The organism is Asticcacaulis sp., from assembly GCF_035497195.1.
Taxonomy (GTDB): domain Bacteria; phylum Pseudomonadota; class Alphaproteobacteria; order Caulobacterales; family Caulobacteraceae; genus Asticcacaulis.
This window is the reverse complement of sequence record NZ_DATJDZ010000014.1, coordinates 856,544-914,214: the sequence shown is the minus strand read 5'-3', so window position 1 is coordinate 914,214 and position 57,671 is coordinate 856,544. Positions and strand designations below refer to the sequence as shown.

The 57,671-nt window shown below is 61.2% G+C and carries 50 protein-coding genes and 1 riboswitch (2 of these 51 running past the window's edge); of the genes, 24 read left to right on the top strand and 26 right to left on the bottom strand.

Annotation, left to right across the window (positions count from 1 at the left end):
- The 4 genes from VL130_RS08290 to VL130_RS08275 all read left to right on the top strand — a co-directional run.
- Positions 1–1,197: the 3' portion of a sodium:solute symporter family transporter gene (locus VL130_RS08290; protein ID WP_325362304.1), read on the top strand. It extends 390 nt beyond the left edge of the window; only the last 1,197 of its 1,587 coding nucleotides appear in the window; the start codon falls outside the window, past its left edge; the stop codon is at positions 1,195–1,197.
- Positions 1,198–1,285: 88 nt separating this feature from the next.
- Positions 1,286–2,146 (top strand): glycoside hydrolase family 16 protein, encoded by an 861-nt coding sequence (locus VL130_RS08285; protein ID WP_325362303.1) that lies wholly within the window; start codon positions 1,286–1,288, stop codon positions 2,144–2,146.
- A 444-nt stretch (positions 2,147–2,590) separates the two neighbouring features.
- Positions 2,591–3,649 carry a LacI family DNA-binding transcriptional regulator gene (locus tag VL130_RS08280; RefSeq protein WP_325362302.1) on the top strand — a complete coding sequence of 353 codons (1,059 nt, stop codon included), beginning with the start codon at positions 2,591–2,593 and terminating at the stop codon, positions 3,647–3,649.
- 56 nt (positions 3,650–3,705) lie between these two features.
- Positions 3,706–4,470, top strand: a complete 765-nt coding sequence (locus tag VL130_RS08275; protein ID WP_325362301.1) for a hypothetical protein — start codon at positions 3,706–3,708, stop codon at positions 4,468–4,470.
- A 68-nt stretch (positions 4,471–4,538) separates the two neighbouring features.
- Here VL130_RS08275 and VL130_RS08270 read toward each other — a convergent pair whose 3' ends face one another.
- The 8 genes from VL130_RS08270 to VL130_RS08235 all read right to left on the bottom strand — a co-directional run bounded on the left by VL130_RS08270 (position 4,539) and on the right by VL130_RS08235 (position 13,016).
- The gene (locus VL130_RS08270) at positions 4,539–5,861 is read right to left on the bottom strand and encodes a UDP-glucose/GDP-mannose dehydrogenase family protein (RefSeq protein ID WP_325362300.1); all 1,323 of its coding nucleotides are present in this window, start codon (positions 5,859–5,861) and stop codon (positions 4,539–4,541) included.
- Positions 5,862–5,992: 131 nt separating this feature from the next.
- Positions 5,993–6,922, bottom strand: a complete 930-nt coding sequence (locus VL130_RS08265) for an RDD family protein (protein WP_325362299.1) — start codon at positions 6,920–6,922, stop codon at positions 5,993–5,995.
- On the bottom strand, positions 6,922–7,959 hold the full coding sequence (locus tag VL130_RS08260; protein ID WP_325362298.1) for a stage II sporulation protein M: 1,038 nt from the start codon (positions 7,957–7,959) through the stop codon (positions 6,922–6,924). The genes VL130_RS08265 and VL130_RS08260 overlap by 1 nt, the downstream gene beginning before the upstream one ends.
- Before the next feature lie 12 nt (positions 7,960–7,971).
- On the bottom strand, positions 7,972–9,288 hold the full coding sequence (locus tag VL130_RS08255; protein ID WP_325362297.1) for a DUF58 domain-containing protein: 1,317 nt from the start codon (positions 9,286–9,288) through the stop codon (positions 7,972–7,974).
- 61 nt (positions 9,289–9,349) lie between these two features.
- Entirely contained in the window at positions 9,350–10,303 is a 954-nt protein-coding gene (locus VL130_RS08250; RefSeq protein ID WP_325362296.1) for a MoxR family ATPase, read from the bottom strand.
- A complete protein-coding gene (locus VL130_RS08245) occupies positions 10,290–11,885 on the bottom strand; it encodes a hypothetical protein (protein WP_325362295.1) in 1,596 nt (531 codons plus the stop codon). Before VL130_RS08245 ends, VL130_RS08250 begins: the two co-directional genes overlap by 14 nt.
- Positions 11,885–12,616 carry a hypothetical protein gene (locus VL130_RS08240; RefSeq protein ID WP_325362294.1) on the bottom strand — a complete coding sequence of 244 codons (732 nt, stop codon included), beginning with the start codon at positions 12,614–12,616 and terminating at the stop codon, positions 11,885–11,887. The genes VL130_RS08245 and VL130_RS08240 overlap by 1 nt, the downstream gene beginning before the upstream one ends.
- Positions 12,617–12,713: 97 nt before the next feature.
- On the bottom strand, positions 12,714–13,016 hold the full coding sequence (locus VL130_RS08235) for a hypothetical protein (RefSeq protein ID WP_325362293.1): 303 nt from the start codon (positions 13,014–13,016) through the stop codon (positions 12,714–12,716).
- Positions 13,017–13,341: 325 nt separating this feature from the next.
- Here VL130_RS08235 and VL130_RS08230 point away from each other — a divergent pair, with 325 nt between their 5' ends.
- Positions 13,342–13,629, top strand: coding sequence for a hypothetical protein (locus VL130_RS08230; RefSeq protein ID WP_325362292.1), 288 nt, complete (start codon positions 13,342–13,344; stop codon positions 13,627–13,629).
- An 80-nt stretch (positions 13,630–13,709) separates the two neighbouring features.
- Here VL130_RS08230 and ettA read toward each other — a convergent pair whose 3' ends face one another.
- Positions 13,710–15,377 (bottom strand): energy-dependent translational throttle protein EttA, encoded by a 1,668-nt coding sequence (ettA, locus tag VL130_RS08225; protein WP_325362291.1) that lies wholly within the window; start codon positions 15,375–15,377, stop codon positions 13,710–13,712.
- A gap of 102 nt (positions 15,378–15,479) precedes the next feature.
- On the bottom strand, positions 15,480–15,980 hold the full coding sequence (locus VL130_RS08220) for a GAF domain-containing protein (protein ID WP_325362395.1): 501 nt from the start codon (positions 15,978–15,980) through the stop codon (positions 15,480–15,482).
- A 348-nt stretch (positions 15,981–16,328) separates the two neighbouring features.
- Between VL130_RS08220 and VL130_RS08215 the strand changes: the two genes are divergently transcribed.
- The 3 genes from VL130_RS08215 to VL130_RS08205 all read left to right on the top strand — a co-directional run bounded on the left by VL130_RS08215 (position 16,329) and on the right by VL130_RS08205 (position 20,455).
- A complete protein-coding gene (locus VL130_RS08215; protein WP_325362290.1) occupies positions 16,329–17,798 on the top strand; it encodes a tetratricopeptide repeat protein in 1,470 nt (489 codons plus the stop codon).
- 50 nt (positions 17,799–17,848) lie between these two features.
- Positions 17,849–19,900 (top strand): hypothetical protein, encoded by a 2,052-nt coding sequence (locus VL130_RS08210; RefSeq protein ID WP_325362289.1) that lies wholly within the window; start codon positions 17,849–17,851, stop codon positions 19,898–19,900.
- Positions 19,901–20,002: 102 nt separating this feature from the next.
- Entirely contained in the window at positions 20,003–20,455 is a 453-nt protein-coding gene (locus tag VL130_RS08205; protein ID WP_325362287.1) for a GNAT family N-acetyltransferase, read from the top strand.
- 13 nt (positions 20,456–20,468) lie between these two features.
- Here the strand turns inward: VL130_RS08205 and VL130_RS08200 are convergent, their stop codons facing one another.
- The 4 genes from VL130_RS08200 to VL130_RS08185 all read right to left on the bottom strand — a co-directional run bounded on the left by VL130_RS08200 (position 20,469) and on the right by VL130_RS08185 (position 23,637).
- Positions 20,469–21,125, bottom strand: a complete 657-nt coding sequence (locus tag VL130_RS08200; protein ID WP_325362286.1) for a glycine zipper 2TM domain-containing protein — start codon at positions 21,123–21,125, stop codon at positions 20,469–20,471.
- Between the two features lie 160 nt (positions 21,126–21,285).
- On the bottom strand, positions 21,286–22,041 hold the full coding sequence (locus VL130_RS08195; protein WP_325362285.1) for a YebC/PmpR family DNA-binding transcriptional regulator: 756 nt from the start codon (positions 22,039–22,041) through the stop codon (positions 21,286–21,288).
- A 123-nt stretch (positions 22,042–22,164) separates the two neighbouring features.
- Entirely contained in the window at positions 22,165–22,998 is an 834-nt protein-coding gene (locus VL130_RS08190; RefSeq protein ID WP_325362284.1) for a TIGR00282 family metallophosphoesterase, read from the bottom strand.
- 36 nt (positions 22,999–23,034) lie between these two features.
- Positions 23,035–23,637 (bottom strand): 5-formyltetrahydrofolate cyclo-ligase, encoded by a 603-nt coding sequence (locus tag VL130_RS08185; protein WP_325362283.1) that lies wholly within the window; start codon positions 23,635–23,637, stop codon positions 23,035–23,037.
- Positions 23,638–23,997: 360 nt separating this feature from the next.
- Positions 23,998–24,098, top strand: a riboswitch (yybP-ykoY riboswitch).
- 93 nt (positions 24,099–24,191) lie between these two features.
- Between VL130_RS08185 and VL130_RS08180 the strand changes: the two genes are divergently transcribed.
- A complete protein-coding gene (locus tag VL130_RS08180; RefSeq protein ID WP_325362282.1) occupies positions 24,192–25,214 on the top strand; it encodes a sodium:calcium antiporter in 1,023 nt (340 codons plus the stop codon).
- 13 nt (positions 25,215–25,227) lie between these two features.
- On the opposite strand, the gene VL130_RS08175 is transcribed toward VL130_RS08180, so the two are convergent.
- Positions 25,228–26,352, bottom strand: coding sequence for a hypothetical protein (locus VL130_RS08175; protein ID WP_325362280.1), 1,125 nt, complete (start codon positions 26,350–26,352; stop codon positions 25,228–25,230).
- 57 nt (positions 26,353–26,409) lie between these two features.
- Here VL130_RS08175 and VL130_RS08170 point away from each other — a divergent pair, with 57 nt between their 5' ends.
- The 8 genes from VL130_RS08170 (at position 26,410) to dprA (ending at position 33,535) form a co-directional block, all read left to right on the top strand.
- Entirely contained in the window at positions 26,410–26,835 is a 426-nt protein-coding gene (locus tag VL130_RS08170) for a 4Fe-4S dicluster domain-containing protein (RefSeq protein WP_325362278.1), read from the top strand.
- A 49-nt stretch (positions 26,836–26,884) separates the two neighbouring features.
- On the top strand, positions 26,885–27,235 hold the full coding sequence (locus VL130_RS08165; RefSeq protein WP_325362276.1) for a metalloregulator ArsR/SmtB family transcription factor: 351 nt from the start codon (positions 26,885–26,887) through the stop codon (positions 27,233–27,235).
- Positions 27,225–27,695: an SRPBCC family protein gene (locus VL130_RS08160; RefSeq protein WP_325362275.1), complete on the top strand. Its 471-nt coding sequence runs from the start codon at positions 27,225–27,227 to the stop codon at positions 27,693–27,695. The genes VL130_RS08165 and VL130_RS08160 overlap by 11 nt, the downstream gene beginning before the upstream one ends.
- Positions 27,696–27,934: 239 nt before the next feature.
- Positions 27,935–28,498, top strand: coding sequence for a hypothetical protein (locus VL130_RS08155; RefSeq protein ID WP_325362274.1), 564 nt, complete (start codon positions 27,935–27,937; stop codon positions 28,496–28,498).
- A 336-nt stretch (positions 28,499–28,834) separates the two neighbouring features.
- Positions 28,835–31,153 (top strand): glycoside hydrolase family 3 C-terminal domain-containing protein, encoded by a 2,319-nt coding sequence (locus tag VL130_RS08150; RefSeq protein WP_325362272.1) that lies wholly within the window; start codon positions 28,835–28,837, stop codon positions 31,151–31,153.
- The gene (locus VL130_RS08145; protein WP_325362271.1) at positions 31,153–31,566 is read left to right on the top strand and encodes a GNAT family N-acetyltransferase; all 414 of its coding nucleotides are present in this window, start codon (positions 31,153–31,155) and stop codon (positions 31,564–31,566) included. Before VL130_RS08150 ends, VL130_RS08145 begins: the two co-directional genes overlap by 1 nt.
- Before the next feature lies 1 nt (position 31,567).
- Positions 31,568–32,350 carry a GDSL-type esterase/lipase family protein gene (locus VL130_RS08140; protein WP_325362270.1) on the top strand — a complete coding sequence of 261 codons (783 nt, stop codon included), beginning with the start codon at positions 31,568–31,570 and terminating at the stop codon, positions 32,348–32,350.
- 63 nt (positions 32,351–32,413) lie between these two features.
- On the top strand, positions 32,414–33,535 hold the full coding sequence (dprA, locus tag VL130_RS08135; protein WP_325362269.1) for a DNA-processing protein DprA: 1,122 nt from the start codon (positions 32,414–32,416) through the stop codon (positions 33,533–33,535).
- On the opposite strand, the gene VL130_RS08130 is transcribed toward dprA, so the two are convergent.
- Positions 33,520–33,762: a hypothetical protein gene (locus tag VL130_RS08130; RefSeq protein WP_325362268.1), complete on the bottom strand. Its 243-nt coding sequence runs from the start codon at positions 33,760–33,762 to the stop codon at positions 33,520–33,522. The two genes, dprA and VL130_RS08130, sit on opposite strands and share 16 nt — an antisense overlap.
- A gap of 272 nt (positions 33,763–34,034) precedes the next feature.
- Here VL130_RS08130 and topA point away from each other — a divergent pair, with 272 nt between their 5' ends.
- Positions 34,035–36,677: a type I DNA topoisomerase gene (gene topA / locus VL130_RS08125; protein ID WP_325362267.1), complete on the top strand. Its 2,643-nt coding sequence runs from the start codon at positions 34,035–34,037 to the stop codon at positions 36,675–36,677.
- 36 nt (positions 36,678–36,713) lie between these two features.
- Here the strand turns inward: topA and alkB are convergent, their stop codons facing one another.
- The 3 genes from alkB to ada are packed head-to-tail and all read right to left on the bottom strand — an operon-like array spanning position 36,714 to position 39,079.
- Entirely contained in the window at positions 36,714–37,337 is a 624-nt protein-coding gene (gene alkB, locus VL130_RS08120) for a DNA oxidative demethylase AlkB (RefSeq protein ID WP_325362266.1), read from the bottom strand.
- Entirely contained in the window at positions 37,324–38,037 is a 714-nt protein-coding gene (locus VL130_RS08115) for a 2OG-Fe(II) oxygenase (protein ID WP_325362265.1), read from the bottom strand. Before VL130_RS08115 ends, alkB begins: the two co-directional genes overlap by 14 nt.
- Entirely contained in the window at positions 38,030–39,079 is a 1,050-nt protein-coding gene (ada, locus tag VL130_RS08110; RefSeq protein ID WP_325362264.1) for a bifunctional DNA-binding transcriptional regulator/O6-methylguanine-DNA methyltransferase Ada, read from the bottom strand. The genes VL130_RS08115 and ada overlap by 8 nt, the downstream gene beginning before the upstream one ends.
- 283 nt (positions 39,080–39,362) lie before the next feature.
- Between ada and VL130_RS08105 the strand changes: the two genes are divergently transcribed.
- Together VL130_RS08105 and VL130_RS08100 are read left to right on the top strand one after the other, a co-directional pair.
- Positions 39,363–41,432, top strand: coding sequence for an autotransporter assembly complex protein TamA (locus VL130_RS08105; protein ID WP_325362263.1), 2,070 nt, complete (start codon positions 39,363–39,365; stop codon positions 41,430–41,432).
- Complete coding sequence (locus VL130_RS08100) at positions 41,432–45,742, top strand: translocation/assembly module TamB domain-containing protein (protein WP_325362262.1); 4,311 nt, start codon at positions 41,432–41,434, stop codon at positions 45,740–45,742. The genes VL130_RS08105 and VL130_RS08100 overlap by 1 nt, the downstream gene beginning before the upstream one ends.
- Positions 45,743–45,876: 134 nt before the next feature.
- Here VL130_RS08100 and VL130_RS08095 read toward each other — a convergent pair whose 3' ends face one another.
- From VL130_RS08095 to VL130_RS08075, 5 genes are all read right to left on the bottom strand, one after another.
- Complete coding sequence (locus VL130_RS08095) at positions 45,877–46,743, bottom strand: alpha/beta hydrolase (protein ID WP_325362261.1); 867 nt, start codon at positions 46,741–46,743, stop codon at positions 45,877–45,879.
- Positions 46,744–46,753: 10 nt separating this feature from the next.
- Positions 46,754–48,028 carry a DUF3443 domain-containing protein gene (locus VL130_RS08090; RefSeq protein ID WP_325362260.1) on the bottom strand — a complete coding sequence of 425 codons (1,275 nt, stop codon included), beginning with the start codon at positions 48,026–48,028 and terminating at the stop codon, positions 46,754–46,756.
- Positions 48,025–48,498, bottom strand: a complete 474-nt coding sequence (locus VL130_RS08085; RefSeq protein WP_325362259.1) for a DUF2844 domain-containing protein — start codon at positions 48,496–48,498, stop codon at positions 48,025–48,027. Before VL130_RS08085 ends, VL130_RS08090 begins: the two co-directional genes overlap by 4 nt.
- Positions 48,499–48,592: 94 nt before the next feature.
- Positions 48,593–49,291, bottom strand: coding sequence for a histidine utilization repressor (hutC, locus tag VL130_RS08080; protein WP_325362257.1), 699 nt, complete (start codon positions 49,289–49,291; stop codon positions 48,593–48,595).
- Positions 49,288–50,568, bottom strand: coding sequence for a formimidoylglutamate deiminase (locus VL130_RS08075; RefSeq protein ID WP_325362256.1), 1,281 nt, complete (start codon positions 50,566–50,568; stop codon positions 49,288–49,290). The genes hutC and VL130_RS08075 overlap by 4 nt, the downstream gene beginning before the upstream one ends.
- Before the next feature lie 81 nt (positions 50,569–50,649).
- Between VL130_RS08075 and hutI the strand changes: the two genes are divergently transcribed.
- From hutI to VL130_RS08055, 4 genes are all read left to right on the top strand, one after another.
- Positions 50,650–51,828 (top strand): imidazolonepropionase, encoded by a 1,179-nt coding sequence (gene hutI / locus VL130_RS08070; RefSeq protein WP_325362255.1) that lies wholly within the window; start codon positions 50,650–50,652, stop codon positions 51,826–51,828.
- Positions 51,825–53,345: a histidine ammonia-lyase gene (gene hutH / locus VL130_RS08065; RefSeq protein ID WP_325362254.1), complete on the top strand. Its 1,521-nt coding sequence runs from the start codon at positions 51,825–51,827 to the stop codon at positions 53,343–53,345. Before hutI ends, hutH begins: the two co-directional genes overlap by 4 nt.
- Before the next feature lie 154 nt (positions 53,346–53,499).
- Positions 53,500–55,152, top strand: coding sequence for a urocanate hydratase (gene hutU / locus VL130_RS08060; RefSeq protein ID WP_325362253.1), 1,653 nt, complete (start codon positions 53,500–53,502; stop codon positions 55,150–55,152).
- Between the two features lie 13 nt (positions 55,153–55,165).
- On the top strand, positions 55,166–55,699 hold the full coding sequence (locus VL130_RS08055) for a HutD family protein (RefSeq protein WP_325362252.1): 534 nt from the start codon (positions 55,166–55,168) through the stop codon (positions 55,697–55,699).
- On the opposite strand, the gene VL130_RS08050 is transcribed toward VL130_RS08055, so the two are convergent.
- Positions 55,696–56,838 carry an acetyl-CoA C-acyltransferase gene (locus VL130_RS08050; protein ID WP_325362250.1) on the bottom strand — a complete coding sequence of 381 codons (1,143 nt, stop codon included), beginning with the start codon at positions 56,836–56,838 and terminating at the stop codon, positions 55,696–55,698. The two genes, VL130_RS08055 and VL130_RS08050, sit on opposite strands and share 4 nt — an antisense overlap.
- Before the next feature lie 58 nt (positions 56,839–56,896).
- Positions 56,897–57,671 carry the final stretch of a PQQ-binding-like beta-propeller repeat protein gene (locus VL130_RS08045; RefSeq protein WP_325362249.1) on the bottom strand. 1,337 nt of this gene lie beyond the right edge of the window, so the window shows 775 of its 2,112 coding nt (coding positions 1,338–2,112); its start codon lies beyond the right edge, outside the window; it ends in the stop codon at positions 56,897–56,899.

The window sequence follows — 57,671 nt, the reverse complement described above, 5'->3', positions numbered from 1 at the left end:
GCGCTGGGCATTTTCCTCGATGCCGCCGGCGGACTTTTCGCCGGGGCCGTGCTGTTCCAGATCATGTTCCCGGACTGGCCGTTGTGGCAGGTATGCGCCCTGCTTGCCGCGCTGGCCGGCGGCTTCCTCATCGCCGGGGGCCTGCGCGCCGTCATCATGGTCGAATCCATCCAGGGGCTGATCCTCGTCATTTCCTGCGCCTGCATCAGCTTCTTCACCTTCAAGGCGGCTGGCGGCTGGACGCACGTCATGCAGTCGGTCGATCCCGCGCACCTCAAGCTGATCCTGCCGGCCGACGACACCGCCATGCCATGGATCGGGCTGGTGACCGGTGTGCCGCTGATCGGCTTCTATTTCTGGTGCGCCAACCAGACAATGGTGCAGCGCGTGCTGGCCGCCAAGTCGCTTGATCACGGCCGCTGGGGGTCGCTGATGGGCGGCGCGATGAAGCTGACCAACCTGTTCCTGGTGATCATTCCAGGCGCTGCTGCCGTGCTTTTGTTTCCGGCACTCGATAATCCCGATCAGGTGTTTTCGCATATTGTTTTCCAGATCCTGCCGCATGGCCTGGTCGGGCTGATCCTGGCCGCCTGTCTGATCTCCATTCTCGCCAACCTGTCCGGCATCTACAATTCGACCTCGACCCTGCTGACCATGGATTTCGTTCGCAAGCTTCGCCCCGGCATGAGCGAGGTGGCGCTGGTTCGCACCGGTCAGATCACCACCGTTATCCTGATGCTGATTTCGATCCTGTGGGCGCCGCAGATCATCCATTTCGGCGATCTGTGGTCCTATTTGCAGGCCATCCTGTGCTATTTCGTGCCACCGATCGCCGCCGTCTTTATCGCCGGCCTGTTCATCAAACGCGCCAACAAGGCGGGCGCCGGCGCGGCATTGGTGGTCGGCACGATAGCGAGCTTCGCCCTCTTCTTCGGCATCGAGGTTTTCCACGCCATCCCACTGCATTTCCTTGTCGCCGCCGTGGTGATCTTTTCTATCTCGCTGGTGGCCCTGTTCGCCGGCAGCCGGACCGCACCGGCGCCCGATCCTGGCACGGTCAGCCATCTGATGTTCGCCAGGGACGTCTGGCGCGCGGAAACCCGGCACCTGAAAACGGTGAAATGGTATCAGAACTACCGCTATCTGTCTGTGGCGCTTCTGCTGATGACCGGTGCGATCGTGATCTGGTTTGCGTAGGCCCGGTTGATCTGTTAGCGTCGCGCCAACAAGCCGCAAAAGCATCCGCGAAACACAGAAATGGAAACGCTTTTACAGGAGTTGCCTTGTGCTGTCTTTTGCCCGCCTCATCCCCCTCGCCGCCCTGCTCCTGCCGTTGGTCGCGCAGGCCGATCCCTCCACCAGGCCCGCCGCCGATTCGCTGACCATCGATGAACCGGGCGGCGTGCCGGCCGGCTATGCGTTGAAATGGTCGGATGAATTCGACAAGGCGGGCCTGCCTGACGCGCATCTATGGACCTATGACACAAAGGCCAACAAACACGGCTGGGCCAATCACGAGTTGCAGTATTATTCCGATGCCCGGCCGGAAAATTCACGCGTGGAAGACGGCAATCTCATTATCGAGGCGCGCAAGGAAGATTTGAGCGACAAGGCCGATTGGGGCGGCCAGCATTACACCTCGGCCCGCCTGCTATCGAAGAACACCTACGCATACGGCTATGTCGAGGTCCGCGCCCAACTGCCGTGCGGCCTTGGCGTCTGGCCGGCCATCTGGCAATTGCCCGCCATGGAAAACATGTCCTGGCCCGATGACGGCGAAATCGACATCATGGAATATGTCGGCTGGAATCCGGATATGATCTATCATACCGTCCACACCGGCCTCTATAATCACGTCAAGGGCACGCAGAAAGGCATCCTCAAGACCATGCCCGCCGTCTGCGGCCAGTGGCATACCTACAGCCTGTTGTGGACGCCCGACGAGATCAAGGAAGGCATAGACGGCCGCTACTACTATCGCTTCCGCAATGAAGGCAGCGGTACAGGCGCCTGGCCTTTCGACCGCGCGCACACCCTGATCCTCAACCTGGCGGTTGGCGGTGATTTCGGCGGCAAGACCGGCGTCGATGACAGCACCATGCCGTGGCAATTCAAAATCGATTATGTGCGGGTTTATCAGAAATAAGACCGCTTCCTGAGTCTCGGGAACTCAGGAAGCGCTTCTTTTTCCGGATATGCCGGTAGCCCGCCGGTCGTTTCGCTGGCCTTCGGACCGGTTTTATCCGGCGCTTGTGACGCGCGAAGAGGCTTAATCCCCATAAGACCCGGTGTAAACAAATTCTGACAATGTTGTCAGACAATGGTCCGCGGGGCGCGTAATACCAATTTATTGAAATTACAGATATTTTGCACAAATATCACAGCTAAATTTTCTATTTTTCATGCCCCCTTTGTCGCCCCCGTCAAGCCAGACCTGTCCGTCAGACAAGGCAATTGGCAGGCACAACAACGGCTGGAAGATTTTTCCATGCCGGATCAAATGGTTAGCCGAACCCGCCCATTGTCCGGTTCGCATCTCCATGCTACGCTTGCGTAACCGTCACAGACCTCCCCCGGCGAAACCTGACCAATGCCCGATCCGATCACCCGCAAACCGACCATTATCGATGTCGCCAGCCTGGCCGGCGTTTCGATCAAGACCGTATCCCGCGTCATCAACAACGAGCGCCATGTCTCGACGGACATGCGCACTCGCGTCCGCCAGGCAGTCGCCAAACTGGGGTTCGAGGCCAATGAATCGGCGCGCGGCATGCGCAGCCTGGCGCCGGAAAAGTCCTATGTGGTGGCGCATCTCTATGGCGACGCCGGTGGTCTTTACACTCACGATGTCCAGCTTGGCCTGATGGAGCGCTGCCGCTATTTCGGCTATCATCTGGTGGTCGAGGAACTGGATTACCAAAGCCCGGATATCGAACGCCGCGCCAAGGATCTGGTCAAGCGGCTGAAACTCGACGGTGCGGTGCTGACGGCGCCGCTGACCGATAACGAGATTGTCCTGAGCGTGCTCGATGAGGCCGGCGTGCCCTATGTCCGCGTCTCACCGGTCACCGAAGCCCGCCACCTGCCGAGTGTCTCTATCGATGAAAAGCGCGCCGCCTACCAGATGACCCAGCACCTGCTGACCTATGGCCACCGGCGGATCGGCTATATACGCGGCCTGCCCAATCATGCGGCCACAGAATTGCGTTTTGAAGGCTTCCGCCAGGCGATGGAAGAGGCCGGGCTGGAGATCGATCCCGCGCTCATCGAAGACGGCGAATTTCGTTATTTCGCCACCATTCCCTGCGCCCGGCGATTGCTCGAACAGGCGGACCGCCCCACCGCCATCTTCGCCAGCAATGATGAAATGGCCACCGCGGTCATCAAGGTGGCGCACGAACTCGGCCTCACCGTGCCGGACGATTGCTCGATCGTCGGCTTTGATGATATCCCGACCTCCGAGATGTTGTGGCCTTCGCTGACCACGGTGCGCCAGCCGGTTTCCAGACTGGGCGCGGCGGCGGGCGACCTGTTGTTCACCCGACTGTCGCCGCTCGGCACATCGGAATGGCCCACGCCGGTTCCCCATCAGGTCCTGCCGCACGATATCGTCCTGCGCGGCTCTACGGCGCCGTTGAGGGACAAATAGCCCTTGGCAAACGACGGTCTTCGTCATAACCTCGTGCGGTAATCCAAGGGGGGCACATGCCATTTACATTCGGCGGCGTTTTCAGCCGCTTCTTCAAGCTTATCGGCGAAAATTTCGTTCTGTTGCTGATTATCGGCCTATTGTTTACTGTCGCGCCGGCGGTGGCCATGTATTACGGCCTGTTCAGTTCGATAGGCGTCACCGGCGCAAACTGGCCGACGCAGATCGGGGCTATGGGCGCGAACGGATACGCCATTCTGGGCGGCGGCGTGTTGATAATCGCCGTCCTCAACCTGATCAGCCTGTGCGCTATCACTGAAATCGCCATACTGGGGGCGGTCGGGAAAAAAGCCGGTATCGGCAGTGTTCTGGCGCACGCTCTGGGCAACTGCATTCCGGTCCTGATCATCGGCATTATCGTCACGGTATTGAGCAGCCTGCTGGCCATCCTGCTGATCATCCCCGGCATCATGTTCATGATCGCCGCCTATGTCGCCATTCCGGCCTATGTCGGTCAGCCCGATGTCGGGTTGTGGGGCGCCGTCAAACGTTCGTTCGACCTGACGCGCAACCATCGCTGGGGCATATTGGGGCTGATCATCGTGCTCGGCCTGATATCGAGCACGATCGGCGGCGCACTTGGCGGTACCGCCGGCATGATCATCCGCACGACAGACTCCCTGCCCTTCAGCATTGTGCAAGGCCTGATCAATGGCCTGTCCAGCGTGGTCAGCCAGATCTTTGTCGCGGCCATCTATGTCTGCCTGCGCCAGAGCAAAGATAAAACCATGCCCGAAACTGCGGCCGCCATTTTCGAATAATCGTTCTTTCAAGCACAAAAAAACGCGCGATCCTTACCAGGTCGCGCGTTTTTTTGATAGCAAATGTCTTATGCCGTAATGTCTTCGTTCGGGCGGCCGATGGAGGTGTAGGTGAAGCCGTGACGGGCCACCTCTTCCTTGCGGTAGATATTGCGCAGATCGACCAGCACGGCGCCTTTGGCCGCGGCCTTGATGCGCTTCAGGTCCATGCCGCGGAATTCATTCCATTCGGTGACGACCACCACGGCATCGGCGCCGGTGGCTGCATCATAGGGGCCGTCGCAATAGGTAATCGGCGGCAAGACCTCTCTGGCGTTCGCCATGCCTTCCGGATCGAAGGCGCGCACCGTGGCCCCCGCCGCGACCAGTTCCTGCACGATGGTGATGGCAGGGGAATCGCGCATGTCGTCGGTTTCGGGCTTGAAGGTCAGGCCCAGCACCGCCACCGTTTTGCCGCTGACACTACCGCCCAGCGCCTTGATGACCTTTTGCGTCATCTTCGACTTGCGGGCGTCGTTCACCGCGACCGTGGCCTCAACCAGTTTGAGCGGCGCATTGAAATCCTGCGCTGTCTTGACCAGGGCCAGCGTGTCCTTGGGGAAGCAAGACCCGCCGTAGCCGGGACCGGCATGGAGGAACTTGGTGCCGATACGGTTATCCAGCCCGATGCCACGCGCCACTTCCTGCACGTTGGCGCCCACGGCTTCGCACAGGTCGGCCATTTCATTGATATAGGTGATCTTGAGCGCCAAAAAGGCATTGGCGGCGTATTTGATCAGTTCGGAGGTGCGGCGCGTGGTGAACATCAGCGGCGACTGGTTGATGAACAGCGGGCGGTAAACCTCGGTCATCACCGGGCGGGCGCGTTCGTCTTCTATACCGACGACGATGCGGTTCGGGATCATGAAATCCTTGATCGCCGCGCCTTCGCGCAGGAATTCCGGATTGGAAACGACCGCGACATCGGCATTCGGATTTGTTTCGCGGATGATGCGTTCCACCTCGTCGCCTGTGCCGACGGGCACGGTCGATTTCGTGACCACGACGGTGAAACCGTCAACGGCGGTCGCGATATCGCGCGCGGCGGCATAGACATATTTCAGGTCGGCGTGGCCGGTTTCCTTGTTGGTGGGCGTACCGACGCCGATAAAGACGACATCCGATTCCGCTACGGCGGCCTTGATGTCTGTCGTGAAGGTCAGCCGGCCCGCCTTGACGTTATCGAGAGTCATTTCTTCAAGGCCCGGTTCGAAAATCGGGATGATCCCCTTCTTCAGGCCTTCGATCTTGTCGGCATTCAGATCCATACAGATGACATCATGACCGAATTCGGCGAAGCACACACCCGAAACCAGGCCGACATAGCCCGAACCAATCATCGTTATCTTCATTTGTTCGACCTTTTCGACGCAGCGATTCTACAAAATTTTGCCCAAAACTTTGCGCGGCACCCAAACCCAAATACACGCGCCAAGGCAAGCGAAATATGGTGACGGATTATGTCATCCGCCACCTGATCGCTTCACACAGGCGCGTCATGCTTGTCCTTGCGGCGTTTGCCGAGCAACATTTTCGCCTCCAGATGCGCCCGCAAGGCGCCATAATAGGCCCGCAGGAAATTCTCGTCATTGGGCGGGTCGTTCCCGGGGTCCACCCAGTTGATCCGCGCCTTGATCTTGGCGGCGACCGCCCGCATCACCGGGGCTTTACGTTCGCGCAGCACCTGTTCCAGCACGGTCAGTTCCATTTCGCCATAGGCCAGTTGCTCCGGCGTGAAGCTAAGGCCCAGGCCACGATCGCCTTCGAGATCCGCCAGATCGTAACTCAGGGCGGCTTTCGGCATGTGCACCACGCGGGTGCCGGCGAGGAAGTCCCCCAACCGGGCGTGCTGCTTGTTGAACAAGGGCAGCAGCAGCAGGGCCAGCGCCCAGAAAAAGGCCAGCCATGACCCGGCCGAGTGATTGGCCGACCAGGCGAAGATCAGCGTCACTGGCAGGTAAAGCTCGACCTCGCGCAGCGCATTGCGGGTAAAGATCGCCGCCGGGGTCAGCCGGCCGCCGTCATGCGAAATCACCCGCAATTTCATGACGCGCTTGCCGGGCGTGGCGGCGCGCGGCCCCATCTCGAAGAAGATGAAATAGCCGGAGCGGATGAAAAAGAGAAAAAACATCCCCACAATCATCACAAACGAACTCAAAGCCTTGTGCTTGCCGCCGGCGAAAACCCCTTCGAGCGGCAGGATGAGCCAGATGATCACCACAACGACCGGCGCCAGGATCATGATCAGCCAGTCGAGCAGCAAAGCCCCCACCCGTTCGCCGAAAGAGGCATTGATAAAGGGCAGGATAACGCCTTCCGGCGTCAGGATTTCAGACGCGGTGCGGCCCTGTTCGCCATAGGGGGCGTCGCTGATCAGGTCGCGTTTGCTGCGTTTGGCGGATTTGGCGGCCATCAGGCACCCTCCCCCGGTTTCCTGCGACCGACGGACGTATAATACAGACCCCAGATCGTCAGCATGACCGCACCGATGCCGATGCGGGCGAACGGGTCGGTGATGAGCTGGCGGCCAATACCTTCGAGACAGCCGGCGACCGTTAGCATGAGCGCGACCCCGATCATGGCTGTGCCGGTCAGGGTGCCGGCCTCTCGTAACGCGGCCTTGCGCGTGGCGTCGCCGGGGAACATCAGCCGGCGGGCGATATGGAAGCCACAGCCTGCGGCAATGACCAGGGCGAACAGTTCGGTCGTGCCATGGATGGTCAGCCAGGCGGCGAATTCAAAGCCCATGCCTTGCTGGGCGAACAGCCAGACCATAGCCCCCAGCGTGATGCCGGTATAGAAGGTCAGGGCGAAGGTCGGCAGGCCGAAGACCGCGCCGAAGGCGAAGGTCGAGATGGCCACGCCGACATTATGCGTCATCAGGAAAACCGCGAAGGGCGACAGGGCATCGTCCGCCCTGGCGCCGCCGATGGTCTTGCGCAATTCTTCCGCCGATGAGTCCAGCCCCCGGCTGCCCTGTTCGCCCGGCAGGAAGACATTGTACCAACTGGAATCATGGGCGCACAGCAGCCAGCCGGCGACGGCGCCCATCACGAGCGTCACGAAGGCCAGGGCGATCTCAGCCCCCAGTTTGCGGACGGCGCGCGGCCAGCTTTGCCCGAAGAAGCTGTAAAGCACATCTTTGAAACGGGTCTGCGGCCCATAGACATAGACATAGGCCCGCACGCACAGGGCTTGCAGATAGGTGATCATGTTGCGATCAAGCGAAATCGACTGCGCCATCGACAAAGACGACATGGCCGAGCGGTAAAGCAGGGGCAGGTTCAGCAGTTCATCGATGGAAAAGCTGCCGAGGCCACGCTTTTCCACTTTGTCGAGTTGCGTGCTCAGGGTGCGCCAGTCCGATTGCCGCGCCTCGCGGAATTTCTGGCTTTTCAGGCGCAGGACAGGTTTTGGGGCATCGGCCGGCGTGCGAATGTCGTCGTTCATCTCTTCCCTCCCCTACAGCCGGTCGGCGCGTTTCAGCGCCAGGTATTTACTGACAATCGCCGTCGCCATGTGTTTGGTCGGCGTTTCCAGCACCTCGACGCCCTGACGGCGCAACTGTGTCAGAACGCGTTCGCGCTGGCTGGCCAGACGCCGCGCAAAAATCGCCCGCGTGACGTCTTCGGCCTGAACAGGCGGACGCGCCATCAGGTCCTCGACCACCTCATCGCGGCAGGCGACAAACAAAACCAGATGCTTTTTAGACAGGCGGTTCAGGCTTTCGATCATCAAATCAGCGCTGATTTCATCGATGAAGTCGGAGAACAGGATGATGAGCGACCGCCGCGCCACGGTGGCGTTCAGGTCTGCCAGGGCCAGGGTGTGGTTGGATTCCTCCGCAGAATCCTCCAGCGCCGATAGCTGGTATTTCAGCGTGTTGAAGCCGTGGGCGCCGGAGATCGCCGGCGCATTGTGATAGGGCTTGGAGGCAAAGGCGAAGGTGCGGACATTGTCGCCGATCTTGAGCGCCGTATAACCGAGCAACAGGCCGGCATAGATGGCGCGGTCGAGCCGCTTCAGCCCGCCGAGCGGTTCGCCCATCAGGCGGCCGGTATCATAGGCCAGAACGATATGGTGATTGCGTTCGGCCTGGTACTCGCGCGAAAACAGCTTCATGTGCCGCGCCGAGGAGCGCCAGTCGATGCGGCGGTGGTCCTGCGAGGCGTCATATTCACGCAGGGCATGGTATTCGGAACCGTTATAGAGCTGGTTCTGCACCCGCACGCCGTAAATATTATCGAGCGAGAACAGGTCAGCGGCGTCCTGTTCGACGCCTTGCAGGTCCGGCGTCACGACGATCTCGATATCGAGCGGGACGCGCGTCTGGACATAGACCAGCCCCAGAAATCCCTGCCAGCGAACATAAGCGGCATCGATATCGCCACGCCCGCGCGCCATCGCTTTCAGGTTCAGCGTCCCGTGAAAGGCGCCTTCCTGTCGCGCCAGCCGGCGTTCGTAGATCGAGGTCAGCAGCAGGCGGTGCAGGCCCAGCCGCAGTTCGATGATGCCCGGCTGCCGCCACTTCGTGAAACGCGCCTCTAACGGCACATCGACCGTCCGGCCAACGCCCAGCACCGCCGGCGGCTTGAGGGTGAAGGTCAGTCCGGCGCCCACGGGGGCGAACATGCCGTCGAGCAGGGCAGCGACGAACAGCAGGGCCACCGCCAGGGGCACCCAGGCCCACGCACCGGGCGCATAGATCCCGACGCCGAGCGCGACAAGTACGCTCAAGGCCAGCAGGATCAGCAGACGCGGTGTGGGATAGATGGGCATTCGTTTCCTTGTTTATTCGCAATTTTCAACGAAAAAGTGCGAGCCGCTTTTTCTAAATTGCTCAGCGCGGAATCTCGATCCGTTCCAGAAGCCCCTGCAACACGCGATCGACATTCTCGCCTTCGATCTCGGCCGAGGGCGACAACAAAACGCGGTGACGCATACAGGCCGGATAGAGCGCCTTGATATCATCCGGCAACACATAGTCGCGGCCATCAAGCACAGCCCTGGCGCGGGCGGCGCGGGCCAGCAAAGCGCCGGCGCGTGGGCTTGCCCCGACCGACAACTGCGGTGCCTCGCGGGTGGCACGGATCAGGGCGACAATATAGTTGAGATTGGCGTCATTGAGCTTGACCGTGGAAACGACCTGTATCGCCTCGGCCAGGGATGCCGCGCTCAGGACCGCCGAAACGCCGGCCAGAACCGGATCGGTTGCCGCGGCATTGCCGGCGGTATCGACGATGCGCTTTTCTTCCTCAAGGCTTGGATAACCCAGCACATGCTTGAACAGGAAGCGGTCAAGCTGGGCTTCCGGCAAGGGGTAGGTGCCCTGCTGCTCGATCGGGTTCTGCGTGGCGATGACGGTGAAGTGCGGCCCCAGATCGTGCTTCACGCCATCAAGCGTTACCGAGCGCTCCTGCATGGCTTCCAGCAGGGCCGCCTGAGTCTTCGGCGGGGTACGGTTGATTTCATCGGCCAGCAGCAGGTCGCAGAAGATCGGCCCCTTGGTCAGCGAAAAGGCCGAGGTCTGGAAGTTGAACAGGTTCGAGCCGAGCACATCGCCCGGCAACATGTCCGGCGTGAACTGGATGCGGCCGAATTTCAGGCTCAAGGATTGGCAGAAGACGCGCGCCAGCAGGGTCTTGGCCGTGCCCGGCGGGCCTTCGAGCAGCACATGGCCGCCGGAAAACAGCGCGGTCAGCAACAGATCGACCGTATCTTTCTGGCCGATAATGACCTTGCCGATCTCGGCGCGCAGCCGGTCCGCGAGGGCTTGGATGTCAGGTATGAGCACGTTGTATCTCCGTCTTCCAGGCGTGGAGCTTCAGGGTGATATCGATAAGCTGATGTACGGTCATGACCCTGGCCGAGCGGGCCTTGAGGTCGATAAAGGAGTCGGTCGTCTTTTGCGCTACGCCCAGGCGTTCGGCGAGGTCGTCAGGACTTTCCGCGCTGACGCCCAGCCGATAGCCCTTGTCCTTCAAAACCTGGTCGCGGACCAGATCGGCATAGGCCGGCCCCAGTTTGATCTCTTTCAGGGTGATGGCCATCAGACGGGCGGCGTTGTCGGCGAGGATTTTCACGCCGCGTCCCAAAGGCGCTTCGATCGGCGCTTCGCGGGCCGGACCAAAGCGCGAAAAAGCCGCCCACATCAGTCCAAGTCCCGCGATCAGCAGACACAGCGGCACGGCGATAAAGGGCGGCCGGCTGAGCGCGTGCAGCAGGTCATGATCGGTCGAAATGCCATTGAAGGTCAGGTTGAAGATGACCCGGCCTGGGGGCGCCACTTTCGGGCTGATCGTGTCGGTCAGGGTCAGGGCGGCGATGACCTTCTGCGGATCAGCCAGTATCTGGTTGTTGAGCAGGTCCGGATCGCTGAGCAGATAGACCGGCGCCTTCGGTTGCGCGCGACCGCCGGTGACGATGACGCGTGACAGCACAGCCTCGCCATTGGGACCGACGAGCAGCGGCTTAAGGTTCGGCCCGGAGATCGTTTGCAGGCCGGTAATCGCGCCGACAGCCAGCGGCGCACCAAACGTCCCCTCGCCCGTCGCCGGTTTGAAGGTCCAGCGGTGCGCGGCGGGTTCATAGGCCAGTCCGGCCTTCTTTTCGCTTTCGGTCACCGTACGCATATCGCGTTTCAGAACGTAAGACACCGTATCGAAAGTCACCAGCGTGTCACCGCTGCGCACGGTTTGGGTGCCAGCGGGTGAGGCCGCGATCCTGGCGGCGGCCGCCTTAATGTCCTTCGGCGCCGGCGTTTCGGTGATCGGCGACAGGAAGCCCAGGCTTTCCAACACGTTGGCAGCCGCGACCAGCGTCTGGCCGCGATCCCAGTTGCGATTGCGCGGATCGGGGCCGGCATTCCACTTTGGCGCCACGATCAGCACGGCCTTGCCCAGCGGCTGACGCAGGATATGCCTGGACCGCTTCGGATCTGGTATCTGGGCAGCGCCGTAGTCCGTATCCTCGTCCTCGCTGGCCCCACTGCTGGCCGAAGAGAAACTGGCCGAGGCCTTGTCGTCGCTATCGAAATGATAGGCATAGGTCAGTGTGCCGCCGTCGTCATCCAGCGTAATGATTTCCAGATCGCCGTGCTCGATCAGCGGGCCGTCTTCCATGCGGTTGATGAGAACCTCATGCCCTCTTGCCTCCAGCAGACGGCGCAAGCCCGCCGTGCCCTGGGCGGAAAGGCCAGTGGTATTGGCCTTCTGGCCGGTTTCCGGCACGGAATTGACATCCAGCAAGGTTATGGCCGCAGCGGCGAACAAACACAGACATAAAAACGCCGCCACGGCGGGCAGCCAGCCAGAGGCTTTGCCAATGCGATCTTTGAATGTTTTCTTCGCTGTCAGGGAAACCGGCTTCAGGACCATCAGGCGATCCCCTCTGCGGCGATAAAGGCGGTATAGGCGGCGCGGCAGGCTTCAAAATCCGCACGTGTAGCCGCTATGCCGGCGAAATAGCTCTTTTCCACACAGCGCACAATTTCGGTAAAGGCGGGCCGCGCCGCTTCGGGCAGCAAGGGGTGCGAGCGGATATCGCGCGCCGAATAATGCTTGCGGACCAGATCAGGCCGGAAAGCGTTGATATCGGCCACCGAACGGACCAGCAGCAGATGGACGGCTTCGTCATAATCGCCGGCGGCCGCCAGTTTGTCGATGTCACCGAGCAGGGCCACGACCGCTTCACGCGTTGGCCGCCAGGGCGCATCGGCGCGCAGATGATCGCGCGGGAAAAGCCTCTGGAAACGCGAGGTAATCATCATGCGGACGAATGGCGACAATAGCAGCGCGATCAGGGCGATGGCCAGGGCGCCCAAAATATAGGGCATGAAGGGCCCAAGCGGCTTGAAGACGTGGGCGACCTTCTCAAAAAACTCGCTGATGTTCTTGAAAACCTTGCTCCAGAATTCCAGCGCCTTCAAATCCGGTTTCGGCATGGCGGTGAAGGTGGTTTGCAGGTCGTGATGGCCATTGACCTGGGCGATCAGCCGCTTGGCCTCGGCGGCATCGACAGGCGCATTCGAGACAGACGCATGAGAATCGGCGCGCGCGGCGGACACCGCGACGTGTGAGGCGCTGTCTGTTGCCCCGTTCTGCGTCAAGCCTGTAAATCCCCCATTCAAGTCACGCGACAGCGCCCCCACGCTGCCATGCGCTGAACTTAGAGCGCAAGCATACGCCGGGTCAAGCGATTAAGCGTCAGGCATGAACGTCATCTTCGGCGGCTTCCAGCACCTGATCGATTGTCCAGACGGAGAAGGTCCCCGACAACCGCCTGACCTCCGCATCGCCCATTCGCCACGGGCGGCATTTGAAGATGGCGCCATCCTGACGGATCGTGAGACCGGTGACGTCAAAGCGTTCGACGGTCGCTTCGACTTTCCCACCCTCCGCCAGGAGCAGATCGAGAATATCCTGACAACGCAACGCGCCGCTCTGGATCGTAAAGGCCGCGCCGCGGCCAAGATCGGGACTGTTGGTAATCGCATGATGATGTGGCATCGCTACTTCCTTATTTTAAGGTTTGGCCTGTTTTAGGATTTGCCGCCACGCTGCGCGGTTTTCAGTTAGAAACCAATACGGATTAACCTTTATCACCTCTTTGTGGTCTTAAGTGATGCACTGTGAAGGCAGGCCTGCGCCTGAAACCCAACGGGTCGGTCATAAGGATGCAATGGGCATTCTGGCTTTGAGCCGGAGATAGGTCATAATTCCCGCCGGCAATCCCATTCTTACATGTCAGCCATAGGCCCGCACCGCCCTTTTGCATCGCTTCCGCTATCTTTCCCACGTCTACCCCGACACGCAAACAAAGAGAGAGTGCGACATGGTAACGATCAACAATCCTCAGCCGCCCCAGGTCAATAACAGCAGCAATGCCGGGCTGATCATCCTGGCGCTGGTTATCCTCGCCGCCATTCTGGCCGGCGGATATTATTTCATGAACTACGGGTCTGCCACCAACACCCATACCAATACCACCGACCGGACGATCACCCGCGTTGAACAGGTCCCGGCCCAGGTTGATAAGGCCGTCGATAACGCCACCACCCCGCCGCCGGCCAACGCCACGCCGCCGTCAAACACCGAACCGGCCCCCGCCCCTGCTCAGTAAGAGCGATATATCGATGAAAAAGCGCCAGTCGTTTGACTGGCGCTTTTCTTTAGACCTATGGGTGCAGGGACGCGTCCCTGCTAGCGACCGAACTTCTGGAACTTGATGCGCTTCGGGATCAGCGAATCGACGCCCAAGCGGCGCTTCTTGTCTTCCTCGTACATTTCGAAGTTGCCCTCGAACCATTCCACATGGCTGTCGCCCTCGAAGGCCAGGATGTGCGTGGCCAAGCGGTCGAGGAACCAGCGGTCGTGGGAGATGACCACGGCGCAGCCTGCGAAGTTTTCCAGCGCCTCTTCCAGCGCCTGCAAGGTTTCGATATCGAGATCGTTGGTCGGTTCATCGAGCAGGATGACATTGCCGCCGGCCGCCAAAGTCTTGGCCAGGTGGACGCGGTTGCGCTCACCACCAGACAAAAGCCCAACCTTCTTCTGCTGGTCGCCGCCCTTGAAATTGAAACCGCCGACATAGGCGCGCGAATTGATTTCCTTCTTGCCGACCACCATGATGTCGGTGCCGCCGGAAATCGCCTGCCAGACGGTGTGGTTCGGATCGAGATCGTCACGCGACTGATCGACATAGGCCAGCTTGACCGTTTCGCCGAGCTTCAGCGTGCCGGCGTCGGGTTGCTCGACCCCGGTGATCAGCTTGAACAGGGTCGACTTGCCGGCGCCATTGGGGCCGATCACGCCGACAATGCCGTTGGGCGGCAGGCGGAAACTGAGATCCTTGAACAGCAGCTTGTCGCCGTATTCCTTTTCGAGACCGGTGACTTCCAGCACCAGATTGCCGAGGCGCGGTCCGGGCGGGATCTGGATGGTGGCGAAGTTTTGCGCCTGGCGCGAATTTTCCTGTTCGCGCACCATGTCCTCATAGGCGGCCAGACGAGCTTTCGACTTCGACTGACGGGCCTTGGCGCCGGAACGCACCCATTCCAGTTCCTTGGTCAACGCGCGTTGGCGGGCTTCGGATTCCGACTGCTCCTGCACCACGCGCTTGGTCTTCTGCTCCAGCCAGCCGGAATAGTTGCCTTCGTAAGGCACGCCCTTGCCACGGTCGAGTTCGAGCGTCCACTTGGTGACCTGATCGAGGAAATAACGATCGTGGGTGACGAGGATAACGCAGCCGGGGAAGTTTTCGAGATGGTGCTGGAGCCACGCCACGGACTCGGCATCCAGGTGGTTGGTCGGCTCGTCGAGCAGCAGCATGTCAGGCTTGGAAAGCAGCAGGCGGGCCAGGGCGACGCGGCGCTTTTCACCACCGGACAGCTTGGTCACGCCGCTATCGTTCGGCGGGCAGCGCAGGGCGTCCATGGCCATTTCGATGCGCGAGTCGATGTCCCACAGGTCACCGGCGTCGATCTTTTCCTGGAGGGCGTTCATTTCCTCCATCAACTCATCGGTGTATTCCTCACCCATGAGTTCGGCCACCTTGTTGAAGCGGTCGAAGGTCTTCTTTTCCTCGCACCAGGCGATGACGTTTTCCCAGACGGTCAGGTTGTCATCGAGATGCGGCTCCTGTTCCAGATAGCCCATCTTGGTGCCTTCGGCGGCCTTGGCCTCACCGGAGAATTCCTTGTCGATGCCGGCCATGACCTTCAGCAGGGTCGACTTACCCGAGCCGTTGACGCCGATAACGCCGATCTTGGCGTCGGAGTAGAAGCTGAGCCAGACGTTCTCGAAGACCTTCTTACCGCCGGGGTAATGCTTGGTCAGGCCCTGCATCTGGAAAATATATTGTTGCGCCATGGGGAGCTTGCGCCCTTCTCAAAAGAATGCGTTTTTAAGGATGGGTTCGTTTAGCGGAAGGCCAGTGAAAGCGCAATATTTAGATGAGGTAAGCCGCAGGACTTAAACCGCGAAGATGACCTTCATCAGCTTTTCGAGATTCACGGCGTCTTCTTCATCATAGGCGCCGAAGCTCTCCGAATCGGAATCGAACACGGCGATCAGTTCGCCCGCCGCATCGAACACCGGCACGACAATCTCCGAATTGGAACGCGAATCGCAGGCGATGTGGTCGGAGAAGGCATGGACATCCGGCACCACCTGCGTTGTTCCCGTAGCCGCCGCCGCGCCGCAGACTCCGCGGCCGAAAGCGATGCGCAAACAGCCCAATGTGCCGTTATACGGCCCCACCACCAGCTCATCGATTCCGGCGGATTTCTTAACCTTATCCACGACATAGAAGCCGGTCCAGAACCAGTTATCGAAGGCCTGATCAAGCAGCGACACCACTGTGGCCATGCGCGCCGTCACGTCCGGCTCTCCGTCGAGCACCGCCACCGCGTCCCTTATAACTTCTTGATATTTTTCGCCTTTGGACATCATTGCCAAGGACGCGTTAACCATATAACTCAATACTGTCTCCTGATTTTTCCCCTGACACGGGCATTTCGGGGCGGGGTTTGCGTGCTCAGGCGCGCAAAACGCGAAATCGGCGTGGGCTTGGGCTTATTAACACTTTTTTCTGGCCAAGACACCGCTTTTGACGCATGATGACTATGCGCGCGTTCAGGTGCATTGGGGTACGGGTTACGAGGGGGTTTCGCGTGGGGTCTGCGCGACAATCCGGCAACGCTCAACAAGATTAAGTCAGTCACTAGCTGCATTGGGGGGCCAAAGCTTGACACTCTTCGTAATCCTTAACAGAAGTTGTATTAACCATATATACACCGACCGCTGTCGGAGCGATGACTGATGTCAGAATGTGATCAGGCGAGGTCGGCCGGACAGTCCTTAAATAGGGATGCCGGCGGGATCTTTAAAGGCCGGAAGGTGTTCGCCCGCATGGGGGTGACGCTGATGGCCGGCCTGTGCGTGAGTATGTCCCTGTCCGGCTGCGATATGCGCGACTGGCGCTGGTTCAACACCAAGGTCGGCATCAACGGCAGCTACGCCTGCCCGCGCCCGCCCGATCCTTTCCAGACCCAGGGCTTCAACGGTCAGGAACGCGAAACCCGCTATTATCGCCACCTCGGCTTCGCCAACGATTTCTTTGCCCAGCTCGAACTGGCCAATCGCTATGCGGCCGTAGACGCCTCAAACAAAAACCTCGAAGATCATATCGAATCGTCCGTCTGGCTGGTGATGGCCCTGGCCAATCAGCAGGGCTATGCGCCGATGAGCCGCGCCATGGACCCGCGCGGCGGCGTTCTGGCGTCACGCTACGATAAATGCCGCGCCTATGAGCGCGAACGCGCTTACCGGATGCTCGATAACGAACTGTCGATGATGGATTCTGGCGAGCGCGACAAGGTGCGCGATCGCGTCATCTATATCCAGGCGTCACTGGGGGCTGACGGTTTCCGTACGCTCGGCCGCCTGTATGACGATCAGTACGGCCCGATGGGCGAGCCGGCCGATAATCCGCAAGCCATCCGCGCCATGATGCGCGGCCGCAATTACGGCATGTCGAATGTCCGCACCCTGTTCGAGCGCTCGGATGTCGATGCTTATCTGTATAACTATAAAGCGTCGGAAACCGGCGATGTCGGGGCCTATGTCCTGCTCAAGGATTTCGAGAAATCAGCGCCCACCCGCGCCAAATATTCGTCCTTCGTCGAATCCAAGGCCCGCCGCTGGGTGGCCCCCTATGAATTCTATCCGCCCGAAGCCCCGCAAGGCGGCGTGCCGCATTCGGACGAAAGCCGTCCGGATGACGCGGCTTCCTATGCCCTGTCGCGCATGGAAGAACTGCCGTTCATCCATGTCGTCCGCGCGCTCGATTATCTGAACCTGCTCAATGTCGCCTGTTTCGAGCCAAAGGACGTGCCGAAACAGACCATCGATGGCCTGCGTTCGATGATCGGAATGCCGGGCGGTGAACGCCTGACCTATCTCGACCGTGTCCGCGCCATCCAGTTGGCGGCCGTGAATGGCGATTCCCGCTCGCAGCTCGTTCTGGCCGTCATGTATTCCGAAGGCGTCGGCGTCGAGGTCGATTATGCCCGCGCCTTCTATTGGTATCAAAAAGCCGAAAGCCAGGGTTCGCCCGAAGCCCGCTATGCCATGTCGACCTATTTCGACCTCGGCATGAAGGGTGTGGCCGACCAGAACAAAGCCGAGTCCGTCGTCATGCAGCTGGATGCCGCCCTCGCCGGCTTCAAGCCTTCGGCCGGCCGCCTGCAAGCCGTGCTGGCGCAAGTATCGCGTACCCCGGATAATTAAGTACTGCGATGCCTCCGCTTCACGGAGGCAGGGATTTAAGGAAAACGAGCATGTGGATGCGTAAGGACCGTCAGTTAAGTTCGCAAAGGCCCGGCCGGCTGCCTGGCCAGGGTCTTGTGCTGAGCGTAGCGATCCTGCTGGTCACCGCCCTCTTTTCCCTGTCGGCGCCGCAAAGCGCTATGGCCGGCTCCAATGCCGCCGCCCGCGTCAACGCCACCATCCGCCCCTGCTTCGGCGTGCTGCTCGATCCCGAACTGCGCACCTGCCGCTCGCAGCGGCGCTATGGCTATGGTTACGGGTACGGCTCCGACGACTGGAATCGCCGCTTCCGCAATGGCACAGTCGCCCATTTCGATTGCAGCGAAGGCCCCTATGCGCTTGATCGCCTGCTGGCGCGCCTGCCTTCCGGCAGCACACTTTACCTGCGGGGTTCCCGCGGCTGGCGCACGTCAAACGGCCTCGGCGCCGCCGACCTGCCGGAAGCCTATGCCGGTTACAGCGTCTGCGAGGTCAGCCTGCGCTTACGCAAATCCATCATCATCCAGCCGGAAACCGGACAGGGCTATGACAATCACCCGCTGGTGCTGAAAGCGCCGCAGGGTGAAAGCTGCATCCGGGTCGAACCGACCGCCGATATGGTTATCGTCCGTAACCTGACCCTGATGTCGACACGCGGCGCCAGCCAGTCCTGCATTTCAGCTTCGGGCGGCGAATTCACCCTGGAAAACGCCAACCTGCGTTATGATGGCGAGCGCTCGGCCGTGGCGATCGAAGCCGGCCGTTTCAATATGACCGACACCAACCTGATCGCCCGCACGCAAGACGCGGCGCTGGAGATCAACCACGCGTCGCTCTATATCTATAACAGCCGCATAGCCAGCACCTATAACGGCATCCGCGGCGACATCACCAATGACAGCCGCCTGACCGGTGTTACCGTCCTGCAACTGGGCGACTGGCAGGGTTTCGAGCGCGGCGAAAACGCCAAGGCGATCGATCTCAGCCTGGAAACCAACCGCAGCATCGTCACCATCGATCAGACCAAGACGCTGTTCTATGGCAATGGCTTGTATCTCGATGGCGTTGGCGAAGCCCTGGTTTCCAATTCGCTGTTCTATTCCGACCATGCCATTACCAGTAATCTGGAGCGGGTCCGCATCCTCAACAACTACATCTTTGCCGATGAGGTCGGGATCAATCTCGAACGCGGTACCGCCTATGTCGGCAACAATCACATTCGCCTGGTGCGCACGGCGGCGATCCTGAAAAAGCCCGGCGCCATGCTGCGCGCGGTCAATAACCACATCGAAACCGAGCGCTGCGAAGACCTGAGCTGGGGCGATGTGCCGCCGGAATTCCGCAACTGTACGCCGTGGCACCAGCAGGCCGCGTTCGGCATCCCCGGCGGTGGCGTTGACTGGAGCATCTACGACCTGCTCAGCGAAGCCTGCGCCGACTCGCCGTCCGATGGCCATGCCGGCGCCGTGTGCCACAAGTTCCGCGCCACCACGTTCAAGACCATGAACAAGGCCCGCACCTATGATGACCGTTCCAACAGCGAACTGGTCCGCGCCGGATGCAGCCGCAACATGACCCAGGTGACGGCCGCGTCATGGCAGCAATGCCAGGATTACCAGAAGCTGAGATTGCCGGCGGATAATGGTAAGGTCGATCAGGACGTGGAAGAAGCCTCCTATCGCGCGCTCAAGGCGATCTGTATCCAGTCCCCCGCCGACCCGGCCTGGGGTCAGCGCTGCGACACCTTCCGCAAAAACGCCAATGCCGATATCGCCGACGGGCAATATCCCTTCGAGGATGACGACACCAATCTGGCTCTGGCCGATGGCAAGGAATGGCTGTCGCAGGAACTCTACAGCAACGAGAACAACCTCTATTCGGTGAATGCCGGCACCTTCATGCCGCTGTTCGACACCTACCTGCCGCGTCCGCCCTACCGCATGGCGACCGGCAACGTGGCCGGGCCGAACTCACCCGACAATCCGGAATCGAGCCAGGGCGCGCCACCGCCGCGCAACCCGTCGCCACGACGGGATGCACCCGCCGTGCCGGACCCGGTGCCGCCTATTCCCAGGATCAACTAAACAAAAGCCGGACCGTAAATCTACGGTCCGGCTTTTTAACGGATGACTTTCCCGATCGACCGGAAGGCTTGCGAACCAAGACAGGCCTCTCAAGGATACGACATGAAGATTCGATCTGCCGGCGGCGAAGATATACCGCAACTGCTGAAACTGTATCGCCATCTCGCCCCTGACGATAAGGAAACGACGGTTGAGGACGCCCTGAGACATCTGGAGTTGCTGAAGCGTTATCCAGGCAGCCATATTCTCGTTGGATGCCTGGACGGGGCGATCGTCACGACCTGTACGCTTGTCGTGATCCCGAATCTCACGCGTGGCGGTGCGTCCTATGCCTTGATCGAAAATGTCGTGACCGATTCCACCTTTCGCAACAGGGGATATGGCAAGGCCGTCCTCAAGCACGCGACGGAGGCGGCATGGCGTGCCGGTTGCTATAAAGTCATGCTGCTTACAGGGTCAAAGCGCCCGGCTATTCTGAAATTTTATCAGGACGCAGGTTTTGAACAGAACAAGACCGGTTTCCAGATTCGCAGACTACCCACACGCGTTTCGTAGAGCGGAAACCTGATCAGTAACTATCGTCGCCGCCGTCATTATCACGCGAACGATGACGGCCCCAGTGCCAGCCGCCCTCCTGCTTGTCCTTGGCCTGAAGGCCTAAAACCGCGCCGGCAACCGCGCCGGCCGCCGCGCCATCGGTATCGCCATTGGCGCCGCCAATCAGCGCTCCCGTGGCCGCGCCAACTGAAATAGCGTTGGAATCACCGGCGTTCAGGCTCGATCCCATAGTGGCGCCGATAACCGCCCCTTGCTGCGCGCCTTTGGAATTCTGCGTCACGACGCTGCCGACAATCGCGCCGGCCACCGCCCCGACAATCACCGGATTGGGACCGCCACGAACAAATTCGACACCATAGGCGCCGCGTCGCGTACAGACAAAGCTGCCGTCGCGCGGGTTGCTGGCATAAGGGTCAAGCCCGACCGAATTCTTTGTGGCATTGGAAGACATGACCGGCAGGTCGCTCGTCCGCGTCACGCGGGTTTCAACACGCGTATAGGGATCGTAGGTCATGATCTCCGGCGCCTCGCCGGTATAGTCGGCGCGGCAGGCCTCGTCGGCGCCCGCCGTGTTGATCGCCCTCGGCTCCGGTGTGGTCACGCAGCCAGACATCGCCAGCCCCGTACCGATCACCAGACCTGTAAGAATTAAACGTGAGGCCTTCATCGCATCCCCCGACCACGGCTTTAAAAATGGTTAACGGGGCATAGTCGCACACTTTCCGGCTCAAGCAAAGGCTTGAATCGGCGCGAAAACACAATTGAAATAACAGCAGTCACCCATCCGCAACGCTTTTATAAACAAGCGATAAAGGATCGTTTCGGGCTTAGCCCAGCGCTTCGTAATCTTCATCGGAGATTTCGAAATTGCCATAGACGTTCTGCACATCGTCGTCGTCGTTAAGTGCGTCGATCAGCTTCATCAGCGTCCGGACCGGCTCACCGGTCACCGGATTGAGCGATTGCGGCTTCCAGACGATGCCGGTCGATTTCGGATCACCCAGGAGCTTGCTCAGCGCTTCAGCCACTTCGTTGAGGTCTTCATAGGCGGTGTAGATGGTGTGGCCGCCGTCTTCCTCATCCGTGTCGGTCTCAACGTCCGCCGCGCCGGCTTCGATCGCCGCTTCAAAGATCTTGTCGGCGTCGCCGGCCTTGAGCGGATAGGTGATCTCGCCCACGCGGTCGAACATGAAGGCCACGCTGTTGGTGTCGCCCATCTGGCCGCCGTATTTCGAGAAGGCGGTGCGGACATTGCTGGCCGAGCGGTTGCGGTTGTCGGTCAAAACCTCGACGATCAGGCCGATACCGCCAGGGCCGCGGCCTTCGTAGCGGACCTCCTCCATATTATCGGCTTCACCGGAGGCGCCTTTTTTGATGGCGCGTTCGATATTGTCCTTCGGCATCGATTCGGCCTTGGCCATAGCCACCGCCAGGCGCAGGCGCGAATTCATCGCCGGATCAGGCATCCCCATCTTGGCGGCGACGGTGATATCGCGCGACAACTTGGAGAAGAGCTTGGAGCGCACGGCGTCGGCGCGGCCCTTCTTGTGCATGATGTTCTTGAATTTGGAATGGCCGGCCATTTTTTTCCTCGTAGAGCGCTCAAGCGCCGCGAGGCTCGCGCACCAGAAACGTTCTCTGGGCGCAGCGCGCGGTCGCACTCGCCAAACGCCTTGGCGTTTGAAGATTGGTATAATGCCGACGCTTTAAACCGAAACCAGCACCTTAGGCAAGCTCTGCGACAACCGCCCGCCGATACGAATGGGTTCGATCCGCGTCGCCAGGCCGGTGCGGTCATCGCTCTCGACATAGACGCCGCAGATCGTCGCCGGGCCGGACGCCGGGCGATAGCGTTCCTTGCCGATCCGGGTGGTAAAGCGGCGCAAGGGTTCTTCCTTGTCCATGCCGATCACGCTGTCATAATCGGCGCAGGCGCCGGCGTCGGTCTGGTAGGCCGTGCCCGCTGGCAGGATCTGCGCGTCGGCCGTCGGCACATGGGTGTGGGTGCCGACCACGAGCGTGGCGCGGCCATCGCAGAAATGCCCCATGGCCATTTTTTCAGAGGTCGCCTCACAGTGCATATCGACGACGATCGCATCCGCCGCCATGCCAAGCGGACAGGCTTCAAGCTGCTTGTCTACCGCGCCGAAGGGGTCGTCCATCGAGGCCATATGCACCAGCCCCAGCACGTTCATCACCAGTATACGCTTGCCCGATTGCGTCTCGAACAGGTTGGCCCCGCGGCCCGGCGCATCGGCCAGCGGCGGATAATTGATCGGGCGGATCAGGCGCGGTTCGCGGACGATATAGGTCAGCGCCTCTTTCTGGTCCCACGAATGATTGCCGAGCGTCAGGCAATCGGCGCCGGCATCGAACAACTGGCGCGCCGAATTTTCCGACAGGCCGAAGCCCGCCGAGGCATTTTCCGCATTGATGATGACGAATTCCAGATCAAGCTCACGCTTGAGACGAGGCAGGTGTTCGCTGAGGGCTTCGCGTCCGGCGCGGCCCACAACATCACCAAAAAAAGCAAAACGCATTAAAAGTCCAGTTTCTAAGCTCCATTGCGGCGGGAGCTACACCTTGGAGCGCACATGAATGACGCTCTGATCGGTAAAAATACCGTCCAAGGGCTGATCATGCACCTCAAACGGAACTTCGGCAAGTTGCTGACCCGAAAAAGCGACTCCGTAGGCCTTCATGTCCTTTTGCGCCCGCAAACGCACCAGTACACGGTCGTAATAACCGCCGCCATAGCCCAGCCGCCAGCCTTGCTCATCAAAGGCCAGCAGCGGCAGAAGCACCAGGTCCGGCGCAATTTCATCGGCGTCATCGGCCGGCTGGTGAATATCGAACGGCCCGCTGACCAGATCATCCCCGAGGCTGAACCGGCGGAAAATCATGTGGAACTCCTCCCCCTCCGCCACCAGGCAGGGCAGCGCCAAGGCGTATCCGCGTTCCTTGAAAACCTGCATCAGGGGAAAGGGATTGATCTCGCTCTGAATCGGCCAGTAGCCGCCGATAACCACATCCTTAGCGGGCCATTGCCGGCGCGCGTCCAGATGGTCCAGGGCGATCTCGGCCAGCATATCGCCTGCCAGTGGCGAACCTTGCGCGAAAGCCGCGCGGCGGCGCTTCATTTCATTGCGCAGCAGCGGCTTTTGGTCGGCAGTCAGCATGGCCAGTTCTCCGGTTTGCTATTAACCGTTAGCAAATCCGGCGGGAAAAAGCACTGTCTGAAATCGAGGCGAAAAGAGGTTGGCGGCGCCATAAGAGTCGTGTCGATGCGGTTAAATCCTCTCAGACCTGACTAGTCAGGTGGGAACCAGGTAACTAGGACCACGGTCCAGATCAGAGCCAGTCCCCGTTCTAAGTGATTAAGGTCAGAAGGAATAGTGATCGCCACGGGAGCCACAGCAAGACCCGCCACCGATTATAATAGGGCCTGATCAAGGCGAACTCAAGACGCATGACGATGACACATGACGATTTTGGGCACAAACAAGCTTTTCAAACGCCGGCAAATCCGTCATAAGGCGCGCATTGTCATTGGGGAGTAGCCGCCTTCCGCTTCCGGAAGGGATCACGTCAACATAATTGGAGCGCCGCTCCATGGTGTGATCAACAGATCAAATCTGTCAGGCGAGACCTTTGGCCATGCTGCGATTGCCTTTGCCGGGCAAGCCGCTGCATGCGCCATTGGATCTTCGCTTGCCCGGCCCTGTGTGACTCTATGCTTCTCACCCTCCTGCTCTTCTTTGGCTCCGCCATCGCCATCTATCTGGCGTGCGAATTCTTCGTCAACAGCGTCGAATGGTGCGGCAAGCACATGAACCTCGGCGCCACCGCGGTCGGCTCCGTGCTGGCGGCCTTCGGCACCGCCCTGCCCGAAAGCGCCGTTACCTTCATGGCGGTCGTTTTCGGCAAGACCGCCCTGCAAAAGGATATCGGCGTTGGCGCGGCCATGGGCGGCCCGCTGGTGCTGGCCACCATTGCCTACGGCGTCGTCGGCCTCGCCTTCTGGCTCAATCAGCGAAAACGCAGCAAGGCCCTGCAAGAGCAGATCAGTCATGCCGTGGCCATCGACGCCAGGCGTCTGGGCCGCGACCAGATGAGCTTCCTCGCTATCTTCGCCGTCAAGGTCACGCTCGGCCTGGTCGTCTTCGCCTACAAGCCCTGGCTCGGCGTGCTGTTTCTAGTGGCCTACGGCATCTATGTGTGGCGTGAAATCAATACCGCCGAAACCAGTGAGGAAGAGGAAGACCTGGAGCCGCTGAAGATCCGCCCCGGCAATCCAAATCTCGCCTGGGCCGGCGTGCAGGCCTTGCTGGCGCTCGGCGTTATCGCCTTCGCCTCGCATATCTTTGTTTCGCAACTGGAAGCCATCGGCGAAAGCCTCGGCATGGCGCCGCACCTGGTCGCCCTGCTGCTGTCGCCCGTCGCCACCGAACTGCCGGAAACCATGAACGCCATCATCTGGGTCCGTCAGGGCAAGGAACGGCTGGCCCTGGCCAATATTTCCGGCGCCATGATGATTCAGGCCACCATCCCCAGCGCGCTCGGCATTGTCTTCACGCCGTGGCGCTTCGATGCCGCCCTGCTGGTCTCAGGCATCGTTACCGCCCTGGCCATTGTCGTGCTGTGGCTGATGTTCCGCAAGGGCAAGGTCGACAGCCGCGCCTTGGCCGCCATCGCGCTGCTCTACGGTCTTTTCGCAGCCTATATGCTGTTCGGGAAAACGCTCGGCCTGCCTTAGAGCCAAGCCAGCCCTAGAGCAGGGTCGCGGCCGCCGGCACGGCCTGGGGCGCGGTCATTTCGATAGCGAGCAGGCTGTCCTCGAAATCGACAAGGATATCGGCGAATTCTGCCGGGGTCAGACGCGCCTGCCCTGAGCGCGTCTCCATACGATAGCTCCAGAACGCGCCGATATGACTGAGGATGCCGATACTTTCCCCCAGCTCAAAGAACATTTTCGGACCGTCCATCAGGAATTTGCGGAAGGGACCGGGTTCCGCGCCTTGCGTCAGCGCCTGATAGGCCTCGTCATAGACTCGCAGCGCCTTCCGCGTCGCCACAACCGATGCGATGAGCTTTTTCGCCAGCCTTGGCCGCGCCCCGGTCAGGTATTCGCCGGTCGCCGCGTCGGCCGGGCCGATGGTGCGGTAGCTGTGGAGACCATCGACCACCTGTTTTATATCGGCCTGAAGCCGGGCCTGCCGCCATTTGAAATAGAGGAAACCGCGCCACGAGAACATGCCTTCAGTGAAATCCCGGTCACTCATGCGGAAGGTCCGCTTGAGCGGATCGAGATCGCTGTCGAGGTCGTTGGCGAGGATTTTTGATGTCAGCCGCAGCGCCGATGCCTCCATGCCGGCGCCAAAGGCCGTCATGACCAGGCGCTCGATTTCGGCGTTGGCGAAACCGACCATTTCCCCCAGATCGTGCGGCGAGATGATCAGGTAACAGGGATCGGGGTGAAAGCCGAAACGCGCCAGTTGCTCACGCGCCAGGAAGGGGTCGAGCGAAGGAATATCGTCGAGATGTTGCAGGATTTGCAGGTCGGCATTGCCCGCCAGCTCCTCGCTGTTGAGCCAGGACCGGGTGAAGTTGACATAGCCCGTCTGGTTGATGAAAATCGATCGTCCGCCCAGCCGCAGATCGGCGGCGTCGAATGGCAGGATGATCTTGGTGGCGGTGCGGCGTCCCCCGCCGAACAGCTCGTGCTCACCGGGGCGCAGGGTGTGCTTGACCAGCAGCGCCTTATTGAGTTGCGAATTGCGGAAAAATGGATTGGCGGCATAGCCTGGCGTGCCGCCGCTGGCGGTGAAAATCTGCGACAGGTTGAGCACCCGGCTGGTCGAGGCCGTCTCGCCCAGATTAACCAGATTGCGCACATCACGCGCCGCCTGAGCGCCGGTTCTATTATTGGATGCCGCCCGCGCGTGCATTAAGTGAACTTTCTGTTCAGAAATAGCTGGGGCTTTTTGCCGCCAGACTATAGGGTACGCAACAGCCCTTACCGTGACGTAAAACGATTAAAGGCGTATAAATTTTCCATAAAAATATCGCGTAAAATGGCTAATTTTCCATCAAAACCAGACGACTCCTGCAAGCAGCACCCCGGTGTATTTACACCGGTAATCGACCGCGCACGCTGCGAGGGCAAGGCGGATTGCGTCGTCATTTGCCCCTATGAGGTTTTCGAACTGGACATTCTGCCGCCGGAAGACCGCATCGGTCTGGGAACGCTGGCAAAGATAAAAGGCTTCGTCCACGGCTGGAAACAGTCGTTCGCCGTTAATGCCGACGCCTGCCGCGCATGTGGCCTGTGTGTGTCAGCCTGCCCGGAAAAAGCGATCACCTTAAAACGGCGTTGACCGAACATTTAGTTTGCCAAATGGAAAAGAAACGCCTATAGTTTTCCATATGGAAAACTATCAAACATCCCTCGACGCCGCTTTTCACGCCCTCGCCGACCCTACCCGGCGCGCGGTTCTCAGTCGGCTGGCTCAAGGCCCGGCGCCGGTCACGGAACTGGCGGCCCCCTTCGATATGGGGCTGCCGTCCTTCATGAAGCATCTGAATATCCTTCAAACAGATGGCCTGATCAGTTCCGAAAAAGTCGGCCGCGTTCGGACCTGCCGGGTGAACGCCGAAAAACTGGCGGCGGCAGAGACATGGCTTTCCGAGCAACGCGCGCTTTGGCAAGCCCGAACGGACCGGTTGGCGGACTATGTTGAAACCCAGATGCCCAGGAGTATTGAAGATGCCGGCTGACCTGTCCGAACTCACTATCTCACGATTTATAAAGGCGCCGCCGGCCAGGGTCTGGAAGGCGTGGAGCACACCGGAGCATCTGGCCAAATGGTGGATACCTGCCCCCATCGAGTGCCATGTGGTCAAGCTGGATCTTCGTCCGGGCGGCGGCTTCGAGACACGTATGCGCGAAGGCGGCGGCCCCTTTCAACCGCATGTCGAAGCCTGCTTTCTGGAGGTGGCGCCTGAAGCACGCCTGGTCTTCACCACGGTTCTGACCGAGGGCTGGCACCCCGCCGAACCCTGGCTGGCATTGACAGCCATTATAGGTTTCGACGCGGAAGGAGACGGCACCCGGTATTCATCTCGCGTTCTGCACAAAAACACCGCAGACGCTCGAAAGCATGAAGACATGGGCTTCCACGACGGCTGGGGCACCACCATCGCCCAGCTCGCCGCCTTCGCCGAAGCACCAGGATAAACTTATCCCTTCAGACGTTCCGGAAAATCGGCGTCTTCCACCCCTTCGGGAATCGCCGCCTCGACCATCTGTGGCGATATCCGGATTACGCCCTTTGATCGGCTTTTCCTCCACGTCCCACAGAGCAATGAAGGCGAGCATCGCCAGCAACATGACCATCATCAGACTTGACGCAGGGGCGGCTTTTCATCAGACATAGCACAGAAAAAAAACAATATATAACCGTTGGGAGCTGCCTGATGAAACGCCTTGGAATCGCCCTCGCCGCCGGCCTGCTGGTCAGCGCAACCTCCGTGTATGCTGCACCGGATATCGCCGGCCGCATGATCAATCACCCCGCCGCCGATCAATGGAGCCTGTTCGGAACCGGCGAAAAGCACGAACTGATCAAGGACGTGAACGTCAATGGCGGGGCCGCTTTGCAAGTCACCACCGCCGGCGCCGGCGCCAATCCGTGGGATATCCAGGCCGGCGTCTCCAATTCAAAAGCCGTGAAAAAAGGCGATGTCATTCTGCTCGCCTTCTGGGGCCGCGCCGTTACCCCGGCCAGCGCCACCATTCCCGCCGTGGTGCAGCACAGCGCCGCGCCCTATACCCGCATTGGCGAGCAAAGCCTCACCCTGACCCCGGACTGGCGGCTGCATTACGTCACCGCCACCGCCGATCAGGATTACCCCACAGGCACGCTCGGCGTCAGCGTGCAACTGGCGACCGCCGCCCAGACCGTGGCGCTCGGCCCGGTCTTCCTGCTTGACTTCGGCCCCGGCTATAACCCGAAATTCTTGCCGCACAACATTCCGTAACAGCCGCCCGTTACTGCAAACGTTATCAGCGCACTTCCTTTTACAGAGCACGCTTTTTCGCTTTTGACAGCGCTGTTTTCGTCTATAACACCGGAAGCCAGTACGATCACCTAGTATCGTGATTTCGAAGTTCGCATGACTTCGATATCAGACCACCGGCGAACTTCGAAATCAAAACGATACTAGCATCGTAAAGTTGCTGGCGTCCGTTTGATCCTGAAATTCGTTAGTGCCTGATATCGGATTTTGCGAATTTCAGGATCAGGACACCAGGGATCGCAATAATATGCGGCGCCGGTAAAGGCGTCCTTGACGCAACATCTTGGGAGATACCTTATGACTTCACTCCGCCCGGCCGCTTTCGGCCCGCGACTTCTGGCGACCACGGCGCTTTTTGGCGCCCTCATCGGCGCTTTCGCCTTAGCGCCTGCCGTTCAGGCCCAGACCACCAATGCCCCGCCCCCCGCGGCCACCGTCCGCACCGATGTGCCGGCGGACAGGCCGTGGATGGACACCAGCCTTGACGCCTCCACCCGCGCCGACCTGATCCTCAAGGAAATGACGCTGGCGGAAAAGCTGCAACTGACCTTCGGCTATTTCTCGACCGACCAGAAGTGGCAGGTCACCCCCATCAAGAACTACGTCTTCCCGAAGGAAGGCCTGCCGGATTCCGCCGGTTTCGTGCCCGGCATCCCGCGCCTTGGCATCCCCAACCAGTGGCAGACCGACGCCGGCGTCGGCGTCGCCACCCAGCGTTCGCCCAATCCACGCCAGCGCACCGCCCTGCCGTCCGGTATCGCCACCGCCGCCACCTGGAACCCGGAGGTCGCCGAAGCCGGCGGCGCCATGATCGGCAACGAGGCCTTCCTGTCAGGCTTCAATGTTCAACTGGCCGGCGGCATGAACCTGCTGCGCGAAGCCCGCAACGGCCGCAATTTTGAATATGGCGGCGAAGATCCCCTGCTGGCCGGCGTCATCACCGGCCATGAGATGAAGGGCATCCAGTCCAACCACGTCATCTCGACCATGAAGCACTACGCCTTCAACGGTCAGGAAACCAACCGCAACCAGATGGACCACCAGATCAGCGACCAGGCGGCGCGCGAGTCCGACCTGCTGGCCTTCGAGATCGCCAATGAGATCGGCCAGCCCGGTTCGGTCATGTGCGCCTATAACCGCGTCAACGGCTTCTATGCCTGCGAAAACGACTGGCTGCTCAATCAGGTTCTGAAGACCGACTGGGGCTTCAAGGGCTATGTCATGTCCGACTGGGGCGCGACGCACTCGACCACCCAGGCCGCCAACGCCGGTCTTGACCAGCAATCCGGCTGGGCCTTCGACCGCTCGCCCTATTTCGACGGCGCCCTGCGCGAGGCCGTCAATAACGGCTACGTGTCGCAGGACCGCGCCAACGATATGGCGAGGCGCATCCTGTGGGCTATGTTCGATGTCGGCCTGTTCGATCACCCGGTCAATGGCGACCAGGCGACCACCATCGACTATGCGAAAAACGGCAAGATCAGCCAGACCGACGCCGAAGAAGGCATGGTCCTGTTGAAAAATACGCCAGGTCTGCTGCCGCTCAGCAAGACCGCTAAGTCGATCCTGATCGTCGGCGCCCATGCCGATGTCGGCGTGCTCTCCGGCGGCGGTTCGTCGCAGGTCTATCCGATCGGCGGTTCGCCGGTGCCGGACGAATTCGCCCCGAACGGCTTCCCCGGTCCCAAGACCTGGTATCCGTCATCGCCGATGAAGGGCATCCAGGCGCGTACGCAGGCCACCGTCACCTTCCTCGACGGCAAGAACGTGAAGGCCGCCGCGGCCGCCGCGAAAAAGGCCGATATCGTGCTGGTCTTCGGCGAACAATGGACCGGTGAAGGCATCGATGCGCCCGATCTCCACCTGCCCAATAATCAGGACGCCCTGATTGAGGCCGTGGCAAAAGCCAATAAAAAGACCGTCGTGGTGCTGCAAACCGGCGGTCCGGTCGTCATGCCGTGGCTTTCCAAGGTCGGCGCCGTGGTCGAGGCCTGGTATCCCGGCACCAATGGCGGCGAGGCCATAGCCCGCGTGCTGACCGGTGAGGTCAATCCCTCCGGTCACCTGCCGGCCACCTTCCCGGCCTCGCTCGACCAGACCCCGCGTCCGGTGCTCGAAGGCGATCCGAAGCTCGACGCCGACTCGCATCCGATGAGCAATTACAACATCGAAGGTGCGGCGGTCGGCTACAAGTGGTTCGACAAGAAGGGCTATAAGCCGCTCTTCCCGTTCGGTCATGGCCTGAGCTACACCACCTTCGCCCTGTCGGACCTGACCGCCGCGCCGGAAGGCAAGGGCCTGAAAGCCAGCTTCTCGGTGAAGAACACCGGCGCCGTAGCGGGCAAGGAAGTGGCGCAGGTCTATGTTTCCGGTTCTGGCTGGGAAGCGCCCAAGCGTCTCGGCGCCTTCAAGAAGGTCGAGGTCGCGCCCGGCCAAAGCGAGTCCGTCTCGGTCACGGTCGATCCGCGCCTGCTGGCCACCTATGACTCCGCCAGCAAGACCTGGAATATCGCGGCCGGTGACTACAAGGTGATGCTGGCGACCTCCGCCGCCGACATCGCTCAGACGATCACGGTGCATATCGATGCGCAGACCCTGAACGTCAAAGGTCAGTAGTGCTGCGCCTTGAGGTCACGACGGACACGGCGAAGATCGATTTCGACGCCGTGTATCGTTGCCTCAATGGCGCATCCAATTGGCCCGAAAGCGAAAATGAGGGCATTCCGCGTGACCTGTTCGACAGGGCCATGCGGAATGCCCTTTGCTTTGCCGGTCATCTGGCCGGCGAGCAGATCGCCTTTGCCCGCGTGATCACCGATTGCGCCACCTTCGCCAACCTGGTCGATGTGTTCGTTGTGCCGGAATATCGCGGCAACGGCTACGCCACGCGCCTGCTTGAAGCGGTTTTCGCCCACCCGGATTTGCAGAATGTGCGCCGTTTTACACTGGCGACGAGCGATAAACACAGCCTCTATGAAAAATTTGGTTTCCATGCGCCATTATGGCCGGAAACCCTGATGGAACGCTGAAATGACCCGCTGGCTGATTATCCTCTTCGCCCTGTGTTTCGCCCCCGCCGCCCTGGCCGCGGATTATCAGAGTGCCTCGCCGCGCCAGCCGGCGGTCGAAAAGGACTGGGGCCAGTGGCTTGGGCCTTATCGCGCCGGCATCGTCGCCAAGATGGGCGAGGATTTCGGCGAACAATATATCTATGCCGCGCAGAACACCGCCTTAGCCGCACCCGTCGCCGGTGAGCAGCGCGTGGTCTTTATCGGCGATTCGATCACCGACCGCTGGAACCTGGCGAAGTTCTTTCCCGGAAAGCCCTATGTCAATCGCGGCATCGGCGGACAGGTCAGCCCCCAGATGCTGGTGCGCTTCCATGCCGATGTCGTGGCGCTGAAACCTCAAGCGGTCGTGATTCTGGCCGGCATCAATGATGTGCAGGGCGTCTTGCAGGTCGAGACTGAGGCCCAGATCGCCGCCAACTACACCGCCATGGCCGAGATCGCCGAGGCCAATGGCATCAAACCGGTCTTCACTCTGCTGATGCCGGTTAATAACTATACACCCAATGCCGTCACCATGCTGGAAGACCGCAAGCCGGAACGCGTGGCCTGGCTCAATGCCTGGCTCTCCGGCTTCTGCCAGGCGCACGGCTACGGCCTGATCGATTACGGCCCGTTGCTGCGCGATGACAAGGGGCTGCTTAAGGCGGAATATACCTCGGACGGCATCCACCCGAACGACGCTGCCTATGCCCTCATGGCGCCGGTGGCCGAACAGGCGATCGAGGCGGCCCTGAAAAAATAAGCACATCTTGAGCCATCCCCAAAAGCCTGTTAGCGTCACGCGATATCAGGGGGATTACAACCAATGGGATTTGATCGCATTGCCGCCGCCACCGATCAGGCCGAGCGTATCGCCCGCCTGCGGCTGTCGCGCACCCAGCGCATCGGGCCGGTCAATTTCGCCAATCTGATGCTGCGTTTCGGTTCCGCCACGCGGGCACTGGAAGAACTGCCGCAGGTCGTCAAACGCACCGGCGGATCGCTGACGCCATACCCTGTCGCCAGACTTGACGAGGAACTGGCGCGCGCCGAAGCCGCCGGCGCAAGGCTTTTGGTATTGGGCGATAACGATTATCCCGTCCTGCTGAAACAGATCGATGCCGCGCCGCCGGTCCTGTGGACGTTAGGCCCGCTCAAGCCGCGCAAGAAGGCCGTCGGCATAGTGGGCGCTCGCAATGCCTCCGCCGCCGGCCAGAAAATCGCCCAGACGCTTGCGCATGAGCTTGGCGATGCTGGCTTTCACGTCATTTCCGGACTAGCGCGCGGCGTCGATACCCGCGCGCATGAGATGTCATTGAAAAGCGGCACGGTGGCGGTGCTTGGCGGCGGTGTGGATGATATCTACCCGCCGGATAATCGCGGCCTGTACGAACAAATCCGCGAACATGGCCTGCTGGTGTCGGAAAGCCCGCTCGGCCATCGCGCCACGGCGTCTGATTTCCCCCGCCGCAACCGCATCATTTCCGGCCTGTCGCTCGGCACCATCGTGGTCGAGGCCGAACTGCGCTCCGGCTCGCTGATCACGGCCCGCCTCGCCGCCGAACAAAACCGCGAGGTCTTCGCCGTGCCCGGTTCGCCGCTTGATCCGCGCTGCCGCGGCGCCAACGACCTGCTGCGGCAAGGCGCCAATCTGTGCGAAAGCGCCGAGGATGTGATTCGCGTGCTGGAAGCCCAGATGGGCTTCAATGCCCCCGAAACGGCCGGACTGTCACCCGCGCCAGACATCATCGCTCAGCCGCAAAATGAAGACGATATCGCCCGCGTCAGCCACAAGCTGCTCGATCTGGTCAGTGAAACACCGGTCCACCGCGACGATCTATTGCGGTTATGCGGCGCGCAGCCCTGGATCGGCCTCGCCGCTCTCAGCGAACTGGAGATCGCCGGACGACTCACCGCCAGCGAAGGCGGCTTTTACAGCCGTTCCTGACTGTGTTTGCCATCAAGGCCATTTGAGGCAGCGATTCCCTCATTTGACGACTTTTCGCCGATGCCGTGGGCCGTCAGCAGGGCCTGACGGAGATCGTGCCCCAATGTGCCGCAGCCGGCGCGTTCGGCCATCTGCGCCAGTTCCTGGGCGATTTCGGTAATATAATCGAGCACGTCGCTCTGCTGATGTGTCAGATTATAAGCGCTTTTACCTGAGGACATGGACATGTAAAATACTCCCCGCAATGACATGGTTAACATGTATCATTGATTGTATTTAAAATACTATCAATTTAAGATTGTAATCGGGAATTATTTTATAAGCGTTGACAGAAAACAATTCGCTCAGCATGTATGCCTCCTGTTCCTTGACCACCGGGCCAGCCACGAGTCTTGATTAATCGGCGTGGCGCATGATCTAAGGGCTGGGATTTGTCGCCTCCTTCCTTTTTGTCCGCCGGACCGTTCGCGGACACGATTTTCGCCTGACAAGAGATTTTATGACCGTTGTTATCGTAGAAAGCCCGGCCAAGGCCAAGACCATCAACAAGTACCTCGGCAAGGGTTTTACCGTTCTCGCCAGCTTCGGCCATATCCGTGACCTGCCCTCGAAAGACGGCTCGGTAAAACCGGACGATGACTTCGCCATGACCTGGGAAGTAGATCCGAAATCGGCCAAGCGCCTAAATGATATCGCCGACGCCATCAAGACAGCCGACCGCGTTATCCTCGCCACCGACCCGGATCGTGAAGGCGAAGCGATCTCGTGGCATGTGCTGGAAGTGCTGAACAAGAAAAAAGGCCTGATGAAGGGCAAGCAGGTCCAGCGCGTCACCTTCAACGCCATTACCCAATCCGCCGTCCAGACCGCTATGGCCGCGCCGCGCGACATCGATATGCCCCTGGTCGATGCCTATCTGGCGCGCCGCGCGCTCGATTATCTCGTCGGTTTCACCCTGTCGCCCGTTTTGTGGCGCAAGCTGCCGGGCGCCCGTTCGGCTGGTCGCGTGCAATCGGTGGCGCTGAAGATCGTCGTTGACCGCGAAATCGAGATCGAGAAGTTCAAGACCGAGGAATACTGGACGGTCGATGCCGAGGTTTCGGCCAATTCTCCGCCCTTCACCGCCAAGTTGTTCACGTATAACGGCAAGCGCCTCGGCAAGTTCGACCTGCCGAACGAGGCCCTGGCTTTCGCGGCGCGCGACACGATCAAGACCTCGCAGTTCACAATTACCGAGGTCGATCAGAAGCCCGGCAAGAAATCGCCGCCGCCCCCTTTCACCACCTCGACCCTGCAACAGGAAGCCGCGCGCAAGCTCGGATTCTCGGCCTCGCGCACCATGCAGACGGCGCAAAAGCTGTATGAAGGCGTCGATATCGGCGGCGAGACGGTCGGTCTCATAACCTATATGCGGACCGACGGCGTTTATGTCGAACCGGGCGCCATCAGCGAAATGCGCAAGGTCATCGCCGAACGCTTCGGCGCCCCTTACGTGCCGGAATCCCCGCGTCTCTACAAGGCCAAGGCCAAGAACGCCCAGGAAGCCCACGAAGCCATCCGCCCGACCTCATTCTATCGCCGCCCGGAAACCCTGCGCCTCGATGGCGATCAGGCGCGCCTTTATGAGCTAATCTGGAAGCGCACCATGGCGTCACAGATGGAGCAGGCGCGCGTCGAAAACACCTCGATCAACCTGTTCACCGCCGACAAGCAGACCGGCCTGCGCGCCACCGGCCAGGTGGTAACCTTCGATGGTTTCATGGCCGTCTATGAAGAAGGCAAGGACGATACGGACGACGAAGAAGGCGGCCGTCTGCCGGCAGTGAAATCAGGCACGATCGCCGATGTCCACAAGGCCGAGGCCGATCAGCACTTCACTGAGCCGCCGCCGCGTTATTCCGAAGCCACGCTGGTCAAGAAGCTGGAAGAACTCGGCATTGGCCGCCCTTCGACCTACGCCTCCATCCTGACCGTGCTGCGCGATCGCGCCTATGTCCGCATGGACAAGAACCGCTTCATCCCCGAAGACAAGGGCCGTCTGGTCACCGCCTTCCTCGATCAGTTCTTCCATCGCTACGTGCAGTACGACTTTACCGCTGACCTCGAAGAAAAGCTCGATCTGGTCTCCGACGGCAAGCTCGACTGGAAGCAGTTGCTGCGCGATTTCTGGGTCGATTTCCACGCCGCCGCCGATGGCATGACCGAACTGCGCACCACGCAGGTGCTGGATGCGCTCAATGAGTCGCTTGGGCCGCTTATCTTCCCCGACAAGGGCGACGGTTCCAATCCGCGCGCCTGTCCGTCGTGCGCCAATGGCCTGCTGTCGCTGAAAACCTCGCGGTTTGGCGCCTTTATCGGCTGCTCCAACTATCCGGAATGCAAGTTCACCCGCCCGGTCGGCAATCCCGACGCCGAAGGGGCTGAAGGCGCGACCGGCGACAAGGATCTGGGTGAAGACCCCGAAACCGGCAAGGTCGTCTCGCTCAAGATCGGCCGTTTCGGTCCCTATGTGCAGCTTGGCGAACCGGAATCCAAGGAAGACAAGCCCAAGCGCTCGTCACTTCCCAAGGCCTGGCCGCCGGCCTCGATCGACCTTGACCGCGCACTGAAGCTGCTCAGCCTGCCGCGCACGGTCGGCATCCATCCGGAAGACCAGACGCCGATCAAGGCCGCACTTGGCCGCTTCGGACCATTTATCGAAACCGGCGGCACCTATGCCAACCTGTCGAACTTCGATGAAATTTTTGAAGTCGGGCTTAATCGCGCCGTCGACCTGATCGCGGAAAAGCGTGCCGGCGGCGGTGGCAAGGGCCGTGGAGCGGCGGCCGCGCCTTTGAAAGAACTCGGCACCCTGGGCGAAGGCGGCGACAAGATTTCGGTCATGGCCGGCAAGTATGGCCCGTACGTCAAGTGCGGCAAAGTCAATGCGACTTTGCCGAAAGAAATGACGCCAGAGACCGTTACGCTCGAACAGGCCATCGAATTGATCAACGCCAAGGGCGGCGCGACCAAGAAACCCGCCAAGAAGGCGGCGGCTAAGAAACCGGCGACCAAGGCGGCAGCGAAAAAACCGGCTGCCAAGAAAGCGCCGGCGAAGAAAGCCGCGCCCAAAAAAGCGACAAAGACCGCCGAAGACGCATAAAAATCTCCTCCCCATTTCTCAAATGGGGAGGAGAAATTACAGCACTTTGCGGAATGTCAGATTATAGCGATGACCGCCAATCGCGTGGTGCCCCGCCTTCAGGGTCAGCACACCGTGGAAACTCTTGCGCGCCGGACCGCCCCAAACCACGACATCACCGTGATGGAGCGTGATCTTTTCCACCGGATCGCCGCGTTTCAAGCCACCAAACTGGAAGGTCGCCGGCAGCCCCAGTGACACCGACACGATCGGCGCTGAATAATCGCCTTCGTTGATATCCTGGTGCAGGCCCATCTTCGCGCCCGGTTCATAGCGGTTGATCAAACAGCCATCCGGCGAGAAATCAAAGCCGGCTTCACGCGCTGCCCGATGCGCCAGATCAACGAATATAGGCGGCATGTCGGGCCACAGCTGGCCACTCAAGGGGTCTGCGCGATCATAACGATAGCCGCGCGTATCCGCCACCCAGCCAATGCCGGCATTGGTCATGGCCACCGACATCCGGCCACCGCCCGGCACCATCATATGACGAAACGGCGCCTCTGCGACGATGGCATCAATGGCCGCGACCAGGGCGATATCATCGGTCAGGGCAAAGCCGCGCAGGATCGCTACGCCCGCACGCGCAAAGGACTCTCCGAAGAGATCAGGCTGCGTCATGGAAAATAATGCCCAGCGTATGACGCCGCCCCGACCTGACCCGCGACACGCCATGACGCATATTGACGCGATAGCTCCCGCGCGTACCCTCTACCGGCCGCTGCGCAACCGCGAAAATCACCGCATCGCCCTGCTGAAGCGGCACGACCGACGGCACGGACTGCATACGCGGGCGTTGTTCGGTCAGGACAAATTCGCCGCCGGTGAAGTCCTCTTCCGGCCGTGACAAAAGGATCGCCACCTGTAATGGAAAGACATGCGCGCCATAGAGATCCTGGTGCAGGCAGTTGTAATCATCCGGCCCATATTGCAGCAGAAGCGGCGTCGGACGCATCTGTCCGGCGGCATGGCAGCGCTTGAGGAAATCCTCATGCGCGGCCGGAAAACGCGTTTCCAGCCCCATACGCTCCTGCCAGCGGTTGGCGATCGGCGCCAGTTGCGGATAAAGCCGCCGGCGCAATTCGGCCACCGTATCCGGCAGCGGATAGGCGAAATACTTGTACTCGCCGCGCCCGAAACCATGCCGCGCCATATGGACCTGACTGCGGAACAGCGGCTGGTCATACAGCGCCGCCAGCGCCTGACAGGCTTCCGGCGCGATCAGCCCCGGCAGGATGGCGAAGCCACGGTCATCAAGATCGCGCCCGATGGTCTGCCACTCGTCGAAAATGGCGTCAGGAAAGAGATCGGCTTCAAACATTTTGGGCCTCCTTCAGTAACAAAACGCGCTTGCGTTCGACGCCCCAGCGATAGCCGGACAACGCCCCGTCGGTCCGCACCACACGATGGCAGGGAATAGCGATCGCCAGCGCATTGGCGGCACAGGCACCGGCCACAGCGCGCACGGCGGCCGGCGATCCGATCATCTCGGCCACCTCGGCATAGGAGCGCGTTTCGCCGACCGGAATGGCGCGCAAAGCCTGCCAGACTCGTTGCTGGAAGGCGGTGCCGCGAATATCCAGCGGCAGGTCAAGGCCCTGCCCCTGATCAACCATGCCCACGACCTGCGCCACGGTCTTTTCAAAGCCAGGGTCCGCGCCGATCAGGTTGGCCTTGGGAAAACGGTCCTGCAAATCCTCGACCAGCGCCTCGGCATCGTCGCCCAACGTGATGGCGCAGATGCCCTTATCCGATTGCGCCACCAGAATGACGCCCAGCGAACACTGCCCTATAGCAAAGCGGATATCGCCTGCCCCGCCGCTCTGGAAGGCTTTCGGCGTCATGCCAAGAATCGCAGCCGAACGCGCGTAAAACCGGCTGCTGGAGCCGTAGCCCGCTTCATAAAGCGCCGCCGTCACCGCTTCACCAGCCGACAGACCTTCGCGGACCTTTTTCGCCCGGTGCGCATCGGCATAGGCCTTGGGCGTCAGGCCGGTCACCTGCTTGAACCGGCGATGAAAATGGTGCGGCGAAAGGCCGGCCCGCGCCGCCATCTCATTCAGCAACGGCGCATCTTCCGCGCCTTCGATAAAACGGCAGACATCGGCGATCATCTCCGCCTGTCTGGCCTGCGCGCTGTCGCCGCGCGGCTGGCAGCGCAGGCAGGCGCGAAAGCCGGCCCCTTCGGCCTCATCGCACGAGGCATAAAAACCGACGTTTTCCGGTTTCGGCAGGCGTGACGCGCAATCCGGCCGGCAATAGACGCCGGTGGTCTTGACGCTGTAGAAAAAGTCACCGGCTTCGCGGCGCCTGAGTGTCTCCCAGCGCGGGTCAAATTCCACGGATCTAACGGTATCTGGCATAAGGTCAATCATAGCATTTTCCTTCCAAAAAGGCGTGTGAATTCCTGTTTAGATGAAAGCGCAGGCCTCAAAACTCCGGCCCTTGCGGTGTAATTCGCACAGGGTGGCCAAATTCTGAAACATCGCCTACTTTCCACATCGATTTTTTGCGCAAATTTAACGCACCAGACGTATAGATCGCGCGCGGCATCCGGTTGCCGTACATTTCGAGGGCACGATTATTTCTATCGCCACGACCCGTTTCGCGTTGCCATTATGCCCTTTAATCATGGGTTTGGGCCTTTTGGCGGCAAACGCTCAGGCCCGGGAAGCGAATCAGGAAACGCCCGTTGAGGTTCCGGCGGTAAAGCCCGCACAGGAAGAAGCCCCCGCCCTGCCTGATCGTCCGGCAGATGTGCCCATTATTACCGACGAGGACTTCAACGCCGCCCTACCGCCGATTGAGGATACGGCCGCCCCGCCAGCCGAACCCACGCCATCGCAAGCCGCCCCTGCCGTGGCTGAGGACGCCCTGCCGGATGTGACCGCGACCGAAGACACAGAGCTGGACGCCCCGCTGCCGGCGCTGGAAGGCTATGATATCCAGCCCAATCAGACCGCCCTTGCCGAAGAAGCCCTGCCGGAAATCCGCTACGTCACCGTGGTCGATGGCCTGCATGACCTCCACTTAAATGACGAATTCAAGCCGCTCTCCGCCCTGATGAACGGCAAGGGCAAGGCGGCCAATGTCGCCCAGGTGCGCGCCCGCGCCACCGAAGACGAAGCCCTGATCCTGCGCCTGCTGAAATCGCAGGGCTATTACGATGGCACCGTCACCACCAGCCTGGCGCAGCCGACCGAGGCCAAGGGGCCGGTTCAGGCCCATATCGTCGTGACGCCTGGTCCGCCCTATCATCTCGGCCTGATCATGGCCGATTCACAGCCGACCTTGCCGCCCGACCTGATCCGCAACGCCCTGCCGCTGAAAACCGGTGATCAGATTATCGCCACAAATGTGCTGGCGGCCGAGGCCAATGTCAGCGTGGTCCTGCAACAATCCGGCTACCCCTTCGTCAAGGTCGGTGACCGCGATATCCTGCTCGATGGCGCCAAGCTGACCGGCGACTATACCTTGAAGGTCGATACCGGCCACCGCGCGCGCTTCGGCGGCTTCAAATCCGACGGCAAGGAAGCCTTCGGCGCCGATCATGTTGCCGTCATGACGCGCTTCGACAAGGGTGATCTGTACGACAACCGCAAGGTCGATGACCTGCGCGAGGCTTTGGTCGCCACCGGCCTGTTCCGTTCCGTGGCGGTCGAGCCGGTCGCCACCGGCGCCTTCGCCGATGACGGATCGGAATATGTCGACCTGCTCGTCCACCAGCAACGCGGCCCTTACCGGACGCTCGCCGGCGAATTTGGCTATAACACCGGCGAAGGCGTCACCGCCACGGCCAGCTGGCAGAACCGCAACAAGTTCCCGCCCGAAGGCGCCCTGATCGTCACCGCCGCGCTCGGCACCCAGGAGCAGGGCCTGACCACCACCTTCCGCCGGTCAAACGCCAAGAAGCGCGACCGCACCTTCCAGCTTTCGGCCGGCGCCACGCACAATATCTATGACAGCTACGAGGCCTATACGGTGAACCTTGCCGGCTCGATCTCACGCGTCTCGACACCCCTGTGGCAGAAGGTCTGGACCTGGTCCTACGGCTTTGACATCGCGGCCTCCAAGGAAGCTTCCGACGGCCTGGCCAGCTTCGATGCGGCGGCCGACAACTACTATATCGCCGCCCTGCCGACGAAGATCACCTATGACCGGTCCGACAGCCTGCTCAATCCGGCCACCGGCTATCGCGCCAGCGCCGAGGTCACGCCGCTGATCTCGCTTTCTGGCGGCGGAACCAGTGTACGCACTGTTCTGGATGCCAGCTATTATTACCCGATGGGGGCCAAGGGCGTCATCGCCGCGCGCAGCCGCCTGGGCGTCATCTATGGCGGCGAACTGGACAAGATACCGCCTTCACGGCGCCTTTATGCCGGCGGCGGCGGTTCGGTGCGCGGCTACAGCTACCAGCAGCTCGGTCCGCACGATGCCACGGGCGCGGCGACCGGGGGCCTCAGCCTCTTTGAAGCCTCGGTCGAATACCGCTACCGCTTCGGTGACTTCGGCATCGTGCCGTTTATCGATATCGGCCAGTCCTACGCCTCGACCACGCCGTCCTTCTCGGACCTGCGCGTCGGCATCGGCATAGGCGCGCGGCTCTACACCAATTTTGGCCCGATCCGTATCGACATCGCCACGCCGCTTAACCGTGACAAGACCAACAGCGAGCCGCAGATCGCGCTCTATGTCGGGATCGGGCAGGCCTTCTGATGGCGCGCAAACCGAGACAGCCAAAGCCTGACACGGCGCCGGAAAAGCCAGAGGCTTTACCGCAGCCGGCACCGCTTCATGATGATGACCTCCACCTGAAGGACCGCGTGGAAGCCGCCGCCGAAGAGGTGGTCGAGACGGTCAAGGCCCGCACCGGCTTCGATCTGAAGCGCGTCAACTGGTGGAAGGTGTCGCGCAATATCGCCTTCTTCTTTGTCGGATTGGCTGTTCTGCTCGTCGCCTCCCTGGTTGCGCTCAATACGCCGCCGGGCCGCCGTCTGCTGGTCGAATTCGCCACCGGCATCAAGCTCAATTCCGGTTTGCAGATCGAGATCGGCGACATCGATGGCTCGCTCTATGGCGAGATGACCTTGCATGACGTGAAGATCAAGGACCTCAAGGGCGTCTTCATCCAGAGTCCGGTCATTCACCTCGACTGGCGGCCATTCGGATATCTCAACAAGCATGTCGATATTCGCGATTTCTCGACACCGAAAATTGAGGTGCTGCGCCGGCCGGTGCTCAATCCGAGCGACGCGCCGAAGGACAATGGCCCGCTGCTGCCGGACCTCAATATCGACATCAACCGCCTGAAGGTCGATGCCCTGGTGCTCGATGCGCCGGTCATGGGTGAAGCCCATACCCTTGCGCTCAACGGTCAGGCCCACCTGCTGCACAAGCGCTTGAAGATCGACGCTAGCGCAATCAGCGAAAAGGGTGACCATGCCAAGGTGCTGATCGATGCCGCGCCGGACAAGAACCAGCTCGATATCAGCGCCGATCTCGACGCCCCGGCCGATGGCGTGGCGGCGAAACTGCTGGGATTCGACAAGGCGTTCACCGCCAATGTCGGCGGCAAGGGGACGTGGAAACAGTGGAACGGCCGCGCCGTCGCTGATTTTGGCCCGGAGAACCTGCTCAATCTCGGCGTCACCGCCCGGAGCGGTGTCTTCCACATTACCGGCGCCACGCACCCCGACCTGATCCTGACGGGCGATACCGCAGTCCTCTTCAAGCCGGCGGTGATGATCGACCTGACCTCAAAGATGAAGGACCGCGTGTTCGATAATGTGCTGGCCCTCTATACCGACGCCGTGCGCATCGACGCCAGGGGCACGGTCGATCTCGGCGCCAACCATTTCCGCAAGCTCGAACTGCACGCCCGCCTGCTGAAACCGGACGTGCTCGGCAAGGACTTCACCGCTTCCGACCTGCGCGCCGACCTGCTGATCGACGGCGATTTCGAGAACCCCCGCATCGATTATGATCTGGCGGCCAAGCGTTTTGATCTGGCCGGCATAAAGCTCAACGGCTTCACGGCCAGGGGCAAGAGCCGCATTACCAACAATGGCATGATCGTGCCGGTCAATGCGCAACTGACCTCTCTGACCGGCATTGCCGCCCAGGTCGATCCCCTGCTGACGCACCTGAAGCTCGATGGCGAGGTGCGCCTCGATGACGGCAAGCTGACAAGCAACACCATCCGCATCAATTCCGATCGCATCAAGGCCACCGGCACGCTCACCGGCAACCTGAAAGACAATCTGTTCCTGGCCAAGGTCAAGGCCAATCTCAACAATTACGCGGTCGAGGGCGTCGGCACAGTCAATGTCTCCACCATTGTCGATGTCAGGCTGAACAAGGGCCGTGTTAGTGTGGCCGGCACCGCCAATGCCCAGACGACAAAACTGGAAGACGGCCTGAGAGGCTTCCTGGGCGGCAACGCGAAACTGAGCGGCGCCTATGCCTACACTGAGCAAGGCGTGGTGATCCTGCGTAATCTCAGCGGCAAGTCGCCCGATTTCACCCTGATCAGCGCCAGCGGTTCGCTGGGCAAAAACGGCGCCATTTCGCTGAACGCCAAGGCCAATTCAACGCAATATGGCGCGCTCGATGCGGTCGCTTCCGGCACGCTCGATCATCCCAATGCCGTCATCCACGCCGCTAATCCGGGCCTTGGTGTCCAGATGGTCGATGTCACGGCGAAGCTTTCCAGCACACCGCAGGGCTTCGCACTATTAGCCGATGGCGGCAGCGCCTATGGTCCGTTTTCGGCCGATGCTTTGGTGATGACCGAGGGCAAACCCTTGCGCATCGACATCCACAAGGCGACGTTCGCCGGGGTTGATGCCGCGGGTCTTCTCACACAGACCGAAGCCGCCCCCTTCAGCGGCACCCTGGCCATCAGCGGTTCTGGCCTCAAGGGCACGGCTCTGCTCTCCAACCAGGGCGGCGATCAGGCCGTGGCAGTCAACGCCACCGGCAGCGGCGTCAACATACCCGGCGACATGAAAATCTATGTCGGTCGCACCATCGTCACCGCCAATATCGTGCTGCACGACCAGATGTCTTTGAATGCCGATGTCCAGATGGCCGATATGCGCTATCAGGATTTCGTGCTGGCCACCGGCCGCGCCAAGATCCAGATGACCGGCGAACACGGCACTATTCAAGCCGTCGCCACCGGCAAAAAGGATGTGCCGTTCAATCTCGCCGTCAATGGCACGATCGCGCCGGGTACCTACACCTTCGCGGCGCAAGGGGCGGCCAATGATATCCCCTTCAAGCTCAACCACCCCGCCGTCATCCGCAAGAGCGGCGCCGACTGGGTATTGTCGCCGGTCAAAGTCGTCATGCCTCAGGGCAGCATCGATCTCTCCGGCCGCTTCGGCGAAGATCTGAAAGCCCAGGCCCGCCTCAACGATCTTGATCTCAGCTTGGCCAATATGGTGCAGAAGGATCTCGGCCTGACCGGTACGGCCAGCGGCGCCATCGATTTCAGCCAGAGCGGCAACGGCTTCCCGACGGCCCGCGCCAATCTCAAGATCAGTCACTTTTCGCGCGCCAGCGCCGCCGTGGTCTCGACGCCGGTCGATATCGCTCTGGATGCCCAACTCAACCCGGACAAAAGCCCGGCCAGCAACTATGTCCACGCCATTATCCGCCAAGGTGGCGCGGTCGTCGGCCGCGCACAGGTGGCGCTCACGCCAGCGAGCGGCGGCGACTGGATCGCCGACCTCAACAGCGCCGCCGTCAGCGGTGGCGTGCGTTATAATGGCCCCGCCGGCATGCCATTCTCGCTGGCCGGCCTGCCGCGCCAGCAACTCGCCGGCGCGGTGGCGCTCGCCGCGGATATCTCCGGCCGGCTCAACGATCCGCACCTCAACGGCGTGATCAAGGCCACCAGCCTGACCTATGACAACGAAAGCATTGGCACCCGCATCACCAATATCGCGCTCGACGGCCGCTTCACCAATGACCGCCTGGAGCTGACCAGCTTCACCGGCCGCGCCGGCGAAGGCACGGTGAAAGGCAATGGCTGGCTCAGCCTGGCCGCCGCGCAGAAATTCCCGATGATGATCCATGTCGAGATGGCCAATGCCCGGCTGGCGCGCAGCGATTCGATCAATTCCACTGTCTCCGGCACGATCGACATCACCAACAGCGAGGCCGACGGCGGCCTGATCAAGGGCGACCTGCGCCTGCCCCAGGTCAAATATGTGGTCATGAAGCAGGCCGCCGCCGAGGTCGCTGTGCTCGATGGCGTCCGCCGCAAGGGTGAGGATAGGATCACGCAATCCGCCATCGCCCTGCCGGCTTTCTGGCGGCTCGATATCGCCGCCCGCGCCGATAATCAGATCTTCGTTTCCGGCATGGGGCTGGAATCGGAATGGTCGGCTCGCCTGCGCGTCACCGGCACGACAAAAGACCCGCGCATTGTCGGCACCATGAAGGTGGTGCGCGGCAACTATACCTTTGCCGGCCGCTCCTTCGATATCGATAATGGCACGATCACCTTTGACGGCGGCCCGGTCACCGATCCGGAAATCAACCTGACCGCCAGCGCCAGTGTTCAGGACGTCGAAGGCATCATCAAGGTGACCGGCTCGGCCGAACGCCCCTCGATTGCCTTCTCCTCCACCCCCGCCCTGCCTCAGGATGAAATCCTGTCACGAATGCTGTTTGGTGAAAGCGTCGCCAATATCTCCCCGACCGAAGCCCTGCAACTGGCCTCGGCGGTCAATGGGCTGAATGGCGGCAGCGACTATCTCAATCCGCTCGGCGCCCTGCAATCGGCCACCGGCATCGACCGCCTGCGCGTCGTCGGGGCTGATACCGCGACCGGCCGGGGCACCTCGGTGGCGGCGGGCAAGTACCTGACAAATAATGTCTATGTCGAGATCGTTACCGACGCCAAGGGCTTCACCGCCACCCAGCTTGAGGTCGCCCTGTCGCGCAGTTTGAGCCTCCTATCCACCACGGGCAATGCCGGTACGGGGGCGAGCGTAAGGTATTCCAAGGATTATTAAGTCAGAAACCCCACCACCATTCACTTCGTTCATGGTCCCCCCCCGACAAGCGGGGAGGTACAGATAAGAATCGCTCCTCCCCGCTTGTCGGGGAGGGGGAGCGCGCCTCTCTTGAGGCGGGGTGGCGGGGTATCTTACTTTTCCTGCCCGGCCAAATCCGCCAGGAACGCCTCAATCGCGCTGATCGCCTCCGGCTCATCCAGCATCGGCGCATGACCGCGATTGGCGACCGTCACGGCGCGCATACCGGGATGGGTTTCCAGCATCCGGCCAAAGGTGGCTTCCGACAACAGATCGGACAGTTCTCCACGCACGCCCAGCACGGGAATCTCTTTCAATGTCTCCCAGATGCCCCACATATCCGGTGGCGCCACCACAGGCCCGTCCGGATCGAAGGCGCCGGAAATACCCGGATCGTAGGAAGACACCGGAATGCCGTCCCGCTCGTGATAGGTGCGGCGCGCGAAGGCCAGCCAGTCATCATCGCTATAATCCGGGAAGGCGACCGCATTGGTCTGTTTCGCCCGCGCCGCCGCGTCGGCCCAGCTTGTGATCGGCGGCGATTTGCCGACATAGGACTTGATGCGCTCCAGCCCCTTCACGTCGATCTCCGGCCCGACATCATTGATCACCATGCCGATCAGCGCCTGCGGGGCGATCATGGCCATGATCATCGCCATGATCCCGCCCATCGATGTGCCGATCAGGGCCGCGCGGGCAATGCCGAGTTCGCCCATCAGCTTGAACATATCCTGCACATAAAGCGCCGGCGAATAGTTGGCCGGCTCCGCATCCCAGCCCGACTTGCCACGCCCGCGTTGATCGACGGCGATGACACGATAGCGCTCCGCCAGACGCGGCGCGATAACCTCGAAATCGGTCGAATTACGGCTGAGACCGTGCATGCAGATGACTGGCATACCGTCACCACCATAATCCCGCGCATAAAGCTTCACCCGCAGGTCATGACTATCGAAATAGACATCGGAATAACCGGTCACTCAGATATCCTTAAAAGGCAACATAGGGGCCAGGCGTCCCGCCGGCATTGCGGCCGGAAATCGCCGTATAGACTTTCCGGCCATAGAAGAACGGCAGGCCGAAATCGAAGCTATTGGTATAGGGTTGCAGATCATCGAAACCGTTCGGATCACCGCCCAGCCCCGGCAGGACGTAATTCGGACCCTGCACCAGTTGATCGGTGTTATCGATGGTGAAATTGACATTGGCGCTGGCCCCGTTGCTCCCCGTCAGGGTAGCCGTCAGGTCGAGCGATGAAGTCGGGCAATAGAAACCTGCTAGATCACCGGTGCAGCCGGTAATGGCGCTGTCGCTGAACCCATAGAAGTTAGTGCCGCTGTCGATGAAGCTCTGGGTCAGGTTGACGCCCTTGTAGGTGGCCGTCAGCAGGAAACCGTTGGTCGTCGTCAGGATGGTGCGGTTCCCCAGCGCATTGTTCGATTGAGTGCCGATACCGAAATAAAGCTTACCGGTCAGGCCGACTACGCCGGGATGCGCCACCGCCGGCAGATCGATGACCGTGCCATTGTTATTGACCGCCATGCGCGCCACCGGATTGGGCACCTGGGCCGAGGTCGCCAGCACAGACGCCGTGCAATTGGCCGAGACGCAGGTGTAATAATAGCCGTTGTTCGGGGTGGCGGCGCAATAGCTGCCGCAATCGCTGACCCCCGTGCCGATGCCAATAATGCCATTGGCGCCGAAATCGGCGATGGTGTCATGGCTTGTGCCGCCGCCCGACGAACAATCGCTTGGCACATTGGCGTAGTCGCCATCGTCGCCAATGACCAGCAGCGGCATGGCGCTCACGGATTCACCGCCGATGGTGAAATCCGCCGTCCGCACCGAGCCGAAGACATAGCCGTCGACATATTGGTAACATTCACCGACACCCTTGCTGCCGGTCATGGTGTGCGGCAGGGCGGTGCGCATGGCCGGGGTCAGAGCTTCGTTTTCGATGCGCAGGCCGACTGAGCCGGTATCCATGATGATGTGGTCGATGGTCTGGCAAGTGGTCGTGCCCGGCGCACAGATCTTCACGGTCACGAAGCCGATATTGACATTGCCATCAGCCCCCGCCGGACCGGGATCAACCGAGATAGTGGTGAAATTGGCGAGCGCCACGCTGGTGCTGGATGAGGACGACGAAGAACTACTCGAACTGCTGCTGAACCCGCCGCCGCTTGACGATCCGCCACCACCACCGCCGCCACCGCAGGCCGCAAGCAGGAGCAGAAACCCGACCAGGAAAATATGCGGCTTCATTGGGCGCATCCCTGCAAGGTCTGAACCGGGAAGCCGCCTGGCGCGGTTTGCGGCAGATAGGCGAAGCCCCAGAAGGCGCCGCTGTGGCCGCCGGTGCGCACCACGAAATCACTGTGGGTCGAGGTCAGGGCGCGGCGCATACGGATACGCGGATTGGCCTTGTTGTCGCTCTGGAAGCGGCTGAAATAGCTGTCGCCGAAAAGCTGCTTCAGATTGGGCCGCTGCGGCCCCTGCCAGCTCACCGCAAACACAGTCCCATCCGGCCGGACAAATTCGCGCGTCACCGTGCCGCTGTCCTGCGTCATTTCATGAATCGTGAAGGTCGTGTGCTCGGCCCGTGACGCCATGCGCGCATTCAGACGCGAGCGGTCCGCATCAATGCTCGCCGCCTTGCCGCCCAGTGTGGCGTGCGCCGGCGCACTCAGCGCCAGGGCGCCCACAACAATCAAACTCGTCAATGCCGATCGCATCGCTATCCCCTCAAAACCAACCCCTGAGACAGACTATTCATCATACCCATTAACGCAATATGACGATCATGACAGCGGATCACAGTTGAGGCAATCAGCCGTGATCGAAACGGGCGATCAGGCGATAGGCCGACCCGTCGAATATTTGTTTGACCGTGGTGACGCGCGCCTTTTCCCGCCAGGTCCGGCGATCGACCACCAAGCAGGCGCCCCCTTTATCAATGCGCAGATGCCGCGCCGTCTGCGCTTCCGCCACCATGGCGCTGATCTGGTTTTCGACATGGGTCCACGGCACGACGCCGAGCAGCCAGTGACCGGGCGACTGGCGGGTGAAATCAATGGTCTCGGCTTCGGGTACAGCGTCCAAATTGACCAGGCGGCGCTCAAAGGCCAGCGGCTTGGCGGAAGCAAAATGCAGGCCAGTCAGCACCAGAATTTTGCCGCCGTCTCCCGCCAGTTCCCGCTCCTCATCGCTGTTCGCTTTGTGGATGGTATAGGACAGTAGCTCGAACCGATAGGTCTCGCCGCGCGCCGTGATCTCATGCTGGATATCGGGAATATCGAGCACGGTCGAATCCAGCCGCGGCAGGCGCACAAAGGTGCCGGCGCGCTTGCGGCGTTCGATCAGACCCGCCTCGTCAAGCGGGGTCAGGGCCTTGTTGACCGTCATGCGCGAGACGCCATATTGCGCCATAAGCTCGTGTTCGAAGGGGATGCGATCGCCAGGTTTCAGCGCGCCGGAGCGAATCTGCTGCTCGATATCGTCGCGGATTTGCTGGTGTAGCGGCTTCATGACGATAGCCTTTGCATGAGCCGGCGGTAATCGGCAAGTATGACGTCGCGTTTGATATGGCGGCCGCCAGACACCTGCTTGCGGCCATAGCGCCAGACGCAATCGATCGGTGAGCGCGCCGAGGCGAAGACAAAGGTATCGAGATCGCAATCCAGACTGACCAGATCAGCCGGCTGATCGATGGCAATACCGCTTTCCACGCCAAGCGCCTGCGCGCCATCGAGCGCCCGAACATAGAGGTTATCGAGCACATTGCGTTCGCGGTGGATCAGCCGCTGGCCGTATTCGAGCAGGCGCAATTCTTCGGCGGCGTTGATCAGGACATTGGAATCGGAGCCGATACCGAAGCGCCCGCCATGCCTGAGATAATCCCGCGCCAGGAAGAGACCATCGCCGAGATTGGCCTCGGTGATCGGACACAGACCGGCCACCGCGCCGGATTTCGCCAGCCGCATCGTCTCTTCCGGCGTCATGTGGGTGGCATGGACCAGGCACCATTGCGCATCAACCGGTACACGATCCATCAGCCACTCGACCGGGCGCTCGCCCGTATGCGCCAGGCAGTCCTCGACCTCGCGCATCTGTTCGGCGATGTGAATATGGATCGGCGCCCCCTCCGCCATCGGGATCAGGGCCGTCAGTTCTTCGGGCGTGACGGCGCGCAGACTATGCGGCGCAATGCCCACAACGGCGTCATCCAGTCGGGCAGCGTGGTTGCGGCTGGCATCGAGCAGACGCTGGAAGCCCTCAAGGTCATGGATAAAGCGCGCCTGACCGGCATTGGGCGCCTGTCCGCCAAAGCCGGAATGGGCATAGAAAACCGGCAACAACGTCAGGCCGATACCGGTTTGCGCAGCCGCAGCGACAATGCGCCCGGCCATTTCGGCGGGATCATCGAACGTGCCCGCTTGCGGATGATGCAGGTAGTGAAATTCACCGACGCGGGTAAAGCCGGCCTCCAGCATTTCCATATAGGCCAGCGCGGCAATGGTTTGCAGTTCATCCGGTCCGATTTGCGCCTGGAACTTATACATCTGCTCGCGCCATGACCAGAAGCTGTCCTGCTCGGATGTCCGCCGCTCGGTCAGCCCGGCGATAACGCGCTGGAAGGCGTGGCTGTGCAGGTTGGGCATCCCCGGCAGGCCCACCACATGACGCTCACCCTGAGGCATGGCATCGGTTTCTATCGCGGCGATGCGGCCATCGCTGATGGTCAGCAGCACGCCTGATTGCCAGCCTGATTTCAGCAGCGCTTTTTCAAACCAAAGTGACAACATTTTGCGAATTTGGAGCCTTGCGTTCAATATGTCTATACATTATGCCTTATGTATAGACATATTAGGCGAGTCTGAAAAGCCATGCAATGCGATACGGTCTGGACAAATTGCCGCCTGCTGGCCCGCGCTGGCCAGCCACTGATCGACAACGGCACGATCGCTGCGAAAGACGGCCGCGTCGTATATGCCGGGCCTGCAACGGACATCGACGCCCCCACCATCGACCTGCAAGATCGGCTGGTGACACCTGGCCTGATCGACTGCCACACCCATCTTGTCTTCGCTGGCAATCGCGCCCATGAATTCAGGCTGCGGCTCGACGGCGCTTCTTACGAAGAGATCGCCCGCGCCGGCGGCGGCATTCTCTCGACCGTCACCGCCACCCGCTCTGCCTCCGAGGACGACCTGATCACCGCCGCCCTGCCGCGCCTCGACGCCCTGATCGCCTCAGGCGTCAGCACCATCGAAATCAAGTCCGGTTACGGTCTGACCCTTGAAGACGAACTGAAAATGCTGCGCGCCGCCAGGGCCCTGGAGCGTCTGCGCCCGGTGCGCGTCATGACCACTCTGCTCGGCGCCCACGCCCTGCCGCCGGAATACAGAGACCACCCCGACGCCTATATCGATGCTGTGTGCAACGAAATGATCCCGGCCGTTGTCGGCCTGGCCTCGGCGGTCGATGTCTTCTGCGAAGGCATCGGCTTTTCCCCGGCCCAGACCGAACGCGTCTTCCAGGCCGCCAAGACGCACGGCCTGGCCATCAAGCTCCACGCCGAGCAGCTCTCAAACCTGCACGGCGCGGCCCTGGCGGCGCGTTACGGCGCTCTCTCCGCCGACCACCTCGAACACCTCGACGCCGACGGCATCGCAGCCCTGCGCGACGCCGGCACGGTCGCCACCCTGCTGCCCGGCGCCTTCTACTTCATGCGTGAAACGGTCAAACCGCCGATCGAAGGTTTGCGGGCCGAGAACGTGCCGATGGCCATCGCCACCGACTGCAACCCCGGCACCTCGCCCCTGACCTCGATCCTGATGGCGATGAACATGGCCGCCACCTGCTTCCGCCTGACGGTCGATGAATGCCTGGCGGGCGTCACTACAAATGCCGCCCAAGCGCTCGGCCGCGACGATATCGGCGCGCTGGAGGCTGGCAAGTGGTGCGATTTCGCCGTCTGGGACTGCGCCGAGCCGGCCGATCTCGTCTATTTCATGGGCGCTTCGCCCCTCCATTCCCGTATTTTCCAGGGCCAAACCGTATGATCCTCACTCCCGGCGCCGTTCCTCTGTCTGTATGGCGCGATATTTATCGCGGCGCGGCGTTCAAACTCGATCCGGGCTGCCTGCCGGCGGTGGCCGAGAGCGCGGCGGCGGTTTCGCGTATTCTGGCCAGGGGCGAGCCGGTCTATGGCATCAATACCGGCTTCGGCAAACTGGCCTCGACCCGCATCGAGGACGCCGACTTGGCCACGCTCCAGCGCAATATCATCCTCTCCCATGCCGCAGGTGTCGGTGCGCCGTCACCGCAGCCCGTGGTGCGGCTGATGCTGGCGCTCAAGCTGACCTCGCTGGCGCAGGGCGCGTCCGGCGTCAGGGTCGAAACGCTCGACCTGATGCAGGCCCTACTCGATCATGACCTGATACCGGTCATTCCGTGTCAGGGTTCAGTCGGGGCGTCCGGCGATCTGGCGCCCTTGGCGCATATGGCCGCCTGCATGATCGGTGTTGGTGAAATCGAGGTCTATGGCGTGCGGATGCCGGCTCTGCGCGCGCTGAAAGAAGCGGGTCTCAAGCCGCTGACGCCCGGTCCGAAAGAGGGTCTGGCCCTGCTCAATGGTACGCAATTCTCGACCGCCAATGCCCTGGCTGGCCTGTTCGAGGCGGAAGTTTTGCTGCAAACCGCGCTGGTCACCGGCGCGCTCTCGACCGAAGCCGCCAAGGGATCGGATGCGCCGTTCGATCCGCGCATCCACGCCCTGCGCCGTCACAGGGGCCAGATCGACACCGCCCGCACCCTTCGTGAACTGATGAGCGATTCCGCCATCCGCGCCTCGCACCTGAAAGGCGACGCGCGCGTGCAGGACCCTTACTGCCTGCGCTGCCAGCCGCAGGTGATGGGCGCTGCACTCGATATCCTGCGTCAGGCGGCGGTGACGCTTGAGACCGAAGCCAATGGCGTCACCGACAATCCGCTCATCTTTACTGATCCGGAGGAAGCCTTGTCGGGCGGCAACTTCCACGCCGAGCCGGTGGCCTTCGCCGCCGATATCGTCGCCCTGGCCATCTGCGAAATCGGCTCGATCGCCGAGCGCCGCATCGCCATGCTGGTCGATCCGGCTTTGTCGGGTCTGCCGGCCTTCCTGACGCCACAGCCGGGGCTTAATTCCGGCTTCATGATCCCGCAGGTGACAGCCGCCGCGCTGGTCTCCGAAAACAAGCAGCGCGCCTATCCGGCCAGCGTCGATTCCATCCCGACCTCGGCCAACCAGGAAGACCACGTTTCCATGGCCGCCCACGGCGCGCGCCGCCTGATGGAAATGGCCGAAAACGCCTTCGCCGTCATCGGCATTGAATTATTGGCAGCGGCGCAAGGCTGTGACTTCCACGCGCCGCTCACCTCGTCCGAAGCCTTGGAGCGCGTCCGGACACTGACCCGTTCGGCCGTGCCGGCGCTCGATCACGACCGGCATTTCCATCCCGATATGGCGGCCGCCATCGACCTTGTGCGTTCGCAGGCGGTGATCAAGGCGGCGAATGTGGCTCTACCGACAGTGGAATGAAATAATCATCTCCCCCTCTTGGAGGGGGAGCTTGGAAATTGCGGCCAGCAATTTTCAAGAGGGGGTAAATTTCCCCGACAGAGTTACCCCCTCCGGCGCTACGCGCCACCTCCCCCTCCAAGAGGGGGAGATTTATAAAAGGATGCGCCAACACATGACCCGGCTCGATAATTCCCGCGTGATCAGGCCGGCCACCGGCACGACGCTTTCCGCCAAATCGTGGCTGACCGAAGCCCCCTTGCGGATGCTGATGAACAACCTCCACCCGGACGTCGCTGAGCGTCCGGAAGAACTGGTCGTCTATGGCGGTATCGGCCGCGCGGCGCGCGACTGGGAGAGCTATGACCGCATCGTCGAAACGCTCAAGCGCTTAGAGAACAACCAGACCCTGCTGATCCAGTCGGGCAAGCCGGTCGGCGTCTTCGAGACGCACGAAAACGCCCCGCGCGTCCTGCTGGCCAATTCCAACCTGGTGCCCGCTTTCGCCAACTGGGAGCACTTCCACGAACTCGACCGCAAGGGCCTGATGATGTACGGCCAGATGACTGCCGGTTCGTGGATCTATATCGGCACGCAGGGCATCGTTCAGGGCACCTACGAGACCTTTGTCGAGATGGGCCGCCAGCATTATAATGGCGACCTGACCGGCAAGTGGCTGCTGACCGCCGGCCTCGGCGGCATGGGCGGCGCCCAGCCCTTGGCGGCGGTGATGGCCGGCGCGTCGTGCCTCGCCATCGAATGCCAGGTGTCACGCATCGAGATGCGTCTGCGCACCGGTTATCTCGACTATCGTGCCGATACCATCGATGACGCGCTGGCTATGATCAAAAATGCCACCAAGCCGATCTCGGTCGGACTGCTCGGCAATGCGGCGGACGTCCTGCCGGAGCTTTTCAAACGTGGTGTGCGCCCCGATCTGCTGACCGACCAGACCTCGGCGCACGATCCGGTCAATGGCTATCTGCCTTCCGGCTGGACGGTCGAGCACTGGCTCGACAGGCGCGAACGCGATCCTCAAGGCGTGGCGAAAGCCGCCAAGGCATCGATGGCCACACACGTTCAGGCCATGCTCGATTTCCAGAAAGCGGGCGTGCCCACGGTCGATTACGGCAACAATATCCGTCAGGTCGCCTTTGATGAGGGCGTGAAAAATGCCTTCGATTTCCCCGGTTTCGTGCCCGCCTATATCCGTCCGCTGTTCTGCCGCGGTATCGGTCCCTTCCGCTGGGTGGCGCTGTCGGGAGATCCGGAGGACATCTACAAGACCGACGCCAAGGTCAAGGCACTGCTGCCGGACAACACACACCTGCACAACTGGCTCGACATGGCCCGCGCACGCATCAAGTTCCAGGGCCTGCCGGCGCGCATCTGCTGGGTCGGCCTGGGCGATCGCCATCGGTTGGGACTGGCGTTCAATGAGATGGTGCGCACGGGTGAACTGAAGGCGCCGATCGTGATTGGCCGCGACCACCTCGATTCCGGCAGCGTCGCCTCGCCCAACCGCGAGACCGAGGCCATGAAGGACGGCTCCGATGCCGTCTCCGACTGGCCCCTGCTCAACGCCCTGCTCAATACGGCTTCGGGCGCCACCTGGGTGTCGCTTCATCACGGCGGCGGGGTCGGCATGGGTTATTCGCAGCATTCCGGCATGGTCGTTGTGGCCGACGGCACCGATGATGCTGCCAAACGTCTGGCGAGGGTTTTATGGAACGATCCGGCCACCGGCGTTATGCGCCATGCCGACGCCGGGTATGAAATCGCCATTGATTGCGCCCGCGAAAAAGGCTTAGACCTGCCCGGCCTGTAAAGTGAGTCCCGCCATGATTACCCATCTGCCCGTTTCGCAACGCATTCCCCAGCCGTGGAAAAACGGCGGCGGGGTGACGCGCGAGATTGCCGTCTTCCCCAATGGCGCCGGCATGGAAGATTTTCAGTGGCGGATCAGCATGGCCGAGGTCACCGAACCCGGCCCCTTTTCGCGCTTCGAGGGCGTTGATCGGCATCTGATTGTGCTGAGTGGCCGGTTGCGGATGGATATGCCCGACGGCCGTCATGTGCTCAATGCCGGAGATGGCACGGCATTCAAAGGCGAAACCCCGGTCGAGGCCGCGCCGCTCCTGCCAGTGATCGATCTCAATGTGATGACCCGCCGTGGCCATGCGCGCGCCGAGGTCCGACATATCGCTTCCGGTGTCATCCTGCCCTCGGACCTGGTATTTCTGGTCGCCACAAAACCGATGATCGTCACCGCCAATGGCCAGCGCTACGCCCTGCAACCCTATGATGCTCTAAAATTTGAAGGCCTCGAAGGCGAGCCGGTATCAGCAGGCGACGGCTATCTGATCGCTTTTTAGACCACTTCCACCGCCACCGCCGTCGCCTCGCCGCCGCCGATGCAGACAGCGGCAATGCCGCGTTTAAGGCCACGCTGCTTCAGGGCATTGATCAGGGTCACCAGTATTCGCGCACCCGACGCACCGATCGGATGCCCCAGCGCACAGGCCCCGCCGTGGACGTTCAGCTTCTGATGCGGGATGCCGAGGTCGTGCATGGCGATCAGCGCCACCACCGCGAAGGCTTCATTGACCTCGAAGAGATCAACCTCATCGATGGTCCAACTCGTCTTTTCCAGCAGCTTTTTGACTGCCCCGACCGGCGCGCGGCTGAACCATTTCGGTTCCTCGGCATGGCTGGCATGACCGACAATACGGGCGATCGGCGTAAGCCCCCTGGCCGCCACCACCGAAGCGCGGGTCAGCAGAAGCGCCGCCGCGCCGTCGGAGATCGAACTCGAATTAGCCGCCGTCACCGTGCCGTCCTTTGTAAAGGCGGGTTTGAGATTCGGAATTTTCTCCGGCCGCGCCTTACCGGGCAGTTCGTCGTGGGTGATCAGACCCGCCTTCGTCTCCACCGGCGTGATCTCGGCGGAAAAGTCAGCCTTCAGGGCGCGATCCAGCGAGGCCAGGGCGTAATCGTCCTGCATCTGCCGGGTGAACTGGTAGTGCGTGGCAGCTTCGTCGGCGAAACTGCCCATCAGGCGCCCCTTGTCATAGGCGTCTTCCAGGCCGTCGAGAAACATATGGTCCTTGACCTCGCCATGCCCCATCCGCATCCCGGTGCGCGCTTTCGGCAGCAGGTACGGCGCATTCGACATGCTCTCCATGCCGCCGGCCACGATCATATCCGCCGAGCCCGCCGCGATGGCGTCACAGCCCAGCATCACCGCCTTCATGCCCGATCCGCACATCTTGTTGACCGTGGTGGCCGGCACAGAGACCGGCAGGCCCGCACCCAAAGCCGCCTGACGCGCCGGCGCCTGTCCCTGCCCCGCCGGCAGGACGCAGCCCATGATGACTTCATCCGGCACCTGCCCGTTCACGACGGCACGGATCGCCGCCGTGCCCAGTTGCGATGCTGTAACGTTCGCAAAATCGCCCTGAAAACCGCCCATTGGCGTCCGTACAGCGCCCGCTATGATGATTGTCTCCGGCATGATCGTTTCCTCTTACTTTGAAGAAAGATTACACCCGAAACCAGTTTTCGCAAGCCGGTTACGGTAATGTGTAGGCGATGATCGAACCGCCGGGCCGGGCCTTGGCGTTCTTGCCGCCGCCGGCGCCGATAACGACATACTGCTTGCCGTTCACGCTGTAGGTGGCCGGTGTCGCCGCGCCTGCCGCCGGCAGGGTGGCCTGCCACAGCAGCTTGCCGGTTGTCTTGTCGAAGGCGCGGAATTTATTGTCATAGATGGTGGCGGCGATGAACAGCAGCCCCCCCTTCGTTACCACCGCGCCGCCATAGTTCTCGCTGCCGGTCGATGGATCGTGCAATTCCGGATATTCGCCGAGCGGAACCTGCCAGAGGTACTCGCCGGTATTGACATTCAAGGCGCTGAGCGTCCCCCAGGGCGGCGCGATGGCCGGATAGCCCTCCGGATCAAGGAACTTGGTGTAGCCGTCGAAGATATAGGCGTCATTGTCGGTCGAGGGATACTCCGGCGCAGGCTTGGGTTGTTGCGCCGGATCGCCGGACAGATAGCCGGTGATGGCCTTGATATCCTCCGGCGAATACTGCCCGCCGAAGCCCGGCATCCGGCCGCCGCCATTGGCGATCTGCCGCGCCATCTGGTCGCCGGTCAGGCGGTGATCGACGCCGACCAGTGACGGAAATTCCGGCGGCGAGCCTTTGCGATCAACGCCATGACAAACGGCACAGGCGTTCTGGTAGAGCGCATAACCGCTGCGGCCGGAAACCATCGGCGGCTGTTTCTTGACCTTCAGAATCCAGGCCATTTCGTTTGAATTGATATAGAGAATGCCGCTCGTC

Excerpts from the sequence above, each read along its gene's own strand:
- VL130_RS08280 (WP_325362302.1), top strand. The coding sequence starts at position 2,591 with ATGCCCGATCCGATCACCCGCAAACCGACCATTATCGATGTCGCCAGC.
- VL130_RS08275 (WP_325362301.1), top strand. The coding sequence starts at position 3,706 with ATGCCATTTACATTCGGCGGCGTTTTCAGCCGCTTCTTCAAGCTTATC.
- VL130_RS08270 (WP_325362300.1), bottom strand. The coding sequence starts at position 5,861 with ATGAAGATAACGATGATTGGTTCGGGCTATGTCGGCCTGGTTTCGGGT.
- VL130_RS08265 (WP_325362299.1), bottom strand. The coding sequence starts at position 6,922 with ATGGCCGCCAAATCCGCCAAACGCAGCAAACGCGACCTGATCAGCGAC.
- VL130_RS08260 (WP_325362298.1), bottom strand. The coding sequence starts at position 7,959 with ATGAACGACGACATTCGCACGCCGGCCGATGCCCCAAAACCTGTCCTG.
- VL130_RS08255 (WP_325362297.1), bottom strand. The coding sequence starts at position 9,288 with ATGCCCATCTATCCCACACCGCGTCTGCTGATCCTGCTGGCCTTGAGC.
- VL130_RS08245 (WP_325362295.1), bottom strand. The coding sequence starts at position 11,885 with ATGGTCCTGAAGCCGGTTTCCCTGACAGCGAAGAAAACATTCAAAGAT.
- VL130_RS08235 (WP_325362293.1), bottom strand. The coding sequence starts at position 13,016 with ATGCCACATCATCATGCGATTACCAACAGTCCCGATCTTGGCCGCGGC.
- VL130_RS08230 (WP_325362292.1), top strand. The coding sequence starts at position 13,342 with ATGGTAACGATCAACAATCCTCAGCCGCCCCAGGTCAATAACAGCAGC.
- ettA (WP_325362291.1), bottom strand. The coding sequence starts at position 15,377 with ATGGCGCAACAATATATTTTCCAGATGCAGGGCCTGACCAAGCATTAC.
- VL130_RS08220 (WP_325362395.1), bottom strand. The coding sequence starts at position 15,980 with ATGGTTAACGCGTCCTTGGCAATGATGTCCAAAGGCGAAAAATATCAA.
- VL130_RS08215 (WP_325362290.1), top strand. The coding sequence starts at position 16,329 with ATGTCAGAATGTGATCAGGCGAGGTCGGCCGGACAGTCCTTAAATAGG.
- VL130_RS08210 (WP_325362289.1), top strand. The coding sequence starts at position 17,849 with ATGTGGATGCGTAAGGACCGTCAGTTAAGTTCGCAAAGGCCCGGCCGG.
- VL130_RS08205 (WP_325362287.1), top strand. The coding sequence starts at position 20,003 with ATGAAGATTCGATCTGCCGGCGGCGAAGATATACCGCAACTGCTGAAA.
- VL130_RS08200 (WP_325362286.1), bottom strand. The coding sequence starts at position 21,125 with ATGAAGGCCTCACGTTTAATTCTTACAGGTCTGGTGATCGGTACGGGG.
- VL130_RS08195 (WP_325362285.1), bottom strand. The coding sequence starts at position 22,041 with ATGGCCGGCCATTCCAAATTCAAGAACATCATGCACAAGAAGGGCCGC.
- VL130_RS08190 (WP_325362284.1), bottom strand. The coding sequence starts at position 22,998 with ATGCGTTTTGCTTTTTTTGGTGATGTTGTGGGCCGCGCCGGACGCGAA.
- VL130_RS08185 (WP_325362283.1), bottom strand. The coding sequence starts at position 23,637 with ATGCTGACTGCCGACCAAAAGCCGCTGCTGCGCAATGAAATGAAGCGC.
- VL130_RS08180 (WP_325362282.1), top strand. The coding sequence starts at position 24,192 with ATGCTTCTCACCCTCCTGCTCTTCTTTGGCTCCGCCATCGCCATCTAT.
- VL130_RS08165 (WP_325362276.1), top strand. The coding sequence starts at position 26,885 with ATGGAAAACTATCAAACATCCCTCGACGCCGCTTTTCACGCCCTCGCC.
- VL130_RS08160 (WP_325362275.1), top strand. The coding sequence starts at position 27,225 with ATGCCGGCTGACCTGTCCGAACTCACTATCTCACGATTTATAAAGGCG.
- VL130_RS08155 (WP_325362274.1), top strand. The coding sequence starts at position 27,935 with ATGAAACGCCTTGGAATCGCCCTCGCCGCCGGCCTGCTGGTCAGCGCA.
- VL130_RS08150 (WP_325362272.1), top strand. The coding sequence starts at position 28,835 with ATGACTTCACTCCGCCCGGCCGCTTTCGGCCCGCGACTTCTGGCGACC.
- VL130_RS08140 (WP_325362270.1), top strand. The coding sequence starts at position 31,568 with ATGACCCGCTGGCTGATTATCCTCTTCGCCCTGTGTTTCGCCCCCGCC.
- dprA (WP_325362269.1), top strand. The coding sequence starts at position 32,414 with ATGGGATTTGATCGCATTGCCGCCGCCACCGATCAGGCCGAGCGTATC.
- VL130_RS08130 (WP_325362268.1), bottom strand. The coding sequence starts at position 33,762 with ATGTCCATGTCCTCAGGTAAAAGCGCTTATAATCTGACACATCAGCAG.
- topA (WP_325362267.1), top strand. The coding sequence starts at position 34,035 with ATGACCGTTGTTATCGTAGAAAGCCCGGCCAAGGCCAAGACCATCAAC.
- alkB (WP_325362266.1), bottom strand. The coding sequence starts at position 37,337 with ATGACGCAGCCTGATCTCTTCGGAGAGTCCTTTGCGCGTGCGGGCGTA.
- VL130_RS08115 (WP_325362265.1), bottom strand. The coding sequence starts at position 38,037 with ATGTTTGAAGCCGATCTCTTTCCTGACGCCATTTTCGACGAGTGGCAG.
- ada (WP_325362264.1), bottom strand. The coding sequence starts at position 39,079 with ATGCCAGATACCGTTAGATCCGTGGAATTTGACCCGCGCTGGGAGACA.
- VL130_RS08100 (WP_325362262.1), top strand. The coding sequence starts at position 41,432 with ATGGCGCGCAAACCGAGACAGCCAAAGCCTGACACGGCGCCGGAAAAG.
- VL130_RS08090 (WP_325362260.1), bottom strand. The coding sequence starts at position 48,028 with ATGAAGCCGCATATTTTCCTGGTCGGGTTTCTGCTCCTGCTTGCGGCC.
- VL130_RS08085 (WP_325362259.1), bottom strand. The coding sequence starts at position 48,498 with ATGCGATCGGCATTGACGAGTTTGATTGTTGTGGGCGCCCTGGCGCTG.
- hutC (WP_325362257.1), bottom strand. The coding sequence starts at position 49,291 with ATGAAGCCGCTACACCAGCAAATCCGCGACGATATCGAGCAGCAGATT.
- VL130_RS08075 (WP_325362256.1), bottom strand. The coding sequence starts at position 50,568 with ATGTTGTCACTTTGGTTTGAAAAAGCGCTGCTGAAATCAGGCTGGCAA.
- hutI (WP_325362255.1), top strand. The coding sequence starts at position 50,650 with ATGCAATGCGATACGGTCTGGACAAATTGCCGCCTGCTGGCCCGCGCT.
- hutH (WP_325362254.1), top strand. The coding sequence starts at position 51,825 with ATGATCCTCACTCCCGGCGCCGTTCCTCTGTCTGTATGGCGCGATATT.
- hutU (WP_325362253.1), top strand. The coding sequence starts at position 53,500 with ATGACCCGGCTCGATAATTCCCGCGTGATCAGGCCGGCCACCGGCACG.
- VL130_RS08055 (WP_325362252.1), top strand. The coding sequence starts at position 55,166 with ATGATTACCCATCTGCCCGTTTCGCAACGCATTCCCCAGCCGTGGAAA.
- VL130_RS08050 (WP_325362250.1), bottom strand. The coding sequence starts at position 56,838 with ATGCCGGAGACAATCATCATAGCGGGCGCTGTACGGACGCCAATGGGC.